The sequence below is a fragment of the Actinopolyspora mortivallis genome (assembly GCF_003001495.1).
Taxonomy (GTDB): domain Bacteria; phylum Actinomycetota; class Actinomycetes; order Mycobacteriales; family Pseudonocardiaceae; genus Actinopolyspora; species Actinopolyspora mortivallis_A.
Window position 1 is genome coordinate 114,434 of sequence record NZ_PVSR01000004.1, and the last position, 57,671, is coordinate 172,104.

Annotated in this window: 50 protein-coding genes (2 of these 50 running past the window's edge); 14 read left to right on the plus strand and 36 right to left on the minus strand. The window is 69.7% G+C overall.

Annotation, left to right across the window (positions count from 1 at the left end; genetic code table 11):
• The 4 genes from CEP50_RS05485 to hisD form a co-directional block, all read right to left on the minus strand.
• A protein-coding gene (locus tag CEP50_RS05485; protein WP_106112825.1) for a PLP-dependent cysteine synthase family protein crosses the window boundary here: on the minus strand, nucleotides 1-12 show its 5' end (the start). The gene continues 942 nt to the left of window position 1, outside the view; the window shows 12 of its 954 coding nt (coding positions 1-12); the start codon lies at nucleotides 10-12; its stop codon lies beyond the left edge, outside the window.
• Nucleotides 13-217: 205 nt separating this feature from the next.
• Nucleotides 218-829, minus strand: a complete 612-nt coding sequence (gene hisB / locus CEP50_RS05490) for an imidazoleglycerol-phosphate dehydratase HisB (RefSeq protein ID WP_106112826.1) — start codon at nucleotides 827-829, stop codon at nucleotides 218-220.
• Entirely contained in the window at nucleotides 826-1,944 is a 1,119-nt protein-coding gene (locus CEP50_RS05495; RefSeq protein WP_106112827.1) for a histidinol-phosphate transaminase, read from the minus strand. Before CEP50_RS05495 ends, hisB begins: the two co-directional genes overlap by 4 nt.
• Nucleotides 1,945-2,001: 57 nt before the next feature.
• Nucleotides 2,002-3,315 carry a histidinol dehydrogenase gene (gene hisD / locus CEP50_RS05500; RefSeq protein ID WP_106112828.1) on the minus strand — a complete coding sequence of 438 codons (1,314 nt, stop codon included), beginning with the start codon at nucleotides 3,313-3,315 and terminating at the stop codon, nucleotides 2,002-2,004.
• 192 nt (nucleotides 3,316-3,507) lie between these two features.
• Here hisD and CEP50_RS05505 point away from each other — a divergent pair, with 192 nt between their 5' ends.
• A complete protein-coding gene (locus CEP50_RS05505) occupies nucleotides 3,508-4,776 on the plus strand; it encodes a M14 family metallopeptidase (protein ID WP_106112829.1) in 1,269 nt (422 codons plus the stop codon).
• A gap of 46 nt (nucleotides 4,777-4,822) precedes the next feature.
• On the opposite strand, the gene CEP50_RS20060 is transcribed toward CEP50_RS05505, so the two are convergent.
• From CEP50_RS20060 to CEP50_RS05530, 6 genes are all read right to left on the minus strand, one after another.
• Entirely contained in the window at nucleotides 4,823-4,975 is a 153-nt protein-coding gene (locus CEP50_RS20060) for a hypothetical protein (protein WP_181188226.1), read from the minus strand.
• 81 nt (nucleotides 4,976-5,056) lie between these two features.
• Nucleotides 5,057-5,698 carry an ABC transporter ATP-binding protein gene (locus CEP50_RS05510; RefSeq protein ID WP_106112830.1) on the minus strand — a complete coding sequence of 214 codons (642 nt, stop codon included), beginning with the start codon at nucleotides 5,696-5,698 and terminating at the stop codon, nucleotides 5,057-5,059.
• Nucleotides 5,692-6,633, minus strand: a complete 942-nt coding sequence (locus CEP50_RS05515; protein WP_106112918.1) for an ABC transporter ATP-binding protein — start codon at nucleotides 6,631-6,633, stop codon at nucleotides 5,692-5,694. Before CEP50_RS05515 ends, CEP50_RS05510 begins: the two co-directional genes overlap by 7 nt.
• Nucleotides 6,634-6,704: 71 nt before the next feature.
• Nucleotides 6,705-7,619 carry an ABC transporter permease gene (locus CEP50_RS05520; RefSeq protein ID WP_106112831.1) on the minus strand — a complete coding sequence of 305 codons (915 nt, stop codon included), beginning with the start codon at nucleotides 7,617-7,619 and terminating at the stop codon, nucleotides 6,705-6,707.
• Complete coding sequence (locus CEP50_RS05525; RefSeq protein ID WP_106112919.1) at nucleotides 7,612-8,625, minus strand: ABC transporter permease; 1,014 nt, start codon at nucleotides 8,623-8,625, stop codon at nucleotides 7,612-7,614. Before CEP50_RS05525 ends, CEP50_RS05520 begins: the two co-directional genes overlap by 8 nt.
• Nucleotides 8,622-10,214 carry an ABC transporter substrate-binding protein gene (locus CEP50_RS05530; RefSeq protein ID WP_106112832.1) on the minus strand — a complete coding sequence of 531 codons (1,593 nt, stop codon included), beginning with the start codon at nucleotides 10,212-10,214 and terminating at the stop codon, nucleotides 8,622-8,624. The genes CEP50_RS05525 and CEP50_RS05530 overlap by 4 nt, the downstream gene beginning before the upstream one ends.
• Before the next feature lie 180 nt (nucleotides 10,215-10,394).
• Here CEP50_RS05530 and CEP50_RS05535 point away from each other — a divergent pair, with 180 nt between their 5' ends.
• Both CEP50_RS05535 and CEP50_RS05540 read left to right on the plus strand, forming a co-directional pair.
• Nucleotides 10,395-11,186 carry a carbon-nitrogen hydrolase family protein gene (locus tag CEP50_RS05535; RefSeq protein ID WP_106112833.1) on the plus strand — a complete coding sequence of 264 codons (792 nt, stop codon included), beginning with the start codon at nucleotides 10,395-10,397 and terminating at the stop codon, nucleotides 11,184-11,186.
• 120 nt (nucleotides 11,187-11,306) lie between these two features.
• Complete coding sequence (locus tag CEP50_RS05540) at nucleotides 11,307-12,653, plus strand: NAD(P)/FAD-dependent oxidoreductase (RefSeq protein ID WP_106112834.1); 1,347 nt, start codon at nucleotides 11,307-11,309, stop codon at nucleotides 12,651-12,653.
• Between the two features lie 77 nt (nucleotides 12,654-12,730).
• Here CEP50_RS05540 and nadC read toward each other — a convergent pair whose 3' ends face one another.
• Genes nadC through nadA form a run of 3 tightly spaced genes read right to left on the minus strand, consistent with a single transcriptional unit; the run spans nucleotide 12,731 to nucleotide 16,286 of the window.
• Nucleotides 12,731-13,618 (minus strand): carboxylating nicotinate-nucleotide diphosphorylase, encoded by an 888-nt coding sequence (nadC, locus tag CEP50_RS05545; protein ID WP_106112835.1) that lies wholly within the window; start codon nucleotides 13,616-13,618, stop codon nucleotides 12,731-12,733.
• Nucleotides 13,615-15,222 (minus strand): L-aspartate oxidase, encoded by a 1,608-nt coding sequence (locus tag CEP50_RS05550; protein ID WP_106112836.1) that lies wholly within the window; start codon nucleotides 15,220-15,222, stop codon nucleotides 13,615-13,617. Before CEP50_RS05550 ends, nadC begins: the two co-directional genes overlap by 4 nt.
• Nucleotides 15,219-16,286: a quinolinate synthase NadA gene (gene nadA, locus CEP50_RS05555; protein WP_219905335.1), complete on the minus strand. Its 1,068-nt coding sequence runs from the start codon at nucleotides 16,284-16,286 to the stop codon at nucleotides 15,219-15,221. The genes CEP50_RS05550 and nadA overlap by 4 nt, the downstream gene beginning before the upstream one ends.
• Before the next feature lie 182 nt (nucleotides 16,287-16,468).
• Here nadA and CEP50_RS05560 point away from each other — a divergent pair, with 182 nt between their 5' ends.
• The 5 genes from CEP50_RS05560 to CEP50_RS05580 all read left to right on the plus strand — a co-directional run bounded on the left by CEP50_RS05560 (nucleotide 16,469) and on the right by CEP50_RS05580 (nucleotide 21,664).
• The gene (locus tag CEP50_RS05560; protein WP_106112837.1) at nucleotides 16,469-17,119 is read left to right on the plus strand and encodes an NUDIX hydrolase; all 651 of its coding nucleotides are present in this window, start codon (nucleotides 16,469-16,471) and stop codon (nucleotides 17,117-17,119) included.
• Nucleotides 17,120-17,177: 58 nt separating this feature from the next.
• Nucleotides 17,178-17,858: an LON peptidase substrate-binding domain-containing protein gene (locus CEP50_RS05565; RefSeq protein ID WP_106112838.1), complete on the plus strand. Its 681-nt coding sequence runs from the start codon at nucleotides 17,178-17,180 to the stop codon at nucleotides 17,856-17,858.
• 61 nt (nucleotides 17,859-17,919) lie between these two features.
• Nucleotides 17,920-18,876, plus strand: a complete 957-nt coding sequence (locus tag CEP50_RS05570) for a hypothetical protein (RefSeq protein WP_258174870.1) — start codon at nucleotides 17,920-17,922, stop codon at nucleotides 18,874-18,876.
• Nucleotides 18,877-19,188: 312 nt separating this feature from the next.
• Nucleotides 19,189-20,106 (plus strand): AurF N-oxygenase family protein, encoded by a 918-nt coding sequence (locus CEP50_RS05575; RefSeq protein WP_106112840.1) that lies wholly within the window; start codon nucleotides 19,189-19,191, stop codon nucleotides 20,104-20,106.
• A gap of 1 nt (nucleotide 20,107) precedes the next feature.
• Complete coding sequence (locus tag CEP50_RS05580; protein WP_106112841.1) at nucleotides 20,108-21,664, plus strand: FAD-dependent oxidoreductase; 1,557 nt, start codon at nucleotides 20,108-20,110, stop codon at nucleotides 21,662-21,664.
• A gap of 55 nt (nucleotides 21,665-21,719) precedes the next feature.
• Here the strand turns inward: CEP50_RS05580 and CEP50_RS05585 are convergent, their stop codons facing one another.
• Nucleotides 21,720-22,313 (minus strand): DUF2567 domain-containing protein, encoded by a 594-nt coding sequence (locus CEP50_RS05585; protein ID WP_106112842.1) that lies wholly within the window; start codon nucleotides 22,311-22,313, stop codon nucleotides 21,720-21,722.
• 126 nt (nucleotides 22,314-22,439) lie between these two features.
• On the opposite strand from CEP50_RS05585, the gene CEP50_RS05590 reads away from it, so the two are divergent.
• Nucleotides 22,440-24,437, plus strand: coding sequence for a galactan 5-O-arabinofuranosyltransferase (locus tag CEP50_RS05590; protein ID WP_258174874.1), 1,998 nt, complete (start codon nucleotides 22,440-22,442; stop codon nucleotides 24,435-24,437).
• Between the two features lie 69 nt (nucleotides 24,438-24,506).
• Here the strand turns inward: CEP50_RS05590 and CEP50_RS05595 are convergent, their stop codons facing one another.
• Complete coding sequence (locus CEP50_RS05595; protein ID WP_106112844.1) at nucleotides 24,507-25,751, minus strand: cytochrome P450 family protein; 1,245 nt, start codon at nucleotides 25,749-25,751, stop codon at nucleotides 24,507-24,509.
• Between the two features lie 215 nt (nucleotides 25,752-25,966).
• On the opposite strand from CEP50_RS05595, the gene CEP50_RS05600 reads away from it, so the two are divergent.
• Nucleotides 25,967-26,983 (plus strand): AsnC family protein, encoded by a 1,017-nt coding sequence (locus CEP50_RS05600; protein WP_106112845.1) that lies wholly within the window; start codon nucleotides 25,967-25,969, stop codon nucleotides 26,981-26,983.
• 33 nt (nucleotides 26,984-27,016) lie between these two features.
• Here the strand turns inward: CEP50_RS05600 and CEP50_RS05605 are convergent, their stop codons facing one another.
• Nucleotides 27,017-27,946 (minus strand): RluA family pseudouridine synthase, encoded by a 930-nt coding sequence (locus CEP50_RS05605; RefSeq protein ID WP_181188227.1) that lies wholly within the window; start codon nucleotides 27,944-27,946, stop codon nucleotides 27,017-27,019.
• Entirely contained in the window at nucleotides 27,939-28,646 is a 708-nt protein-coding gene (lspA, locus tag CEP50_RS05610) for a signal peptidase II (protein WP_106112846.1), read from the minus strand. The genes CEP50_RS05605 and lspA overlap by 8 nt, the downstream gene beginning before the upstream one ends.
• 231 nt (nucleotides 28,647-28,877) lie before the next feature.
• Here lspA and gndA point away from each other — a divergent pair, with 231 nt between their 5' ends.
• Nucleotides 28,878-30,308, plus strand: coding sequence for an NADP-dependent phosphogluconate dehydrogenase (gndA, locus tag CEP50_RS05615; protein WP_106112847.1), 1,431 nt, complete (start codon nucleotides 28,878-28,880; stop codon nucleotides 30,306-30,308).
• Between the two features lie 117 nt (nucleotides 30,309-30,425).
• On the opposite strand, the gene ileS is transcribed toward gndA, so the two are convergent.
• The 8 genes from ileS to ftsZ all read right to left on the minus strand — a co-directional run bounded on the left by ileS (nucleotide 30,426) and on the right by ftsZ (nucleotide 39,561).
• Nucleotides 30,426-33,605, minus strand: a complete 3,180-nt coding sequence (gene ileS, locus CEP50_RS05620) for an isoleucine--tRNA ligase (protein WP_106112848.1) — start codon at nucleotides 33,603-33,605, stop codon at nucleotides 30,426-30,428.
• 355 nt (nucleotides 33,606-33,960) lie between these two features.
• Nucleotides 33,961-34,485 (minus strand): hypothetical protein, encoded by a 525-nt coding sequence (locus CEP50_RS05625; protein WP_106112849.1) that lies wholly within the window; start codon nucleotides 34,483-34,485, stop codon nucleotides 33,961-33,963.
• A gap of 111 nt (nucleotides 34,486-34,596) precedes the next feature.
• Nucleotides 34,597-35,451 (minus strand): DivIVA-like cell division protein Wag31, encoded by an 855-nt coding sequence (wag31, locus tag CEP50_RS05630; protein WP_106112850.1) that lies wholly within the window; start codon nucleotides 35,449-35,451, stop codon nucleotides 34,597-34,599.
• 46 nt (nucleotides 35,452-35,497) lie between these two features.
• Nucleotides 35,498-35,782: a YggT family protein gene (locus CEP50_RS05635; protein ID WP_181188228.1), complete on the minus strand. Its 285-nt coding sequence runs from the start codon at nucleotides 35,780-35,782 to the stop codon at nucleotides 35,498-35,500.
• Nucleotides 35,783-35,801: 19 nt separating this feature from the next.
• Nucleotides 35,802-36,419, minus strand: a complete 618-nt coding sequence (locus CEP50_RS05640; RefSeq protein ID WP_106112851.1) for a cell division protein SepF — start codon at nucleotides 36,417-36,419, stop codon at nucleotides 35,802-35,804.
• A 61-nt stretch (nucleotides 36,420-36,480) separates the two neighbouring features.
• On the minus strand, nucleotides 36,481-37,224 hold the full coding sequence (locus CEP50_RS05645; RefSeq protein ID WP_106112852.1) for a YggS family pyridoxal phosphate-dependent enzyme: 744 nt from the start codon (nucleotides 37,222-37,224) through the stop codon (nucleotides 36,481-36,483).
• Complete coding sequence (gene pgeF / locus CEP50_RS05650; RefSeq protein ID WP_106112853.1) at nucleotides 37,221-37,943, minus strand: peptidoglycan editing factor PgeF; 723 nt, start codon at nucleotides 37,941-37,943, stop codon at nucleotides 37,221-37,223. The genes CEP50_RS05645 and pgeF overlap by 4 nt, the downstream gene beginning before the upstream one ends.
• A gap of 115 nt (nucleotides 37,944-38,058) precedes the next feature.
• A complete protein-coding gene (gene ftsZ / locus CEP50_RS05655) occupies nucleotides 38,059-39,561 on the minus strand; it encodes a cell division protein FtsZ (protein ID WP_106112923.1) in 1,503 nt (500 codons plus the stop codon).
• Between the two features lie 473 nt (nucleotides 39,562-40,034).
• Between ftsZ and CEP50_RS05660 the strand changes: the two genes are divergently transcribed.
• On the plus strand, nucleotides 40,035-40,706 hold the full coding sequence (locus CEP50_RS05660) for a spermidine synthase (protein ID WP_258174876.1): 672 nt from the start codon (nucleotides 40,035-40,037) through the stop codon (nucleotides 40,704-40,706).
• A gap of 72 nt (nucleotides 40,707-40,778) precedes the next feature.
• Here CEP50_RS05660 and CEP50_RS05665 read toward each other — a convergent pair whose 3' ends face one another.
• The 11 genes from CEP50_RS05665 to rsmH form a co-directional block, all read right to left on the minus strand.
• Nucleotides 40,779-41,519: a cell division protein FtsQ/DivIB gene (locus tag CEP50_RS05665; RefSeq protein ID WP_106112855.1), complete on the minus strand. Its 741-nt coding sequence runs from the start codon at nucleotides 41,517-41,519 to the stop codon at nucleotides 40,779-40,781.
• Nucleotides 41,516-42,913, minus strand: coding sequence for a UDP-N-acetylmuramate--L-alanine ligase (gene murC / locus CEP50_RS05670; protein WP_374957086.1), 1,398 nt, complete (start codon nucleotides 42,911-42,913; stop codon nucleotides 41,516-41,518). The genes CEP50_RS05665 and murC overlap by 4 nt, the downstream gene beginning before the upstream one ends.
• 113 nt (nucleotides 42,914-43,026) lie before the next feature.
• A complete protein-coding gene (gene murG, locus CEP50_RS05675) occupies nucleotides 43,027-44,091 on the minus strand; it encodes an undecaprenyldiphospho-muramoylpentapeptide beta-N-acetylglucosaminyltransferase (RefSeq protein ID WP_106112925.1) in 1,065 nt (354 codons plus the stop codon).
• A gap of 221 nt (nucleotides 44,092-44,312) precedes the next feature.
• Entirely contained in the window at nucleotides 44,313-45,722 is a 1,410-nt protein-coding gene (gene ftsW, locus CEP50_RS05680) for a putative lipid II flippase FtsW (RefSeq protein ID WP_106112856.1), read from the minus strand.
• Between the two features lie 6 nt (nucleotides 45,723-45,728).
• A complete protein-coding gene (murD, locus tag CEP50_RS05685) occupies nucleotides 45,729-47,150 on the minus strand; it encodes a UDP-N-acetylmuramoyl-L-alanine--D-glutamate ligase (protein WP_106112857.1) in 1,422 nt (473 codons plus the stop codon).
• A 69-nt stretch (nucleotides 47,151-47,219) separates the two neighbouring features.
• A complete protein-coding gene (gene mraY / locus CEP50_RS05690) occupies nucleotides 47,220-48,299 on the minus strand; it encodes a phospho-N-acetylmuramoyl-pentapeptide-transferase (protein WP_019854742.1) in 1,080 nt (359 codons plus the stop codon).
• Nucleotides 48,296-49,783 (minus strand): UDP-N-acetylmuramoyl-tripeptide--D-alanyl-D-alanine ligase, encoded by a 1,488-nt coding sequence (locus tag CEP50_RS05695; RefSeq protein WP_106112858.1) that lies wholly within the window; start codon nucleotides 49,781-49,783, stop codon nucleotides 48,296-48,298. The genes mraY and CEP50_RS05695 overlap by 4 nt, the downstream gene beginning before the upstream one ends.
• Nucleotides 49,780-51,417: a UDP-N-acetylmuramoyl-L-alanyl-D-glutamate--2,6-diaminopimelate ligase gene (locus tag CEP50_RS05700; RefSeq protein ID WP_258174878.1), complete on the minus strand. Its 1,638-nt coding sequence runs from the start codon at nucleotides 51,415-51,417 to the stop codon at nucleotides 49,780-49,782. Before CEP50_RS05700 ends, CEP50_RS05695 begins: the two co-directional genes overlap by 4 nt.
• A 153-nt stretch (nucleotides 51,418-51,570) precedes the next feature.
• A complete protein-coding gene (locus tag CEP50_RS05705) occupies nucleotides 51,571-53,517 on the minus strand; it encodes a peptidoglycan D,D-transpeptidase FtsI family protein (protein ID WP_181188230.1) in 1,947 nt (648 codons plus the stop codon).
• Nucleotides 53,517-54,308 (minus strand): hypothetical protein, encoded by a 792-nt coding sequence (locus CEP50_RS05710; RefSeq protein ID WP_106112860.1) that lies wholly within the window; start codon nucleotides 54,306-54,308, stop codon nucleotides 53,517-53,519. Before CEP50_RS05710 ends, CEP50_RS05705 begins: the two co-directional genes overlap by 1 nt.
• The gene (gene rsmH, locus CEP50_RS05715) at nucleotides 54,305-55,234 is read right to left on the minus strand and encodes a 16S rRNA (cytosine(1402)-N(4))-methyltransferase RsmH (RefSeq protein WP_106112927.1); all 930 of its coding nucleotides are present in this window, start codon (nucleotides 55,232-55,234) and stop codon (nucleotides 54,305-54,307) included. The genes CEP50_RS05710 and rsmH overlap by 4 nt, the downstream gene beginning before the upstream one ends.
• 620 nt (nucleotides 55,235-55,854) lie before the next feature.
• On the opposite strand from rsmH, the gene CEP50_RS05720 reads away from it, so the two are divergent.
• Nucleotides 55,855-56,916: an AAA family ATPase gene (locus tag CEP50_RS05720; protein ID WP_106112861.1), complete on the plus strand. Its 1,062-nt coding sequence runs from the start codon at nucleotides 55,855-55,857 to the stop codon at nucleotides 56,914-56,916.
• On the plus strand, nucleotides 56,913-57,671 hold the 5' portion of the coding sequence (locus tag CEP50_RS05725; RefSeq protein ID WP_106112862.1) for a DUF58 domain-containing protein. The gene runs 513 nt beyond the window's last position; only the first 759 of its 1,272 coding nucleotides appear in the window; it begins with the start codon at nucleotides 56,913-56,915; the stop codon falls past the right edge of the window. The genes CEP50_RS05720 and CEP50_RS05725 overlap by 4 nt, the downstream gene beginning before the upstream one ends.

The window sequence follows — 57,671 nt, forward strand, 5'->3', positions numbered from 1 at the left end:
CGACCTGCCCATGGGGACCCCCTGTCCTCGTCGTCCCGGCGGCAGAGCCCCGTGTACACACGCCGTGTTGCGCGATACACACAACATTGCTCAATGAGCAACATTGCTGTTCACGCGGCGCGCTGTCAAGGAGCAGCCGCCCCAGTGGCCCCGGCCGGGTGAGTGACGAGGAGAGCGGGCATGCCGCACCCCCTTCGGGGGAGCGGTGCGGGAACCGCTACAGGGTCCCCTTCGTGGAGGGGACCGCGTCCGCGAACCTCGGGTCCACCTCGACGGCGGCGCGGAGAGCACGGGCGATCGCCTTGTACTGGGCCTCGGTGATGTGGTGCGGGTCCCTGCCGTGGATCACACGGACGTGCAGGTTGATCCCCGCGTGGAAGGCCAGGGACTCGAAAACGTGCCGGTTGAGCACGAACGGGTAGTTGTTCCCGATCGTGAAGGAGTTGTACTGCTCCGGTTCGCCGTCCAACACGCAGTACGGGCGTCCGGACACGTCCACGGCCGCGTGGGCCAGGGTCTCGTCCATCGGGATCCAGGCGTCACCGAACCTGCGGATGCCGGACTTGTCGCCGAGCGCCTGCCGCAGGGCCTGTCCCAGCACGATGGCGGTGTCCTCCACCGTGTGGTGTGCGTCGATGTGGGTGTCCCCCCGTGCCCGCACCCGCAGGTCGAAAGCGGCGTGGGTTCCCAGGGAGTGCAGCATGTGGTCGTAGAACGGCACCGTGGTGTCCACCTCCACCCGACCGTGGCCGTCCAGGTTCAGCTCCACGGCGACCGCGGACTCCCTGGTCTCCCGTTGCACGCTTCCGATCCGGGAAGGCGAGTTCACTTGACGATCTCCTCACTGACGTGCTCGCTGGCCGCGAGAAAGGCGTCGTTGTCCCGTGGCGAGCCGATGGTGACCCGAAGATGGCCCTCGATTCCCACGTCGCGGATCAACACCCCCGAGTCCAGGTACCGTTCCCAGGCCCGGTGAGCATCGGGGAACCGACCGAACAGCACGAAGTTCGCGTCGCTGGGAACCGGGCTGAACCCGAGCTCACGCAGCCTGTCCACCACCCGGGCGCGCTCGTCCACCAACAGCTTGACCCCACCCAGGGTCGCTTCGGAATGGCGCAGCGCGGCGCGGGCGGAGGCCTGGGTGACCGAGGACAGGTGGTAGGGCAACCGCACCAGCAACAACGCCTCGACCACGGCGGGAGAGGCGACGAGGTAACCCAGCCGGCCGCCCGCGAAGGCGAAGGCCTTGCTCATGGTCCTGCTGACGACGAGCCGGGCGGGAAACTCCTCGATCAGCTCCACCGCGCTGTGGCGCTCGGAGAACTCCACATAGGCCTCGTCCACCACGACCAACCCCCGTGCGGCACGCAGCACGGCCCGCAGGTCCGCCAATCCCACCGACTGCCCGGTGGGGTTGTTCGGGCTGGTCACGAAAACCACGTCCGGATCGCGTTCGGCGATCACGGCGGCAGCCTCGCCCCCGTCCAGGGTGAAGTCGGCACGGCGCGGCGCGGGCACCCACTCGGTACGGGTGCCCGAGGCCAGGATCGGGTGCATCGAGTAGGAGGGCTCGAACCCCAGGGCGGTGCGCCCCGGGCCACCGAAGGCCTGCAGGACCTGCTGGAGGACCTCGTTGGAACCGTTGGCCGTCCACACGTTGGACGCCGACACCGCCACCCCGGTGGCCCCGGTGAGATAGGCGGCCAGATCCGTCCGCAACGCCACCGCGTCCCGATCCGGGTAGCGGTTCAGTCTCCCCGCCTGTTCCCGCACCTCGGCGACGACGTCCTCGACCAGCTCCCGGGGAGGGGGGAACGGGTTCTCGTTGGTGTTCAACAACACCGGAACGTCCAGCTGGGGAGCACCGTACGGACTGCGACCCCGCAGATCCTCCCTCAGGGGGACATCGGCCAGCGTCGTCTCGCCGCCGATCACGTCACTCATCGAATTCCCACCAATTCGTCGGTCGTTCGGACACGCCGCGCCCGGCTGCCGAACCGTTCATGCGAAGCGGGCCGTCACGGCCTCCCCGTGCGCGGGCAGGTCCTCCGCGTCGGCCAGGGCGACGACCTGGTCGGCGACCTCGTGCAGCGCCTGCCTGGTGTAGTCCACCACGTGGATGCCGCGCAGGAAGCTCTGCACGCTCAGTCCGGAGGAGTGCCGCGCGCACCCGCCGGTGGGGAGGACGTGGTTCGAGCCCGCGCAGTAGTCGCCGAGCGACACCGGCGCATAGGGTCCCACGAAGATCGCCCCCGCGTTCCGCACCCGGGCCGCCACCGAGGAGGAGTCCTCGGTCTGTATCTCCAGGTGTTCGGCGGCGTAGGCGTCCACCACCCGGATGCCCTCCGACAACGAGTCGACGAGCACACAACCGGACTGCTGTCCGGTCAGTGCCGTGCGGATCCGCTCGGCGTGCCTGGTGGCCGGAACACGTTCGCGCAGTTGTTCGTCGACGGCTCCGGCCAACTCCTCGGAGGGGGTAACGAGCACGCTGGCGGCCAGGGTGTCGTGCTCGGCCTGGCTGATCAGGTCGGCGGCCACGTGTGCCGGGTCGGCTGTGTCGTCGGCGAGGATCGCGATCTCGGTCGGTCCCGCCTCGGCGTCGATGCCGATGACGTTGCGCAGTCGGCGCTTGGCCGCCGTGACGTAGACGTTGCCCGGCCCTGTGACCATGTCCACCGGCCGCAGCGGCGTCCCGTCGGTGTCGGAGCCGCCGAAGGCGAGCAAACCGACCGCCTGGGCCCCGCCGACGGCCCACACCTCGTCGACCCCCAGCAGCGCGGCGGCGGCCAGGGTGGTGGGGTGCGGTCGCCCTCCGAACTCGGCCTGGGGAGGGGAACACACCACCAGGGACTCCACTCCGGCGGCCTGGGCGGGGACCACGTTCATGACCACGCTCGACGGGTAGGCCGCGAGTCCTCCCGGCGCGTACAGGCCGACCCTGGAGACCGGGACCCAGCGTTCCGTGACCGTCCCCCCGGCGGCCACCTCGGTGGTCACGTCCTCGCGCCGCTGGTCGGCGTGGACCCTCCTGGCACGTTCCGCCGAGACCTCCAGGGCCTTGCGCACCTCCGGATCGAGCTCGTCCAGGGCGCGTCGCAGCTCCCCGGAGGGAATCCGAACCCCTTCCGGACGCACTCCGTCGAAGCGCTCGGTGTGCTCCAGGGCAGCGGGCACACCCCGCTCGGCCACGTCGTCGAGCACCGGGCGCACGGCGGACAGCGCGTGTTCCACGTCCATCCCGGCTCGGGGCAGCCTGTTGCGTAGCTCTCCCACGGAGGGTTCCCGACCGCGCAGGTCAATTCGGCTGAGCATGGACATCCTTCCGCAAACGTCGCTGTCGCCAGGATAGCCCGCGGGGGACGGGCACCCGACCGGCTGCTCCCACTCGTCGCCCTCGTCGTCCCACCGGAACGGCGGAGTCCGACTCACACGTACGTAGGTTGTCACACGCCGTGATCGGAGCGAGTCTCGGATGATCCTGATCCGCGACCGATCGGAGAAACCATGCGCGCATCACGACGACGGGCCACGGCGGCACTGTCCGTCGCGGCATGTCTGCTGGCGCTGCCCGCCACCCAGTCGGCGGCCGAACAACGCCACGGGAGTGGCTCCGGCACCGACCGGGGCACAGCCACGGCCACGTCCGTGTACCGGATCACCGACACCGACAGCCGGACCCGAACCGAGATCCAGCGCACCGGCGCCCTGGTGCTGTCCCTGAAGGGGGACACCGCCTTCGTCGAGGCGGACGAGCACCAGGTCCGGCGGCTGCGCTCGGCGGGGATGCGGCTGTCCCGGGCGGCCGCCCCCAGCAGTGGCTCCCCGCACCGAGCCGCCCCCGGTGACTTCCCGCCCGAGGACAGCGGGTACCACACCTACTCCGAGATGACCGAGGAGGTGGAGGCCGCCGCCACCGAGCACCCCGGGATCGTCGACAGGACCAGCGTGGGGCGTTCCGCACGGGGACGCGACATCCCCGCCGTGAAGATCAGCGACAACGCGGGCACCGACGAGGACGAGCCCGAGGTGCTGTTCACCTGCAACCAGCACGCGCGGGAACACCTGACCGCCGAGATGTGCCTGCACATCCTGCGGCGCTACACCGACAACTACGGCAGTGACCCGGCGATCACCGACACGGTCGACAGCCGGGAGATCTGGGTGGTCCCGATGGTCAACCCGGACGGGGTCGTCTACGACGTCGGCGGGACCTACTACCGGGGCTGGCGCCGCAACAGGGAGTCCGCCCCGGTCGACCTGAACCGGAACTGGGGCCACAAGTGGGGATGCTGCGGCGGCTCCAGCGGGAGTCCGAACTCACCGACCTACCGTGGTCCGGCACCGTTCTCCGCGCCGGAGACCTCCGCGATCCGGGACTTCGTGGAGTCCAGGGTGGTGGACGGCACGCAGCAGCTGACCGGCCACATCGACTTCCACACCTTCTCCGAACTGGTGCTGTGGCCCTACGGCTACACCACGGACGACACCGCTCCGGGTATGACCGAGGAGGAGTACCGCAGGTTCGCCTCGATCGGCAGGAGCATGGCGGCGACCAACGGCTACACCCCCATGCAGTCCAGTGACCTCTACGTCACCGACGGCAGCGTCAACGACTGGATGTGGGCCGAGCACGGAATCCTGTCGTTCACCTTCGAGATGTACCCGAGCAGCGGAGGACTCGACGGTTTCTACCCGCCGGACGAGGTGATCCAGCGGGAGACCAGCCGCAACGACGAGGCGGTGTCGATCCTGCTGGAAGAGAGCGGTCGCTGAGCGGCCCCGCCGGGCCCACTCCACGGGGGTGGGCCCGCGCGGACGTTCACCCCAGCAGCAGGACGACGACCCCCACCAGGATCGCGAGCACCACCACGGCCCCGGCGGTGAGCAACAACCAACGCAGCTGCGGATGCTCCTGCCGGATCTCCGACTTCGCGCGTTCGCGCCATTGCATGAACGTGGTCTGTTCACTCATCAGTGCTCTCCACAACCATCTGGGCTTGCCGGCCGGCGCCGTACGCCGGCGATCCACCTCACCCTGCCACATCCGGACACCTCACAGCCGGATGACATCGCCCCCCGCCCACGCGCGCAGCAGGGACTCGTCGTGACTGACGGCGAGCACCCCGGTCCCCTCTCGGCGTACCTGCTCCTCGACCACGCGGACGAGGGCCGCCGTGGTGGAGGCGTCCAGCATCCCCGTCATCTCGTCGCAGACGAGGTAACGCGGCCGCAGCGCGAGCGCCCTGCCCAGGCAGGCACGCTGCAACTGGCCGTCGCTGACCTCGTGCGGAAGCCTGTCGAGCAGTTCCCCGTCGAGACCGGTCAGTTCCGCCAGCTCCGCCACTCTCCCGGCGACATCCCCCAGCCCGCTGGCCAGCAGGGGTTCGGCGAGCACGCGGCGCAGGGACATCCGGGGGTCCACGGCGGGACGCGGCTGTTGGAAGACGATACCGACGGAGGTCCGCTCCCGACGGGAGGCGGCGTGCCGGAACCCGCCGACCGGTCTTCCGTCCAGCTCCACCACACCGGACCAGGGGCGGTGCAACAGCGCGAGCACCCGCGCCAGGGTGGACTTCCCACAGCCGCTGGGCCCGGCCAACCCCCGCACCTCGCCGCGGGGAAGATCCAGGTCCACCCCGTCGAGCACGGGCCGTCCCCGCCGATAGCCGGCCACCAGCCCCCGTCCCCTCAGCATGGCGGATGGGCGGCGACGGCACGGTCCCCGTGGGTGACCAGTTCCGGGTTTCCGTCACAGGGGGAGACCCCGGGCACGTCCGGACAACGTTGGCAGAACACGCAACCCCACTTCCGTTCGAGAACGTCGAGTTCGGTCAGGGCGGGAGGCCGTCCGGGAATCGGTTCGAAACCGGCCTCGGGCAGAGCGTTGAGCAGCCCCACCGTGTAGGGATGCCACGGGCGTTCGAACACCTCGGCGGCCGGACCGGTCTCCACGAGACGACTGGCGTACATCACGGCCACGTGGGTGGCGACACGCCGGGCCGCGCCCAGGTCGTGGGTGATCAACAACACCCCCCGGTCCCGGTCCGCCAGTTCGGCGAGCAGGTCCACGGTACGTTCCACCAGCGGGCGATCCAGTCCCGTGGTGGGCTCGTCGGCGACGACCACGGGAGGATCCCCCACCAGAGCCGAGGCCACGGCGACACGTTGGGCCATGCCGCCGGACAGCTCGTGCGGGTAGTGGTCGAGGTCCTGCGGGGCCAGTCCGACCCGGCGGGCGAGTTCGTCCACCTCACCGTCCCTGCCCCGCCCGCGCAGGTGACGCACCGTTTCGACCAGCTGGGACCGCGCGGTGCGCACCGGGGTCAGATGCGTGCTCGCGGACTGGGGAACCAGCCCTATCCGGCGCCCCCGGACGTGCCGGGACAGCACCCGTTCGGAGGCCGAGAGCAGCTCCACCTCCCCCTCCCGGCCACCCACCCGGGCTTCGCCGCGCACCTGGGCGTTGTCCGGGAGCAGCCCCAGCAGGCAGGAGGCCAGCACCGACTTGCCGCAACCGGACTCCCCCACGAGGGCGAGCACCTGTCCCGGGAACAGTCTCAGCCGCACGTCGGTGACCGCGCGCACCACCTCCCCCGCACGCCGACCACCGAGTCGGAAACGCACCGACATGTCGTCCAGTGACAGCAGCGGACCGCGCTGGTCCACACCCACACCCCCGTCCTCCGGCAGGCGAACAGCACTCACAACGTCAACTCGGAACGGCGCGCCGGAACCGTACGGTCCCGCCAGGCGGCCGCGAGTCCCGACACCGCCAGCGTGGTCGCCACGAGCAACAGCGCGGGGAAGGCGACGATCCACCAGGCACCCAGCAACACCGCCTCCCGTCCGTCCCCGAGGATGTTGCCGATGCTGGCCAGATGCGGGGGCAGCCCCAGGCCGAGGAAGCTCAGCGCGGTCTCGTGGAACACGGCGTGCGGGACCAGCAGCACGGCCGACAGGGACGCCTGGGGAACCACGGCGGGCAGCATGTGCCTGCGCAGGATCCACCACCTGCTCGCCCCCGCCGAGATCGCCGCGTCGACGTAGGGACGCTCCCGCAGACCGAGCACCTCGGAGCGGACGACACGGGCGACCGTGGCCCAGTGGGTCAGTCCGATGGACAGCACCACGGCCAGCACGGTCCCGCGGTACAGGGCCACGATGACGATGCCGAGCAGCAGGTGGGGAACGGAGTTGACCGCGTCGACGAGCCGCATCAGCAGCCGGTCGGTCCATCCTCCGAACGATCCGGCCACGGTGCCGACCACGGAGCCGAGCACCGTGGAGACCAGTGTGCTGACGGCCGCCACCAGCAACGATATCCGCAGCCCGGCCCAGGAACGCGTGAACAGGTCCCTTCCCGAGGTGTCCGTACCGAAGGGATGCCCCGGTGCGGGAGGCATCCGCACCGAGCCGTAGTCCACGAGCCCGGTGGAGGGGGACAGCCACGGAACCAGCACGGCGGCCAGCAACAACAACGCCAGCACCGCCACCGAGAGCCGGGTGCGCGAGCGCGTCGCCCCACGCCCGCGCTTGGTGCCCGCCCGCGAGCGGGCGACGTCGCGCCACTCCCCCTTCCTCGTGGGGGACGAGTCGTGCTGCCTGAGTTCAACCATCGGTGGCCACCCTCGGGTCGAGCAGGATCGCGGCGACGTCGGCCAGCAGCGAACCGAGCAGTACGGCAGCCGTGGCCAGGAGCGTCAGCACGGCCAGCAGGGGGTAGTCGGCGGCTTTCGCCGCGGTCACCACGGCGGAGGCCACCCCGGGCCAGGAGAAGACCTCCTCCACGAGCACGGCCCCGGTGACCAGCTCCGGAACGCGCGCTCCGATCAGGGCCACGAACGGCAGAAGCGCCGTCGGCAGGGCGTGGCGCAGCACCACGATCCGTTCGCCCATCCCCCGCGCCCGTGCCCCGTTGACGTGGTCCTCGGTCAGGGCGGTCAGCAGGGACTGACGGACGTGCAGCACCAGCCAGGGCGCCTGGGAGACACCGAGCACCGCCGCGGGCAGCACCAGGTGCTCGAGCACCTGCCCGACACCGAGCGAACTGCCCGCGTCGGTGAGTCCGGCCACCGGCAGCCACCCGAGTCCGAGCGAGAACACGGCGATGGCCAGCAGGGCGAGCACGAAGGGCGGCACTCCCTCCAGCGCGTGCCCGAGAGCCGTGACCGCCCGGTCGAGCCATCCTCCCTGGCGCCAGGCGGCGACCGTGCCCACCACCAGGGAGAACACCACGGCGAGGGCGAGCCCGGTGCCCGCCAGCAGCAGGGTCCACGGAAGGCGCTGCGTGACCACCTCGACCACGGGCTGGCGCATCGACCGTGACACGCCGAGATCCCCGGAGAACAGGCCGCTCAGCCACTCCCAGAAGCGCGACAGCACCGGACGGTCCAGACCGAGCTCGGCCCGTACCCTGGCCACGTCCGCCGCCGAGGCGTCGTAGATCCGCACCCCGTAGTACTGGTGGATCGGGTCGAACGGGGACGCCGCCGCCAGCAGGAAGACCCCCAGCGACACGAGCAGCAGCACCGGAACGGCCCACACCACTCTCCGCAGGACCAGCCACAGCACCGCCGCGGAACGACTGCCGGCACGGCGCGCCGGCCATACCGCGGACCTCAACTCTTCGGTGTCCAGTCCTCGACGTTCCACCACGGCCCCCAGGTGGTTCCGTGGGTGTGCGGTTCGACCACCGGTTCGTAGCCGTCCCAGACACCACGACGCATCACGTAGCTGTGCTGGACGAAGGCCAGGTACACCAGGCCGGGGTCGGCGACGTAGGCCCGCTGGGCCTCCTTGTAGTGGCGGGCCCGCTCGGCGGGATCGACCGTGTTCCTTCCCGCGTCCAGCGCCGAGTCGACCCGGTCGTTGCGGTACTTGGCCGGGTTCCGGTAGGTGCCGGTTCCGATCATCGAGGAGTGCAGCGCCGAGTACATCTGGACGTCGGGGTCGACCGGGCATCCCCCGCCCAGCACGATCGCGTCGGTACCGATGCGCTCGGCGGCCTCCGACCGGTCCACCCCGGCGAGCTCGACCCGGACGCCGACCCTCTCCGCGTCCGAGGCGAAGGCGTCCGCGAACTTCTTGCGCAGTGTGTCGTCGGCGAAGTACATGACGGTGAACCTGGCCGGTGTCCCGTTCCGCTGCCGGATCCCGTCCGGGCCGGGGGTCCATCCGGCCTCGTCGAGCACCCGGCGTGCCCGCTCCCGGTCGAAGTCGAAACGGGCCTCGGGAGCGTGGTAGCGCTCCATGGAGGCGGGCACGGGGGTGTGGGCGGGGGTGCCGTGTCCGCCGAGCAGGCTCTCGACCATCCCCGAGCGGTTGGCCGCCAGGTTCAGCGCCCGGCGCATCGCGGCGTCACCGGTGACCGGGTGATCACTGGGCAGGGTGATGGCCCGGTAGTCGGCGGTGTCGTGGTGCACGGTGCGGTAGGAGTCCCCTCCTATCCGTCCCGCCAGCGTGGGGGGCAGCACCGTACCGTCGAACTCCCCGGCCTGGACACGTTGTGCCCTGGTGTTGTCGTCGGTGGCGAACACGACCGTGATCTCGTCCACCTCCGGGGTCCCGCCCCAGTAGTCCTCGTTCGCGCGCCAGATCATCCGTTCGCCCCGGCGCCACTCGGCGAGCCGGTAGGGCCCGGTTCCCACCGGCTCGGTGTTGAGCGGGGAACGATCCTGGGGCGCTGCTTCGGCGAGCGCGTCCTTCGGCAGGATCCCCATGAGCATCCGGGCGGGCCAGGCCGCGTAGGGGATGTTCAGTCGGAAGCGGACCGTGTGCTCGTCCACGGCCTCGACGCTGTCGAGCATGGACAGGTCGGAACTGATCGTCGCGGCGTAGGCGGGATCGACGGCCGCACTGTAGGTCGCCACCACGTCGTGGGCGTCGAAGGGGGAACCGTCGTGGAAGGTGACTCCGCGCCGCAGTCGCACCGTCCAGGTGCGGGCGTCGTCGGTGGACTCGGGCTGTTCGGCGGCCAGTGCCGGGTGCAGTGTCCCGCGACCGTCGAAGGCGAGCAGCCCGTCGTAGAACTTGGCGGCTCCGTAGCGGGCGTAGCCCAGCAGCGGGTTGAGGCTGCTCGGCTCGTAGCCGTCGGCCAACAGCATGGAACGGGGCCCGCTGCCGCCTCCGGAGTTCGACGGTGCCGAACAGGCCGTCCCCGCCAGAGCGAAGGCCGCCAGGGACGAGGTGATCAGGGTGCGGCGGTTGAACACGCCGAGACTCTAGAGATTACTGCAAGTTCCTGGCAACACGATGAGATCTTGGCTACTCTCCGCGCCCGAGCCGCGGCGACGTCCGTCCTCCTGCCGGAGAGGGCGCTCCGAACCCTCCGTGGCCGGACGGCAGGATGGGAGGATGGCGGAGACGGACCCGGCCGGAGCGGAGGTGAGCTGGTGCGCATCGCACTGTGCCAAATCTCGTCCACATCGGACCCCGACGCGAATCTGGAGCTCGTGGCCGGAGGTGTGCGCCGTGCCGGCGAGGCCGGTGCGGAGTTGGCGGTGTTCCCGGAGGCGACCATGGCGTGCTTCGGGACCCCACTGGCTCCGCTGGCCGAGCCGCTGACCGGGGCGTGGGCCGGAGAGGTCGGCAGGCTGGCCGAGGACGCGGGGATCACCGTGGTCGCGGGTATGTTCACCCCGGCCGCCGACGGACGGGTCACCAACACCCTGCTGGTCACCGGCCCCGACCGGCGCGCGCACTACGACAAGATCCATCTCTACGACGCTTTCGGATTCACCGAGTCCCGGACGGTCTCGCCGGGGGAGGAACCGGTGACGGTCCGGCTGCCCGGCGCGACCGTGGGGCTGAGCATCTGCTACGACCTGCGTTTCCCCGGTCTCTACACCGCCCTCGCCGAACGGGGAGCCTCGGTGCTGCTCACGGCGGCCTCCTGGGGCGCGGGAAGCGGCAAGCGCGAACAGTGGGAACTGCTCGTCCGCGCCCGGGCCCTCGACTCCACCTCCTGGGTGGTGGCCTGTGGCCAGGCTGATCCGCGCAGCATCGGCAGGGATCCCTCGCCGAAGGCCCCCACCGGAATCGGCTACAGCACCGTGGTCACACCGTACGGAATGATCCACGACCAGCTGGAGGCCGAACCCGACGTGCTGGTCACCGACATCGATCCCTCCCAGGTCGAGCAGGCCAGGGAGACCCTTCCGGTGCTGGCCAACCGGAAGCTCTGAAAAGGTCCCCTCGCCCTCTTCTCCCCGGGAGGCGGCTCTGCGGGCGGGCGACGGACCGGTTTGATCGAGTTCCCCACCGGGTACCCGGCCGCCGAGGAGAGCCGACCAGTTGGGGACACGATGGGACGCAACAGAGTAGTGATCGTGGGCGGGGGATTCGCCGGCTATCACGCGGCGGAGCGGCTGGCCCGGGAAACCCGGCGGGAGGAGGTCGAGATCGTCCTGGTCAATCCCACCGACTACTTCCTCTACCTGCCACTGCTGCCCGAGGTCGCCGCGGGGATCCTCGACCCCCGCGCGATCACGATCTCCCTTCCGGGAACCCTGCCACGGGTGCGTCTGGTGCTCGGCGAGGTCACCTCGGTCGATCCCGACCGTCAGCAGTTGACCTACACCGACCCCGAGGACAACACCGGATCACTCGACTTCGACCGCCTGATCCTGGCCGCGGGCAGCGTGAACAAGCTGCTGCCCATCCCCGGAGTGGCCACCCACGGGCACGGTTTCCGGGGCATCCCGGAGGCGCTGTACTTCCGTGACCACGTCACCAGGCAGATAGAACTCGCCGCGGCCACGACCGACCAGGCCGAACGTGACGCGCGCTGCACCTTCGTGGTCGTCGGGGCGGGCTACACAGGCACCGAGGTGGCCGCCCAGGGGCCGGACTTCACCCGGTTGCTGGCCGACCGGCACCCGGAGCTGTCCAACCAGCCGATCCACTGGAAACTGCTCGACGTGGCCCCGCGCGTGCTGCCCGGGCTCGACCACAGGCTGTCGGAGGCGGCCACCGACGTGCTGCGCGCCCGCGGAGTCGAGCTGTTGACCGAGACCTCGATCGAACAGGCCGGTGAGAAAGGGGTCACGCTCGACAACGGACGACACGTCCCCACCCACTCGCTGATCTGGTGCGTGGGGGTGCGTCCCGACCCGCTCGTGGAGTCCCTCGGGTTGGAGACCCGACAGGGCAGGATCGCGGTCGACGAGACGCTCAACGTCGCGGGTTACCCCCGGATCTTCGCCTGCGGCGACGCCGCCGGTGTCCCCGACAGGGGCAATCCGGGCGGACTCACCCCCATGACGGCCCAACACGCCACCCGGCAGGGCAAGCTCGCGGCCAGTAACGTGGTGGCCTCCCTGCGGGATGGGAAGCTACGGGGATACCGGCACCGCGACCTGGGCTTCGTGGTCGACCTCGGTGCGCACCAGGCGGCGGCCAACCCGCTGCACGTTCCCGTGTCGGGATTCCCCGCCAAGGTGGTCACCCGGGGGTACCACCTGATGGCGATGCCCGCGAACCGGTTGCGGGTGGCGGTCGACTGGGCCCTGGAGGCGGTCTCCCAGCGGCAGTGCGTCCAGCTCGGGATGGTGCGCTCCGGAACCGTTCCGCTGGACACCTCCTCACCGGAGGTGCCGGACCTGCGGGGCGAGGAGTCCTTCGGCGCGTCCTCCCGCCCCGCGTCGGGCTGAACTCCCACCGGACGGGAGACTCGGTCGCCGCCCGCGGGTCACCCCACGACCGCGCGCCCGTGTGTCGGAGTTGCTCCCTACATGTCCAGCCCTATGTCCAGCACGGGCGCCGAGTGCGTCAACGCCCCGACGGCCAGACAGTGCACCCCGGTGGCCGCGTAGTCGGCGGCACGTTCGAGGGTGAGCCCCCCGGAGGCCTCCAACTCGGTTTCCGGGGAGACCGCACCGGCACGTCGCACCGCCTCGGCGCACTGCTCGGGGGCGAAGTTGTCCAACAGCACCAGTCCGGGCCGCTGCCGCAGCACCTCGTCCAGTTCGTCCAGGTCACCGACCTCCACTTCGAGGGGAAGGTCGGGGGCGTGTTCGCGGCAGGCACGCAGCGCGGCTCCGGGAGAACCGGCCGCGGCCACGTGGTTGTCCTTGACCAGCATCGCGTCCCCGAGCCCGAAACGGTGGTTCTCGCCACCCCCGCAGCGCACCGCGTACTTCTGCGGCACCCGCAGGCCGGGAAGGGTCTTGCGGCTGTCCCGGATCCGACAGCCGGTCCCGGCCACCGCCTCCACCCAGGCGGCGGTGGCCGTGGCGACTCCGGAGAGGTGGGTCAGCAGGTTCAGCGCGGTCCGCTCGGCGGTGAGCAGCGTTCGTACCGGGGCCCGTACCGTGAGCACGGACTCGCCGGCCCCCACCGGGGAGCCGTCCACGCTCGCGTGCTCGACGCGGTAGCGGTCGGCGCCGACCACCTGGTCCAGCACGGCGAGCACCAGGGGCAGCCCCGCCAGGACCCCGGAGGTACGGGTGTTGAACTCGGCCGTGGCCACGGAGTGCTCGGACACCGTCGCCTCGGTGGTGGCGTCCGGGCCGTACCTGAGGTCCTCGGCCAGGGCGGCACGGACCAGCACCTCGGACTCGGCCGGATCCAGTCCGGCCGCGCGCAGGTTCCGGGTGGTGGCTTCGGACAGGTTCACGCGACGTCCCTCGTTTCCTCCGGAGCGGAGCGGATCAGCCAGCCGGACGCGTCCAGCCGCAGCGGATTGGCCCGCCGCCAGTGGAGATCGTCGGTGTCCGGGTGGTCACGTCGACGATGGCATCCCCGCGACTCGGTGCGGTGGGAGGCCGCCACCAGCAGGGCGTGGGCCGTCAGCGTCAGGGCCGCGTCCTCGGCGTTCTCCCGTGTGCGCAGTGGACGTACCACCGAGGCCGCCTCCAGCGCCGCGCGGGCCTCGTCCAGCCCCGCGCCGTCGCGTTCGATTCCGGCGTGACCGCTCATGATCCTCCGGAGCACACCCCGGTCGACCACGGGGGCGGCGGGAAGCCGTTCCGGTGTCGGTCTCGCACGTCCCTGGTGGACGCGGGCGAGGTCGTGCCGGGTGCTCTCCGCGGCCCGCACCCCCAGCACGGCTCCCTCCAGCAGGCTGTTGGAGGCCAGTCTGTTCGCGCCGTGCAGTCCCGTCCTGGCGACCTCACCGGCCACGTACAGCCCGGCCACACCGGTTCTTCCATCCACTGAGGACACTACTCCGCCGCAGGAGTAGTGCGCCGCCGTGGTGACCGGGATCGGTTCGACCACAGGGTCGATCCCCGCGGCACGGCACGCCGCGTACACCGTGGGGAAACGTTCGGGCAGCGCGGAACCCAGCGCCCTGGTGGCGTCCAGGTAGACCGACTCCGTACCGGTCTCGGCCATCCGCCGCTCGATGGCGGCGGCCACCACGTCGCGCGGGGCCAGATCACCGGCGGGGTGTTCGTCCCGCATCACCCGCTCGCCGTGGGCGTCGACCAGTACCGCCCCCTCGCCACGCACCGCCTCGGTGACCAGTGGTCGCCTGCCCTCGTTCTCACCGGGAACGTGCAGCACGGTGGGGTGGAACTGGACGAACTCCAGGTCGGCCACCTCGGCACCGGCCCGCAGGGCCAGGGCGATCCCGTCGCCGGTGGCCACCTCCGGATTCGTGGTGGCCCGGTAGAGCTGTCCCAGACCTCCGGTGGCGAGCAGCACGGCCGGGGCACGGAGCACACCGGGACGTCCGGCGTGGTCGAGCACGAGAGCCCCTCCCACGGCACCGTTCTCGGTGTGCAACAGCTCCACCACGCAGTGCCGTTCCAGCACCGGAAGCCCCTCCGCGGAGGCGGTCGTGCCCAGCGCACGCTGGATCTCGGCGCCGGTGGCGTCCCCACCGGCGTGGATCACCCGGAAAGCGCTGTGCCCGCCTTCCCTGGTGCGGGCGAGCCTGCCTCCGGAGGTGGTGTCGAAACGTGCCCCGCAGGCGCGGAGCCGACGTATGGCGGAGGCTCCGTCCCCGAGAACGCTGTTCACCGCCGTGGGTGAGCACAGTCCCGCTCCGGCCTCCAGCGTGTCCCGCACGTGTTCTTCCACGCTGTCGCCCGGGTCCTTCTCCTCGGGACGGACAGCGGCGACGCCTCCCTGGGCCCAGGAGGTGTTGCCCGCCGAGACCTCCTCCTTGCTCACGACCAGCACCCGTAGCCCGAGCTCGCGGGCGCGCAGGGCCGCGCTCAACCCGGCCACGCCGGTTCCGACGACCAGCAGGTCGGCTTTGGCCCGCCAGGTCATTCGCCACCACCGGGACGTCCGATACTGATCATGCGTTCGACCGCCGAACGGGCTCGCCGCGCCACCTCGTCGGACACCTCCACCCGGTCCCTGCCTTCGGTGAGGCACCGGAGCAGCGCCGCGGGAGTGATCATCTTCATGTACCGGCACGAGGCGCGGTCGTTGACCGCGCGGAAGTCGATGTCCGGGGCCGCCGTGCGCAGCTGGTGCAGCATCCCGACCTCGGTGGCGACCAGCACGGAGGAAGCGCCCGTGCTGCGTGCCGCGTCCAGCATCCCGCCGGTGGACAGGATCTTCACCCGCTCGGAGTCCACCGTGCCGTCCCCGGCCAGGTACAACGCCGAGGTGGCGCAGCCGCACTCCGGGTGGATGAACAGGTCCGCGTCCGGTTCGGAGGCGGCGCGCTCGGCGAGCTCGGCCCCGTTGATCCCGGCGTGCACGTGGCACTCCCCGGCCCAGACGTGCAGGTTCTGCCTGCCGGTGACCCGTTTGACGTGCGCACCGAGGAACTGATCCGGGCAGAACAGCACGGGCCGCTCCTCGGGAATCGAACGCACCACGTCCACCGCGTTGGACGAGGTGCAGCAGACGTCGGTCTCCGCCTTGACCTCGGCCGTGGTGTTGACGTAGGAGACGACCACCGGTTCGGGCTCGCCCGCGTCGAGGAACTGTTCCCGCCAGGAGCGGAGGTCCTCGGCCGTGATGGAGTCGGCCAGCGAGCATCCGGCACGTTCGTCGGGAATGAGCACGGTCTTGTCCGGACTCAGTATCTTGGCCGTCTCGGCCATGAAGTGCACGCCGCAGAAGACGATCTCGTCGGCCGTGCTCTCGGCCGCTATCCGGCTCAACGCCAGGGAGTCGCCGGTGTGGTCGGCGACGTCCTGGATCTCGGGAAGCTGGTAGTTGTGCGCGAGCAGCACGGCGTTGCGCCGCTCCGCCAACCGACGGACCTCGGCGGCCCATTCCTCGGTGGCCGACACACCCGTGTAGCCGTCCTCGGTACGCCGCACCGCCGCCGTGTCGAGCCCGGCCGAGACGCCGTGACTGGCTGCTGTCGCGGCCATGTCTCCTCCTCACCGGCGCGGCGACGGGGCACCGCGCCGATTCCCAAGGGCCCCGATTCCCCGGGGCCTCGATCTCCTGATTTTCCAACCAGGGTTTTCGTCTTATAATCGAAAACGTGCCCCATGCTAACACGTCGGGAACCGAGGACCATCCGTGTGCGAACTCACCCGTCGAGCACGCGGTGCTCGCCGGTGTCCTGCGGATCCGGGACAGAGCCCTGCAGGCACTGCTCTGGCAACGCGCCAGACCTCCGCACACGCACCGCTGGTCCCTGCCCGGAGGCAGGCTCGGCCCCGGCGAAACGGTGGAGCGCTCCATCCGCAGGCAGCTGGCGGAGAAGGTCGACGTGCGCGAACTCACCCACGTCGAACAGCTCTCGGTGTTCAGCGCCCCCGAACGCGTACCGGGAAAACGTGTGGTGGCCACCGCTTTCCTCGGACTCATCCCCTGCGACGCCGACCCGACCCTTCCGGAGGACACGGCCTGGCACCCGGTGGAGAGCCTTCCGGCCACGGCCTTCGACCACGAGGAGATCCTGCTGACCGCCCGGGAACGGCTGCGGGCGAAGCTCTCCTACACCAACATCGGGTTCGCCCTGGCCCCACCGAGATTCACCGTGGCCGAGCTCCGCGACATCTACTCGGCGGCGCTGGGATACCGGGTCTCGGCCACGAACCTGCAACGGGTGCTCTCCCGGCGCGGCGCGCTGGAAGCCACCGGGGAAACGGTGTCCTCCGGCCCCTCGGGAGGACGTCCCCCGGCGCTGTTCCGCTTCACCTCGCGTGATCTGCAGATCACCGACGCCTTCGCCGTGCTGCGTCCACCCAGCTGACTCCGTCCCGCCGCCGCGCGGTTGGTCAGTGCGGCGGCGGGGCACGTAGGTTGGAGGAGTGACCGAGACTCTCCCACTGTTCCCGCTGGGAAGCGTGCTGTTCCCCGGCGGCTCGCTGTCGCTGCACATCTTCGAGGCACGGTACCGCCGACTCGTACAGGACCTGGTCAACGAAGTGGTCCCGGACCGTCGTTTCGGCGTGGTCGGGATCCGCCAGGGCTGGGAGGTCGGCGAGAACAACGTCGACGCGATGTACGAAGTAGGGTGTTCGGCCCGCATGGGCGAAGTGCAGCAGCTTCCCGAGGGCCGCTACGACACCACCAGCACCGGCGAACAACGCTTCAGACTGTTGCAGCTGGACACCGAGGCGGCACCGTACCCGATGGCGCGTGTGGAGTGGCTGCCCGACACCGAGCCCGACCCGGAGACCGAACGGCTCGGGGAACGCTTGGCCGCCTCGGCACGCGCCGCGCACGAGCGCTACCTGGCCACGGGACTGCGAGTGGAGGGCAGCACCACACCACCCGAGAACACGGACGCCTCCGCACTCGCCTACGGGCTGGCCGAAAGCTGCGTACTGGCCACCGAGGACCGCCAGGACCTGCTGGCCGAGACCGATCCGCTCGCGCGACTGCGGCTGGTCCGTGCGCTGCTCACCAGGGAGACCGAGTTCGTGCGCAGGCTCCGCGCCGTTCCCGCCCAGTTGTCCGAGTTCGCCGAGCAGGCCGGGATCAACTGACCGGCGCGACCACGCGGATCGCCGCACGGCGTCCGCCGGGTGCTCGCTAGGATCACGAACCATGTCGTTACCTGGTGGGTCGAACAACTGGCACGGGACGGACAGCTCGGGACGGCACTACTACGACCCACTGAGTGGGCAACCGCTTTCCCACGAGGGAGGTCAACCCCAGCACCCCGTCCCGCCCCGGAGCGGGACGGGGCGGTCCGGACCGTATTCCGCCGATCCCGGAACCTCGGGACGCTTTCCCTCCGACCCCCAGACCTCCGGCTCTGCGGGCGCCGGCGCTGGCCGGGAGTCGCTGCTGCGCAGGTACGGTCCCACCATCGCGGTGGCCTCCACCGCCGTGGCCAGCGTCATCACCATCGTCACCACCCTGGTGCTGGTCAAACCCTGGGACGGCTCCACGGTGGGCGGCGCGGGAGCAGCGGCGACCTCGGCGAGTGCCGCTCCGAGCACTCCGGTCTCCCCCCTGGAACCGGGGTGGCAGGCGGTTGCCGTCCGCGACGCCGGGATCGCCTACGACGTCCCACCGCTCTGGGAGACCGACCACGAGGGGATCACCGGCTTCGAGACCGAGTCCGGCCGGCGGATGGCACTGACCAACTACTCGACCTTCTTGGACGGGTTCTGTTCACAGGCCTCCACCTCGTACCGGGCCATAGTGGGGCTGACCTCCGTCGAGAAGTCCGACTCCGCCTCGGCGGCGGAGCACGTGCTGCGCCGGATCGCCGAACTCGGTTGGACCACTCCGGAGGGAGCACCCCCGAAGACCGAACTGGACGATCCGCGCCCGGTCGAGCTGGACGGGGGAGCGATCACGGGGAGCTTCCTGTCCGGCACGGTCGTCCCCGAGTCCGTGGGCCCGTGCGGGGCACCTTCCACCTACATCGGCGTGGTGACGGTCTCCACCGACCGGGGAAGTGTCGCTCTGGTGGGCATCGCCGACCAGGAGACGGTGGCAAGCGTCTCCCCCGAGGAGATCGACCGCTCGCTCGAGTCGTTGCGGCTGATCTGACCGGCGCCGGCCGCCGCGGCGGCCGGCGCCGGTCCCACACGGCCCGGAAACGGGCTCGGTCACCCGACCTGCCCCCGTTCGCCCTCGTGAGGTCCGCGAGGCGGTTGTTCCGCCCAGACCTCGTCCCGTTTCCCGCCTCTCTCGGCCCCTCCCTTCGGGAACGAGTTCCCCTCTCACCCGAAATCATCAATTTTCGTGATTCATATCACAGTGATTGGGATCTCGTCGTGGCGAGCAAGTAAGTGTTACCTTCAGTAACCCCTAAATGTCGGTAACACCAGACCGTCATCGTCAGCCCATCAGGGAGCAGCCATGACCAGCAGCATCACCGAGAACGGAACTCCCTCCGGCACCCCCGACCGCGACGACGTGGCCCGCAGGTTGCTGGAGTCCTCGGAAACGCTGTCCTACGACCCGGCCCAGGAAGTCGACTGGGACACCCCGCTGGACACGAACTACCACGGCACCAGCCCCGAGTGGAGCACCCTGTACGGCACCGCGTACTGGAAGGAGATGACTCCCGAGCAGCAACGCGAGCTGACCCGGCAGGAGGCCGCGTCGGTGGCGAGCACGGGAATCTGGTTCGAGATGATCCTGCAGCAGATGGTGCTGCGGGACTTCTACGCCAAGGACCCGACCGACCCGGCCTTCCAGTGGGCGCTGACCGAGATCGCCGACGAGTGCCGGCACTCGATCATGTTCGCGCGCGGGGCGGCGAAACTCCGCGCCCCCGCCTACCGGCCGCCCCGGGGAGTGGTCGAACTGGGCCGCGTGTTCAAGGCACTGGCCTTCGGCGAGGCCGCCTACGCCGCGATCCTGGTGGCCGAGGAGGTCCTGGACGTCATGCAGCGGGACTGGATGCGGGACGAGCGTGTGGTGCCCTTCGTCCGCACGGTCAACAACATCCACGTGGTCGAGGAGTCCCGCCACATGAAGTTCGCCCGCCAGGAGACCAAGGAGCGACTGGAGAAGGCGGGCTGGCTGCGCAAACAGATCAACGCGTTCGTCGTGGCCGTGGCCTCCTACTTCATCGTCACCAGCATGGTGAACAAGAAGGTCTACGAGAAGGCCGGGCTGGACGTCAAACGGGCAGTCCGCGAGGCCAAGGCGAACCAGCACCACAAGTCCCTGATGCGCTCCAGCTGCTCGGGTCTGATGGAGTTCCTGAGTTCGGCGGGCCTGCTCACCAAGGCGTCGACCTGGATCTACAAGCGCGCGAATCTGATCTGACATGGCCTACGCGATCACACAAACCTGCTGCACCGACGCCTCCTGCGTGGCGGCGTGTCCGGTCAACTGCATCCATCCGACTCCGGACGAACCGGACTTCGGCAGAACCGAGATGCTCTACGTCGACCCCGCCAGTTGCATCGACTGCGGTGCCTGTGCGGACGCCTGCCCGGTCGACGCGATCTTCCCGGTGGACGCCCTCACGGGTCCGATGCGGGCGTACGCGCAGGTCAACGCCGACTACTACGCCGAAACCCGGGACTCCGAGCCCGTCGCCTCCACCGGCGAGGAGCACTCACCGAACTTCCACGCGTGGGGACCGCCGGTGTTCGACCGCACCATTCCCAGCGACTTCCCGGCGCTGGACGTCGCCGTGGTCGGCACCGGCCCGGCGGGCATGTACGCGGTCGAGGACCTGTTGCTGCACACGAACTGCCGCGTCACACTCATCGACCGCCTGTCCACAGCCGGCGGTCTGGTGCGCTACGGGGTGGCTCCGGACCACCCCTCCACCCGCAAGATCGGCGAAACCTTCGCCCGGTTCCACACCCACCCGAGGGTCGAGATGCGGTTGGGGGTCGAGGTCGGCAGGGACATCACCACAGAGGAGCTGGCCGCCGAGTACGACGCGGTGATCTACGCGGTCGGCGCCTCGGCGGCACGCACTCTCGACGTCCCCGGTGAGCAACTCCCGGGAAGCGTGCCGGCCACCACCACGGTGGCCTGGTACAACGGGCACCCGGACGTCGCGGACGCGACGATCGACCTCTCGGCCGAACGTGCCGTGCTGGTGGGCAACGGCAACGTGGCCCTGGACGTGGCCCGCATCCTGACCACCGACCCGGACGAGTTGGAGCACACCGAGATCTCGCGGAGGGCCCTGCGCGAACTCCGTTCCAGCGGGATCCGCGAGGTGGTGCTGCTCGGCAGACGCGGTCCGGACAAGGCCGCCTACACCAGGCCCGAGCTGCTGGCCCTCGTCCAACGGGAGGATGTCGAGCTGGTCGTGGACACCCACGACCCGGACATCGCACGCACCGTCGACGCCGCCCCCGCCAACAGCAAGGCGGGACTGCTGCGCGGGCTCACCCAGGAAACCGTCGACTGGAACGCGGCACCGGCACACGGGCGGACACGCATCGTCCTGAGGTTCCACTCCTCCCCCGAGGAGTTCCTCGGCGAGACCCGGGTCCGGGGGGTGCGAGTGACCGGACACTCCGGAAGCGTCGACATTCCCACGGGACTGGTCGTACGGGCGATCGGCCACCGGGGCCGACCGGTCGCCGGGCTCCCCTTCGACGAACGAACCGGCACCGTCCCCCACACCGCGGGACGCGTGTGGGACAGGCCGGGGACCTATGTCGTGGGCTGGATCAAACGCGGCCCCTCCGGGGGAATCGGGGCGAACCGGAGCTGCGCCAAGGAGACGGTCGGCAGCCTGATCGAGGACGTGGTCGCGGGCAGACTCCCCGCCGGGGAACGACCTCGCTCGAAGCTGGTCGAGCTGGCCGGCCGACTGGGCGGACGTCTGTCGCGAACGCTCGAACGCAGCAGATGACCCCCACCCGGCCGGAGCACCCCTCGGTGTGCGCCGGCCGGGTGGACGGAGGTCCTCAGCCACGGCGTCTGCCGAGGTCGTCCAGCCCGTTCCAGGAGGCGAGCAGGCCGTACACCAGCGCCACGGCCAACGGCTGGGTCACCAGAGCCGCCGGGGTGTCGATCCGAGGGGCCACCTCGACCAGGTCCCCCGCCTCCATCCGTTCCGGCAGCGGGTACATCCCCGCCGCGAGCGAGGTGCCGACGCGGGTGCCGAGCCATCCCGCCAGCACCGAGCCCAGCACCGCCGCCAGTAACAGCACCGGCCCACGCCTGCCGCGCAACAACCACAGCGCCGCGGCCACCAGCACCCCGGCCGAGAGGCCGAGCAGCAGGAAGATCGCCAGACCGTCGAACTCGTGGTAACTCTCCACCAGCACGGGCACGAGCTCGCCGTCCGCGGTCATGACGCTCTCCTGGGCGGGCGCCAGTCTCGACCAGACCCAGCCCAGTGGAAGTCCGAGCAGCGCGAGCAGTGAGAACACGCTCAGCCCCGGAAGCAGATCCGCCCTGACCACCACACGAGGTTTCCTCCGTGGTTCGTCCTCCTCCGGTTCCGGATCACTCCGACCGAAAGCGGGCTCTCCCCCCGGCACGTCGACCGATCCCACGAGTCCTCCTCACACACCTGCGTCCGGCCCCCGTTGCTCGCGGGTCCGCGAGGGCCCGTTCGTATGTCGATTATTCTTCGTGCACAGTCATATCCGAACTCCCGGACCAGGAAAGTGGCGGACGCCTTGCCAGATCCCACGCCGACCGGACCGGCCCCCGCCCCGAGCGAACGTCCCCGCTCCGCGCCGAGAGTACCGGCCGGACGGACGGTCGCCGAGCTCCTGCTCGGGGCGACCACGGCTGCCGCCCTGAGTCTCGCCCTCCAGTTCGTGGTCGCTCACATCGGCATCATCGAACCGAGCCACGGCCCCGACGCCCTGGCCGTGCTGAGCACCACGGGGCTGCTCGTGCTCGTTTTCGGCGCCGTGGTCCTTCCCGGACGGCTACCGCGTGCGGAGTGGGTGCGTCTCGGCGGTGTCTGGGCGGTACTGGCCACGCTGAGCACCCTGCTGCTCGCCCTGCCCCTACAGGGAACACGGTTCTACTACGGGGGTTCCAGCGGGGACAACGCCTTCCGTATGCAGTATCTGACCCGCATGGCCGAGCACGCGCTGCCCGCCGACATGAACTACCTGGGCATCCCCCCGTACTACCCGTCCGGATGGTTCTGGTTGGGCGGCCGTTTCGCCGAGCTGATCGGGTGGGAGGGCTGGGCCGCCTACAAGCCCTACGCCGTGCTCTGGTTCTCGGTGACCGCCGTGGTCGCCTTCACCCTGTGGAGCCTGGTGCTGTCACGGCGGCTGGCCCTGCTCGCGGCGCTGGTCACCGTCCTCGCGGGAACACGCCACGGACTGCTCGAACCCTACGCCTGGCCGTCGGCCGCCTGGTTGCCCCCGATCATCGTGCTGGCCTGGTACGCCCTGCGCCGCCCGGGCCGGACTCCGCTGCCCACACTGATCGGCATCGGGGTGTTCACCGGGTTCGCGGCGGTCACCTACACCCTGCACTTCGGATTCAGCGTGTTGCTGATCGTCGGTCTCGCCGTGGTCGTGGGGATCCTGCGGGTCCGCAACGGCGCCGCGATCGGCAGGACGGCGTGGGAGCTGTTCCTGCGGCTGGTTCCGATCGGGATCACCAGCGGGCTGTTGGCGCTGATCGTGTGGCTGCCCTTCCTGCTCGCCGGGGGGCTGTTCGAACGCAGCGCCGCACAACACTACCTGCCGGCGTCCAGCGCCTTCCTGCCCCTTCCGTTCACGAACGTGGGTGCTTTCGGCCTGCTGTGCCTGAGCGGCTTGGTGTGGCTGATCGTCCGGTCCACCACCAGCCACGTCGCTCCGGCCCTGCTCACCGTGGTGGGAGGCGTCTACATCTGGTTCGGGCTGTCCACACTGGCCCTGCTGGCCGAGACCACCCTGCTGGCCTTCCGGCTCAGGGTGGTGCTGGAGAGCGCGCTGGCGGTCTCGGGAGCTCTGGGGCTGGTGGAACTGCTCGGTTGGCTGCGCCGGAAACTCTCCGCCTGGTACGGGCTGCGGCTGACCGTGTTCGCCGTGATCATCGGGATCACGGGCTCACTGGGCGTGTTCCAGCACGAACTCCGGGTGGGGCTGGCGGCCGAGACGGAGTCCGCCTACAACGACTACTACCCCAACGGCAGAACCGCGCTGGACGAGAGCGACCCGGACGATCCCGGGGCCTGGCTGGACGAGCTGAACTCGACGATCACCGGCCTCACGGACGAGCCTCCTCGGGACACCGTGCTGCTCACCACGAACTACGACCTGCTGCCCTACCACCCGTACTGGGGTTTCCAGCAGGAAACCCCGCACTACGCCAACCCCCTGGCGGAGTACGAGCACCGCGCGGCCACGATCAGGCGCTGGTCGAACGCCACGAGCAGCCAGGAGCTGCTCCGCATGCTCGACGACACCGAGTTCACCGCACCCGAGGTGTTCGTCGTGCGGCACCACTCGGACTCGGAGGAGGTGTACGTCCCGCAGGTCCTCGACGACGCCGAGAAGGTCAATCCCCCCGAGGGCAAGCTGTCCCTGACGCTGAAGGCCGACGCCTTCCCCCGTCAGCCGAACGTGCACAACTACCCGGTGTTGTTCGACGCCGAGCTGTTCCGGGACCCCGCGTTCGTCACCCGCAGTGTGGGGCCCTACACCGTGATCGCACGCCGGTGACGGGGGCTCGCGAACCGGCGGTGGCCGACGTCCCGGAGCGGAGGCCACGCGGAACTCGCACGTCCCCTCTCAGGCCGGTGTCACCGGAAGACGCTCCAGACCGCGCATGAGTGTGCTGAACCGGTAGCGCAGTTCCTCCCGAGGAACGGCCAGGGTCATGTTCGGGAAACGCTCGCTCAACTGGCGCAGCGCGATCTCCCCTTCCAGGCGGGCGAGCGGCGCGCCCACACAGAAGTGGATACCGTGCCCGAAGGCGAGGTGTCCACCGGTCGCGCGGTCCTGGTCGAAACGTTGCGCGTCGGGGAACCTGTCCTCGTCCCTGTTCGCCGAGGCCAGGGAGACCAGCACCAGTTCCCCCTCGGGGATCTCGACCTCCCCCACCGTCACCGGTTCGCTCGTGAAACGCAGCGTCGCCAGGTTCACGGGGCCGTCGAACCGAAGGGCCTCCTCGACCACCTTCGCGGCCCGTTCCGGTTCGGTGCGCAGTTTCTCGTGCTGATCGGGGGAGTCCAGCAGGGCGAGCGTGCCGTTGCCGATCAGGTTGACCGTCGTCTCGTGCCCGGCAACCAGCAGCAGGAAAACCATGGCGACGAGCTCGTTGCCCTGGAGGCGATCGGAGTCCTCACTGGACTCGATCAGGCCGGTCAGCAGGTCCTCACCCGGATGTGTGCGTTTGGTCTCGATCAGTTCGAGCAGGTACTCGGCCATGGCCGCGGCGGCGTGTTCGGCGGCGCGCGGGTCCTTGCCCGACACCACGTTGTTGGACCAGGTACGGAAGTCGTCCCTGCGGTCCTCCGGAACGCCGAGCAGCTCGCAGATCACCCGGATGGGAAGCGGGAAGGCGAAGGCGTCCAGCAGGTCGATCTCGGTCTCTCCCTCGGCAGCCCGCGCGGCCATGTCGTCGAGCAGCTCGCGGGTGATCTCCTCCACCCGGGGACGCAACGCCTCCACCCTGCGTGCGGTGAACGCCTTGACCACCAGTTTGCGCAGGCGCGTGTGGTCCGGAGGATCCATGTTCAGCATGTGGGCCTGCACCGCGTCCCCGATGTCCGGGTGCTCGGCCCCTTCCTCGGCCGCCTTGTTGTCCATCACCCGGCGGATCTCGCGGTAGTCCTTGCGCAACCGCTGGTCGGTGAGAGCGGCCTTGGCGTCCGCGTAGCGGGTGACCAACCACACCGGCATCCCCGTCACCGTCTTCACCCGGCGGGTGGGGTCGTTCTCCCGCATCCGGGCGTAGTGCACGTAGGGGTCCTGCAGGAACTCGTCGTCCAGAACGGACGGAGCGGTGTGCGGGCACTGTTGCGACGCGGTCATGAAGCCCTCCAGACGAACACGATGCCGTCCTCAGTTGACACCGTTTACCGCGATCTTGTCATCCCGCGATCAGCGGATTCGGGAGATGTTTCCCCCGAAAGGACCTCATGTTCGGCGATCCGCCAGACGGTGCCCCGCAGCGACCTCACTGTTTCCGATCCGGAGCGGGCACCACGGGGACACCCCCGTTCCACCGGCGGGTAGCGTGGCCTGATGTGGCTGCACCGGATCCCGTGGACATACACCTGCTGAACGCCGTCGCCGAGACAGGACGCGCCGCCATCCCCGAACTCGCCGCTCATCTGGGCATGGACGTGCGCGAGGTGGCGGCCCGTCTGGCGGCACTGTCCACCAGCGGGCTTCCGCTCGTGGTCGGCGTGGAATGTGATCCGAACGGAATTCGTAACGCGTTGGCCGCAGTAGGAGCCCCCGCAGGACCGCAGTACGCTCCCCCGCAGACACAGAATCCCCCGAGCGGGGGTTATCCGGTTCCTCCTCCCGCCCCCCAGGCGGGGCAACCGAACCAGCCCTCCGGCCCGCACAGCGGTGCGCACCCGGTGTACGGAGGCGCGAGCGGCCCCTATCCCCCGCAGAGCGGTCCACACCCGGCTCCGGTCCATCCGCAGGGACCACCACAGCAGCCCACCGCCGCCGGACCGCCTCCGCACCGTCCCAGCACCCCACCCCGCGGCTACTCCGCTCCACCCTCCCAGGGCGCCCCTGCCGGATGGGGTCCGCCCGCCTCCGGGAACTGGACCAGAGCCACGCACGCTGCCCAGAGCGGGGCACCGCCGCGACCACCGGTTCCACGCTCGGGCAAGGTCGGAACCAAACTGGACGGTGTGGGCCCCAACGGGGAACCGGTCTCCGTGCTGCTGGTCGAGGTGGTGGACCCGGCGGACTTCCTGCTCAGCGCGGCGGGGCACCAGCTCTCCGAGGGACAGCGGGCGGTGGTGGTGCACACCGAGCTGACCAACCGTGGCTCCACGGCCTTCACGACCCCACCGGACCGGCATCTGGTCCTGGTGACCACGGAGGGAACGACCGTTTCCAAGTCCTCGGTGTCGATGTCCTCCCGACCACCGCACAGTCCCACGGTCTCGCCCGGGGAAACGGGAGGGGGGCACACCGTCTTCGTCCTCCCGGAGGAAACCGAGCTGAGCACCGTCGAGTGGTCTCCCACACCCGATCCGGGCCCCCATTCCCTGGTCTGGGACATCACGGACTCGTGAGTCCCCCGCTGGACGCGGTTCGCCCGGAGGAACTCAGTGGTCCTGGGCACGCAGCACGTCCAGAGCGTGCTGCAGGTCGGGGGGGTACTCGCTGTCGAAGGTGACGCGGCGGCCGTCGGCGGGGTGGTCGAAGACCAGGGAGTAGGCGTGTAGCCACTGACGGGTGATTCCGAGGTGCCGTGCCAGTGTCGGATCGGCCCCGTAGGTCAGATCTCCGACACAGGGATGGCGCACCGCGGAGAAGTGCACCCTGATCTGATGGGTGCGGCCCGTTTCCAGCTTCACGTCCACCAGCGAGGCGGCGCGGAACGCCTCGACGATCTCGTAGTGCGTGACACTGGGTTTGCCCTCCGAGACCACCGCGAACTTGTGGTCGTGACGCGGGTGGCGGTCGATGGGGGCGTCGATCGTCCCCTTGCTCGGGTCCGGGTGTCCCTGAACCAGGGCGTGGTAGTGCTTGTCCACGGTCCGTTCCCGGAAGGCGCGTTTCAGCACCGAGTACGCGTGCTCCGACTTGGCGAGCACCATGACACCGGTGGTTCCGACGTCCAGCCGGTGAACCACGCCCCGTCGTTCCGGGGGCCCCGACTCGGCCAGGTTGATCCCGGCGGCGGCCAGCCCGCCCAGCACGGTCGGGCCCTCCCATCCGGGGCTGGGGTGCACGGCCACGCCGACGGGCTTGTTGACCACCACGAGGTCCTCGTCCTCGTGCACCACGGTCAGACCGTCGACCGGCACCGGGGGAGCCTCGGGCTCCTCCTGCCCGGGAAGCCGCACCTCCAGCCAGGACCCGGCCAACAGGCGGTCCGACTTGCCCGCCGGAGAACCGTCCAGCTCCACGTCACCGGACTCCGCGAGCGCCGCGACCGCGCTCCGGGACAATCCCAGCAGCCGGGCCAGTCCCGCGTCGACCCGCATGCCGTCCAGACCGTCCGGGACCGGAAGTGTTCGCAGATCAGTCACGTTTCCCCTCGTCGCTACCGCGTTCCGGATCAGCACTGTCGGAACGGTCCCGTTCTGCGTGTCCACCCCCTCGTTCCGAGGTGGGACCACCACGGGCCCGTCTCCCCGTTCCCCGGCTTCCTCCCCGCTGCACGGTTCCGTCGTAGTCCCGGCCGAGCAGCGCGAGCAGCACGATGAGCACGCCACCGCAGACGATCGCCGAGTCGGCCAGGTTGAACACCGGCCACACACTGCCGTCCGGAGCGAAGACCGACAGGAAGTCGATCACGTGGCCGTGCAGCGGAGCCGGATCCCGGAAGATCCGGTCGACCAGGTTCCCGACGGCCCCACCGAGCACGAGACCGAGGCCGACGGCCCACGCCCGGGAGCGCAGTTTCGGCGCGAACCAGACGATGGCTCCGACGATGGCTATGGCCAGCAGAGCCAGCACCCAGGTATGACCGGTGGCGATACTGAACGCCGCCCCCGGGTTACGGTACAGCACCAGGTACAGCGCCCCGCCGAGCAGCTTGACCGGAGGTTCGCCCTCCAGCCGGGCCACCGCCAACGACTTGGTCAGCACGTCCAGCACGAGCATCACGGCCGCGATCCCGAACAACAGCCCCAGCAGACCCCAGCGGGGCCCCTGCCGGGAGGCCACCGACACGTGCTGCTTTCCGTCCCCGGCTCCCGGGCCGGCCTGGCGGTGCTTCTCGCTCACGGCCCCATTGTCCCCGACCGACGGATGCCCGCGCCCAGCAGGATGCGTCCCTCCCACGACCGGCGCTGTGTCCCGGTGCCGTTCCGTCGGACTGAGGCGGTGGCGCGAACACCCACACTGCGCACCGCACCGACATGAGCTAGGCAATCCGGGGGAACACCTCACCCGGTCGACGATGTTGACCGGAACGGAACTCTCCGGCTCACCGGATCGGGAACGAACGGAGCACACATGAGCGACAAGGCCCACATCGGGGTAACCGGCCTGGCGGTCATGGGCCGCAACCTGGCCCGCAACCTCGCACGCAACGGTCACCGGGTGGCGGTGCACAACAGGCACCGGGAACGGACCGACGAGCTGCTGGAACTGTTCGGCTCGGAGGGGGAGTTCGTGCCGAGCTACTCGCTGCGGGAACTGGTGGACTCCCTGGAACGCCCCCGACGTGTCGTGGTGATGGTCAAGGCCGGAGGTCCCACGGACGCGGTGCTGGAGGAACTCGTCCCCCTGCTGGACGAGCAGGACATCGTCGTCGACGCGGGCAACGCCAACTTCGAGGACACCCGCCGCCGGGAGGCCGAGCTGGCCGAACGGGGAGTGCGGTTCGTCGGAGCCGGGGTCTCCGGTGGTGAGGAGGGGGCGCTGCACGGACCGAGCATCATGCCGGGAGGGGCCTCCAGCGCCTACCGGGACCTGGAGCCCACGCTGCGCTCGATCGCGGCCGACGTGGAGGGCACCCCCTGCGTCACACACGTGGGCCCCGACGGGGCGGGGCACTTCGTCAAGATGGTCCACAACGGGATCGAGTACGCCGACATGCAGCTCATCGCCGAGACCTACGACCTGCTGCGCGGGGTGCTGGGACACACTCCGGCACAGAGCGCCGAAACGTTCCGTTCCTTCGACCGGGGGAGACTGAACTCTTACCTGATCGGGATCACTGCCGAGGTACTCGACCACACCGACGAGCGAACCGGTCGTCCGTTCGTGGACGTCGTGCTGGACCAGGCCGAGCAGAAGGGAACGGGCCGCTGGACGGTGCAGAACGCCCTGGAACTGGCCAGCCCGGTCAGCGGAATAGCCGAAGCGGTGTTCGCACGCTCCCTGTCCGGCAACACCGAACTGCGCGCCGCGGGCTCCGGACTGCCCGGCCCCCGTGGCGCACGGACACCCGAAAGGGAACAGTTCGTCGCCGACGTGGAACAGGCCCTGTACGCGTCGAAGATCGTCGCCTATGCCCAGGGCTTCGACCAGATCCGCGCGGGAAGCCACGCCTACGGGTGGGAGATCGACCTGGCCTCGGTGGCCGCGATCTGGCGCGGAGGCTGCATCATCCGGGCGAAGTTCCTGGACCGCATCCGCGCCGCCTACGAACAGAACCCGGGACTGGCCAGCCTGCTGGCCGACGAGGACTTCCGGCAGGCCCTCTCCGGGGCCCAGGAGTCCTGGCGGCGGGTAGTGGCCACGGCCGCGGAGTTCGGGCTGCCCACACCGGGGATCTCCTCCGCACTGGCCTACTACGACACCCTGCGCGCCGAACGGCTGCCCGCCGCCCTGGTGCAGGGACAGCGGGACTACTTCGGCGCCCACACCTACCGGCGCACCGACGTCGACGGCGTGTTCCACACCGAATGGGCCGGTGACCGGTCCGAACACGAGGCGTGAAACCCCGTGGGGGCGTGTCCCTCCGGACACGCCCCCACGGAGACGACGGCGGCACCTCGTGCGGGAGAACTACCTCACCCGTCCGAGCCACACATTCGGGGTGCCGCAGTCCTGGGCTCAGGACCGGGTCACCGACACGGCGATCTCGGTGTCCTTGTCCCCCACGGTGCCGACCAGGGCCTCACCACCGGACTCCTCGACCAGCTCCAGCGAGTCGGCCAGGATCTCGCCGGCGATGAACGAACGGTGCTCCTCGATCGCCTCGCGCACGGCGGCGGGAGCCGCGATCGTGGCCACGATGCGGTCGGAGACCACCAGCCCGGCCTCCCTCCTGGCCTGTTGGGCCACCCGGATCACGTCGCGGGCCAGCCCCTCGGCGGCGAGGTCGGCGGTCACCTCGGTGTCCAGCACCACGAGTCCCTCACCGCCCGGCAGCGCGGCGGCGGCACCGGGATCGGTGGACACCAGGTGCTCGGAGAACTCCTCGGGGCGCAACTCGATCCCCGCGGCCGACACCCCTCCGCTCGGGGTCCGGGTCCACTCCCCGGACTTGACCGCTTTGATCACCTTCTGCACGTCACCGCCGAGGCGGGGACCGGCGGCCCGGGCGTTGACCGAGACCTCGAAGTGCCCGTGCGCCGCGACGTCCGTGGTGGGTTCCACGTTCTTGACGTTGACCTCGTCCCGGATCAGCTCCACGAACGGGAGCAGCGCCTCCGCCCGGGGCATCGCCACGGTCAACCGCCGCAACGGCAGACGCACCCGAAGCTTGTTCGACTTGCGCAGTCCCAGGGCGGTGGAGCACACCCGCCGCACACTGTCCATGGCCCGCACCAGCTCGGCGTCGCCGGGAAGGCACTCGGCGTCCGGCCAGTCCTGCAGGTGCACCGAGCGACCCCCGGTCAGACCACGCCAGACGGCCTCGGCGGTCAACGGAAGAAGCGGGGCGAGCACCCGGCAGGTGATCTCCAGGACCGTGTGCAGGGTGTCGACCGCCTCCCGGTCCCCGGCCCAGAAGCGGTCCCGTGAACGGCGGACGTACCAGTTGGTCAGCACTTCGAGGAAGTCGCGGACCGAGGCGCAGGCCCCGGCGGGGTCGAAAGCGTCCAACGCGGACTGCACGTCCTCGACCAGGTCCCGGGTCTTGGCCAGCACGTACCGGTCGAGCACGTGTCGGCTGTCGGTCCGCCAGGACCCTTCCAGGCCCTCGGCGTTGGCGTACAGCGCCAGGAAGTACCAGGAGTTCCACAACGGAAGCACGGCCTGCCGGACAGCGTCCTTGATGCCCTTCTCCGTGACGACCAGGTCGCCTCCCCGCAGCACCGGGCTGGACATCAGGAACCACCGCATCGCGTCCGAACCGTCGTGCTCGAAGACCTCACGCACGTCCGGGTAGTTGCGCTTGGACTTGGACATCTTCAGTCCGTCGTGTCCGAGCACGATGCCGTGGGCGACCACGTGGGAGAAGGCCGGACGGTCGAACAGGGCGGTGGCCAGCACGTGCAGCGTGTAGAACCATCCCCGGGTCTGCCCGCTGTACTCCACGATGAAATCACCGGGGTAGTGGTGCTCGAACCACTCGGTGTTCTCGAACGGGTAGTGCACCTGGGCGAACGGCATGGCCCCGGACTCGAACCAGCAGTCCAGCACGTCCGGGACCCGGCGCATGGTGGACCTGCCCGTGGGGTCGTCCGGGTTCGGCCGCGTCAGCTCGTCGATGTTCGGACGGTGCAGGTCGCTCGGGCGTACCCCGAAGTCGGCCTCCAGTTCGTCCAGCGAGCCGTAGACGTCCGTGCGCGGGTGGTCCGGATCGTCGGAGACCCACACCGGGATGGGCGAACCCCAGTAGCGGTTCCGCGAGATGTTCCAGTCCCTGGCGTTCTCCAGCCACTTGCCGAACTGCCCGTCGCGGATGTGTTCGGGGACCCAGTCGATCCGCTGGTTGAGTTCGACCATCCGGTCCCTGAACCGGCTCACGGCGACGAACCAGGACGAGACGGCCCGCTGGATCAGCGCGTTGTCGCAGCGCCAGCAGTGCGGGTACGGGTGGTCGTAGGTCTCGTGCCGCAGCAGCAGCCCCGCGTCCTTGAGGTCCCGGATGATCCGCTTGTTCGCCTCGAAGACCTGCTGCCCCTGGTACGGGGCCACTTCCTCGGTGAACCGGCCGTGCGCGTCCACCGGCACGACCGGGTCGATCCCGGCGGCGTCGGTGACGACCTTGTCCTCCTCACCGAAGGCGGGGGCGATGTGGACGAGGCCGGTGCCGTCCTCGGTGGTGACGTAGTCGGCCTCCAGCACCCGGTGGGCGTTCGGCCTGCCGAGGAAGAAGTCGAAGGGGGGCTCGTAACCGGCCCCGAGCAGCTCGCTTCCCGGAAAGCGGTCCAGCACCTCGGCGTCCTCACCGCCGAGTTCACGCGAGTACGCACCGAGCCGGTCGGCGGCCAGGACGTACCGGCGCTCGCTCTCGGGCGGACGCACCAGCACGTACTCGACGTCGGGGTGCACCGCCGCGGCCAGGTTGGACGGCAGCGTCCACGGGGTGGTCGTCCAGACCAGCGCGTGAGCCCCGTCGAAGGACTTCCCCTCGGCGTACAGGCGCAGCCCCACGGTCACGGCCGGGTCCTGGCGCTGCCGGTAGACGTCGTCCATCCGGGTCTCGGTGTTGGACAGGGGGGTCTCGCAGCGCCAGCAGTACCAGAGCACCCGGAACCCGTTGTAGACGAGTCCCTTGTCCCAGAGACGCTTGAACGCCCACATGACGCTTTCCATGTAGTCCAGGTCCAGCGTCTTGTAGTCGTTGGCGAAGTCCACCCACCGGGCCTGCCGTGTGACGTAGTCCTGCCACTCGTCGGTGTAGTGCAGTACCGAGGAGCGGCAGGCCTCGTTGAACTCGGCGATGCCCATGGACTCGATCTCGGACTTCGTGTTGATGCCGAGCTGCTTCTCGGCCTCCACCTCGGCGGGCAGGCCGTGGCAGTCCCATCCGAACCTGCGCTCGACCCGGTAGCCACGCATGGTCTTGTAACGCGGGATCGCGTCCTTGACGTAGCCGGTCAGCAGGTGTCCGTAGTGGGGCAGACCGTTGGCGAACGGGGGACCGTCGTAGAAGACGAACTCGTTGGCGCCGTTGACACCCGCCTGCCTGGACCGAACGCTGTCCCGGAACGTGTCGTCACGCCTCCAGAAGTCCAGTACCTCGCGTTCGACGGCGGGGAAGGACGGCTGGGCGGCCACGGTCCCCGCCTGCTCGGGGTCCTCGGAACTCGCACCGTTGAACGGGACCTTCGGGTAAGCCATCGCGGATGCGCTCCTCGCGAGTGTGTCGTGGTTCCTCCTCGCCGGGCACCGGTCGGACGGCACCCGCACGGGGACGACACGGCGAGCCCCGGGCACAGGGACACTCGCGTACCGCGGTACCACCCCGTTTGCCACGCACGCGAGGTGCGCGGCCACTCCTTCACGGCTGTCACGGGCCTACCCGTCCGGTTCTACTGAGGTGGACTCCACCCGTTCTTCCGGAGGCTCCCCGGTGATGGCCGGATCAACGCCGTTGGCACCAGCATAGCGGGTGCTCGCCAGTCGGTTTCGCACCGGGGAAACACGCCACCCACGGGGGTGAACAGAGCACGAACACCACCGTGGCCGCTTCCCCTCAGCGGGAGCGTTCCCGCTGCGCGATCGAGTGGTCGGGCCGGCACACCGAACAGGGGGTGAACCCCAGCTCCCTGGCCTCGTGGGCGGGCAGGGGGACCGTGGACCTGCGTCCCACCCACGGACAGGAGTCCAGGTGGTACCGAGGCCGCTCGTCGATCACGAGGACCTCGATGCCGGACTCGGCGACCAGCAGCGCGTCGGCGGCGTCGGTGTGCTGTTCCGGAGGCTCGGTCTCCGGATCCGGCACGGGCTCGGCGACGGGTTCGCCCTCTTCCCGATCGTCCTCCTGCCCGACAACGACCGCACCGGGCTCCCCGTCGGAGGAACCGGGCCGCTCGGTGGCCTCGCCCTCCCGCCGGCCGCTCGCCCGCGCCCGGTCCCGCCTGCGGGCCACCAGCAGCACGAAACCGGCCACAGCGCACAGCAGCACCGTGAGCCAGGCCCACTGGGCGAGGCCGACGGACACGGCGAGAACCAACACCCCCGCCGCGACCAGCAGGAGAAGGAGCACGATCAGCAACACGGACGTCCACGCTTTCGGTCGGCTACGGGCACACCCGCGCCGCGCGGGGATCCCCGAGGGTCAACGAGCGGGCAGTGCTCGCGTCACGCACTGCCCGACACGTTGACGGGGTCAGCCTGCCTCCGCGGCACGGGCGCCGAAGTTGTAACCACCGCTCTGCTGCTGTCCGGCGGCTCTGGCCCCACCGGAGCTCTCCGTCGGGGCTGCCGAACCGTGCTCCTGCAACTCACGCAGCTGGGACTCCAGGTAGCTCTGCAACCGTGACCGGTACTCGCGCTCGAAGGTGCGCAGCGCCTCGATCTTCTTCTCCAGCGCGTTCTTCTCCTGGGTGATGTTGCCCATCACCTCGGCGTGCTTGTGCTGCGCGTCGCGCTCCAGCCCCGCCGCCTTCTCACGTGCCTGGCGTTCCAGGGTCTCGGCCCTGCTGCGCGCGTCGTTGAGCATCGTCTCGGCTCTGCTGCGCGCGTCGTTGACCATGCTGTCGGCCTTGGTCCGCGCGTCGGACAGCAACTGCTCCGACTTGGTGCGGGCCTCCGAGAGCATGTTGTCGGACTCGGTCTTGGCCTCGCCGGTCAGTCGGTCGGCCATCTCCTGGGCCAACCCCAGCACCTTGGCCGCCTGCACGTGCTGGTCACCACCGGGCGAGGTCTGTTCGGAAGCAGCCGGGGGCGGCACGGGCTGCAGACGACGGGGTTCCTCGGAGCTCGTGGCCGCGGCCGAGGCGCCCGCCTCCGGAGCCGGCGCGGGCTGGCTACGGGCCTCGTCGAGGTCGGAACGAGCGGACTGCAGTTGCGCCTCCAACTGCTCGACCTGGTTACGCAGGTCGCCGTTCTCCTCCACGAGCCGCGCAAGTTCGGCCTCGACGAGATCGAGGAAGGCGTCCACCTCGTCCTCGTTGTAGCCGCGCTTGCCGATCGGAGGTTTGCTGAACGCCACGTTATGAACGTCAGCGGGGGTCAGGCCCACAAGATCACCTCACGCACTCCTCGGCTGCGAGTCACCGGGTTCCCCGTTACCCGGGTTGAGCCAGTCGCATCAGGATGTACACGACCAGCAGCAGCACCATAATGGACAAGTCCAACCCGACGTTGCCTATCCGGATCGTCGGGATCACCCGACGCACCAAGCGTACGGGTGGGTCGGTCACTGTGTAGATGGTCTCCAGCACGATTGCAACCCCACCACCGGGGCGCCAGTCGCGAGCGAACGCGCGAACGAGCTCCACCACTATACGGCCGATGAGGAGCAACCAGAAGAAGAACAGCAGATAGTACAGAACGATCAGGGCCAATTGCACAGCTCAACTCTGCCACCACTCACCCGTAATTGAAAAAGGCCCCTTCGGCGAGGCGCCGCTTGTCCTCGGCGGCGACATCGACGTTGGGAGGTGAGAGCAAGAACACGCGGTTGGTCACCTTCTCGATGGATCCCCGCATCGCGAAGGCCAGCCCGGCGGCGAAGTCCACCAGCCGCTTGGCGTCCGCCTCGTCCATCTCCGTCAGGTTCATGATCACCGGAGTACCGTCGCGGTACTGTTCGCCGATGGTCCGCGCCTCACTGTAACTACGCGGGTGCAGGGTCGTGATCCGGCTCAGGCTGTAGTGACTGCCCGTGTCGGTCACCGCGCGCAACCGTGGGGTCTGTTCCAGGTTCGGGTCCACGGCCAGCGAACCACGTACCGGGGCCTCGCTCGCCCACTGCCTGCGCCCGCGCCCCATGCGGGGGCGCGGCTCGTCCTCGTTGTCATCCTCGTGTTCCTCGTCCTGGGAAGCGCCACGCGCACCGGAGAACCGACGGCTTCCCCCGACACGGTCCTCGGGCGCGTCGTACGCGTCGTAGTCCGACTCGTAACCATCCCGCGCTTCGCCGTACTCGTCGACTTCTTCGGCCGGGACCATGCCGAAGTACGCCTTCAGCTTGTGTAGCTTACTCATCGGCAAGCCCCTTCCTCCGCGAAAGGTACAGCGACGGCAGAGCTTCGACCCGCTCGGTGGCTCACGGCGAGACTAACCGGCGCCCGCCGAGCAAGGCCGTTCCGACACGCACCCGAGTGGCACCGTGGGCTATCGCACTCTCCAGGTCCGCGCTCATCCCTGCCGACAGGTGCAGAGCGTCGGGGAAGTCCCGCCGGAGCCGCTCGGAAATCTCCGAAAGGGTGGCGAACGCCACATTGGGATCTTCGCCCAACGGGGCGACAGCCATAACACCACGGAGTCGAATCTCACACATTCGCGTCACGATTTCCGCCAATTCGGGGAGATCTTCTGGAGCACATCCGCCCCGATCGGTACGCTGGTCAAGATTCACCTGCAGCAACACGTCCAGCGGGTCGGACCTCTCCCCCGCGTCGAGAGCGTTCGCCACGGCGCGCCGCAGTGTCTCGGCGAGTCGCCCACTGTCCACCGACTCCACGACGTCGGCCCAACGGGCCACCGAGCGGGCCTTGTTCCGCTGCAACTGTCCCACCATGTGCCAACGTACCCCGGAACGCGGCCTCAGCTCGGAGAACTTCTCCACCTTGGCCCGGGCCTCCTGGTCCCTGTTCTCCGCGAGATCGACCACACCCAGGTCCGCCAGCAGCGCCGCGTCCTCGGCGGGGAAGGTCTTGGTCACCGCGAGCAGCTCGACCTCCTCGGGAGGACGTCCGGCGGCGGCACAGGCCCGATCGATCCTTTCCCGCACCTGCCGCAGCGCCTCGGCCAGCTCGGCACGACGTCGCCCGGTGTCCCCGTCACTCACTCGGTTGTCCCTTCCGGTTCGGACCACACGACGGAGGCGATTCTGCCCGTCCGGCCGCCGTCACGGCGATGGCTGAACAACTCGGGGGACTCGATGGTGCAGCGTGGGTCCCGACCGATCCTGGCCACTCCCGCCGCGGCCAGCTGCTCCCACAGGCCCGCCCGCAGGTCCAGGGCGGGAGCACCCGCCCGGCTGCTGGTGGCGCTTCCCGGCAGGGCCCGTTCCACCTCGTCGCGCATCTCGGCGGGAACCTCGTAGCAGTCCCCGCACACCGCCGGCCCGAGCAACGCCTCGACACGCTCTATCCGGGCTCCGGCGGCGGTCATCTCCCGCAGGGCGGAGACCAGCACTCCCACCCGTGCCCCCACGCGGCCCGCGTGCACGGCGGCGACCACACCGGCCACCGGATCGCCCAGCAGGACCGGAACGCAGTCCGCGGTCAGCACCACCAGCGGCAGTCGCGGCACCGCGGTCACGAGGGCGTCGGTGACCTCCACGGGTTTCTCCCGGGGACCGTCCACCGAGGTGGCCGTTCTGCCGTGGACCTGTTCCATCCACACGAAGCGGTCTTCGGGGATCCCGATCCCCCGGGCGAGCCTGGCCCGGTTCGCGGCCAGGGCCTGCGGGTCGTCGCCGAGGCCGCCCCCCAGATTGAACGAGTCGAAGGGTGGGGCGGAACGCCCACCCTCCCTGGTCGTGACGACACGACGTATCAGCAAGACAAGCCCTCCCCGAGTGCTCGCGGTACTGCTCGCGAGGCGCCGCTCACCGACGACGGCGCCGTCACGAAACCCCATTGTCCCGCACCCGCTCGGCGGAGGAGCACCTCAGTGACTATCGCCGCATGAACGGCGGAATATCCACCTCGTCGTCGTTGTCGTCGTCGTTCTGGTTCCGCGAACGACCGAGCAGCGAACCACCGAGACCGCCGCCGCTGGCCGTGTGTCCCCCCGTGTTCCGCGGAGGCACTCCACCACCGTGCTGCTCACCGGAGATGGTGGAACCGTCGGTGCCGATCGGACCGGCGACGTGCTGGGTGGAACGCTGTTCGGCGGAACCGAACTGGGACTCGGTCTGCTCCGAAGCCGCTCCGGCCGGACGCTCCTCACCGGAACCGGTCGAGGGGGAACGGAAGGCACCGAACGTTCCGCCACGCTCGGACTCCCCCGTCGGCTGAGTGCCGGCGTTCGCGTTCGCGGAACGGACTCCCTGCTCGGAGTCACCGGTTGCCGCGGAGGAGCCGACGGGCTGCTCGGTCTCCTGCCGGACGCTTCCCTCGGGCTGCACCGGCTCGGCCTGTCCCTCGACCACCTGTCCCCGGCCCGCGACCGCGTCCTCCGAGTCGGCACGCGAACCGACCTTGTCCGGATCCAGCTTCTTGTGTGTGGGGGCTCCCGCGTCGAAACCGGCGGCGATCACCGTCACCCGCACCTCGTCACCGAGCGAGTCGTCGATCACCGTACCGAAAATGATGTTGGCCTCGGGATGCGCGGACTCCTGCACCAGGGACGCCGACTCGTTGATCTCGAACAGTCCGAGATCGGAACCGCCCGCGATGGCCAGCAGCACACCGTGTGCCCCTTCCATGGAAGCCTCCAGCAGCGGCGAGTTGATCGCCTTCTGCGCGGCTTCCACCGCTCTGCCCTCTCCCCGGGCGGAACCGATGCCCATCAGGGCACTGCCCGCGTCCGACATGACGCTCTTCACGTCGGCGAAGTCGAGGTTGATCAGCCCGGGGGTGGTGATCAGGTCGGTGATGCCCTGGACACCGGAGAGCAGGACCTCGTCCGCGGAACGGAAGGCGTCCATGAGGCTGACGCCGATGTCGCCGAGCTGCAACAGACGGTCGTTCGGGATGACGATCAGCGTGTCGCACTCGTCGCGCAGGTCCTTGATGCCCTGTTCCGCCTGGGTGGCCCTGCGTTTGCCCTCGAAGGAGAACGGACGGGTGACGACACCGATCGTCAGAGCCCCCAGTTTGCGTGCCACCGAGGCGATCACCGGAGCACCGCCGGTCCCCGTGCCACCACCTTCCCCCGCGGTGACGAAGACCATGTCGGCGCCCTTGAGCACCTCCTCGATCTCGTCCTTGTGGTCATCGGCCGCCTGATATCCCACGTCGGGTGCCGCACCCGCGCCGAGTCCGCGCGTCAGCTCACGGCCGATATCGAGTTTGACGTCGGCATCCGACATCAGGAGGGCCTGTGCGTCGGTGTTCACCGCGATGAACTCGACGCCTTTGAGCCCGACCTCGATCATCCGATTCACGGCGTTTACACCGCCGCCACCGATGCCGACGACTTTGATCACCGCGAGATAGTTGTGCGGGGGCGTCATCGTCATCCGCCTTCCTGGTCGTGGCTGAAGCGCTCGCTGTGGTGGACCTGACGGTCCTGTTCGCGGACGCCGGTTGGCGCCCCATGGTCGTGTCGCCGATCAACGGCTACGTGGTTGGCTGGCGTCAACCTCGTACGTGATCGGACGTTAGGTACCGCGGTCGGGTCGAGTCCAGCAGGCACGCCGGTGTCGCCCGTCGCGTGTCGTCCGGAGGTTCCCGCCACGAGTACCCTCCCGGATTCCGGGAAGCGCCCGCTCTCCACCCACGACACCTCGAACGCATTCATTCCGCCGTATCACGACCACGGTGCACACCGTACCGCGAAGTACCACGCACCGAGCGAAGTCCACCGTGGTCGATGTCCGGTTCGGTCGGATCGTCAGGAACACGAAGGCCACCCGGCACTGCCGAAGACCGACGGGAGGAGAATCGTACCCGCCACGCACGACAGGGAGGGGAAAGGACCGTGACCGTGCGACGGGTCGCGAGCGCGACCTCACCCCGAGGGGAGACCGTCCTGCTGCGACGGGAGAACGGAGCGCTGGAACTGCGGGTGAACGGGGTGTTCGTCATGGACACACTGCACACCGCCAGCGAACGCGAACTCGCCCGTGTCGCGCTGGAGGCACCGGCCGCCGCCACCGAGGAGAACCGCCCGCTGGCTGTGCTGGTGGGAGGGCTGGGACTGGGTTTCACCCTGCACGAGGTACTGGCCAACCCCCGCGTGGACAGGGTGCTGGTGGCCGAGCTGGAACCCGCGGTGGTCGAATGGTTCCGCCAGGGCTTGGTCCCGGAGCTCGCTTCGGACCGCTTCGACGAACGGGCGCACCTGGTTTCCGAGGACGTGACCGCCCTGGTCTCCTCCCAACGGGAGGAGAGCCTGGACGTCGTACTGCTCGACGTGGACAACGGACCCGGTTACCTCGTCCACTCCGCGAACTCCACCGTGTACGACGGGTGGTTCCTCACCGAGTGCCGCTCCACCCTGCGCCCCTCCGGGGTCCTGGCGGTCTGGTCGGCGGCACCGGCACCGGAGCTGGCCGCGACCATGCGGACGGTGTTCGACCGGGTGGACCACCGGGAGATTCCGGTGAAACTGGGAACGACGGAGACCGAGTACCACCTCTACCTGGGCCACCGATGAGAGCGACCTCCGACCGGTGCGCTCCACGGTCGGCTCGACGGCCTCGGGGGTCCGGGGCGCGGACGCCCCCGGTCACGGGGAGACCGTGGGCAGCTCCGTACTGGTCACGTCGTAGGTGTTTCCCTCCCGGGTGAGCAGGACGGGAAGTATCGCCGCCTTGAGCGCCGACTTCTCGGGGCCGCCCCACTCGACGGTGCGGTCCTCCGTCAGCGACATCCGCACCCCCGCCGAGGGGACGAACTCCACGATCCGCACCTGAGCACGCACCCGCTCGTCCAGAGAGGTGAAGGCGGCCACGGCCGCACGCCGCGCCCTCTCCGTGTCCTCCCCGGACAGCCGCAGCTCCGGGAGGTCACCGGGAGGCTGGGCCGAGGAGGGGAAGGAGACGGCGTCGTCGTCGACCAGGCGGACCCCCTCCGGAGTCCGTTCGACGAGAAGCGGTTCACGCTCGACGAGACGGATGCTCACGGTCGAGGGCCACACCAACCGGATCCGCACGGAATCCACGCGGGGCAGCTCGTTCAGCCTCCGCCGGATCCCGTCCCGGTCCACCCGTGCCAAGGGGGTCCCCTCCTCGACGGAGGCCACCTGACGCACGCGGTCGGAACCGAGCACCTCGGTACCACGCACCTGTACCGAACGAACGCCGAACACCGGGGTGAAGAAGACGAGCACCGCCGCCACCGTCACCACACCGAGCAGGACGAGAACGATCCACCGTCCCGCTCGGAACCTCCGCCGGGGTTCCGCCTGCCCACGGCGTCCCCGCTCACGGGGTCCGCCGGGAGACTCCCGCGTCGTCGACTCCCTCATGAGGGGTCCGAACCGTCCGGTACGGCGGTGCCCGCCGAGCGGTTGTCGATCTCGGCCAGAATCTCCGGGGCGAGCATGGTCACGTCCCCCGCACCCATGGTCAGCACGACGTCACCCGGCCGAACCAGTCCGGCCACCAGTGGGGCCACTTCGGTGATCGACGGCTCGTAGTGCACCCGCTCCGCGGGCAGCGGCACGGCATCGGCGATCAACGCTCCGGACACACCCGGCCTGGGCTGCTCCCTGGCTCCGTAGACGTCGAGCACGACCAGCTCGTCGGCCACGGCCAGTTCCCGCGCGAACTCCTCGGCGAAGGCGGCCGTGCGCGAGAACAGATGGGGTTGGAAGACCACCACCATCCTGCCCGAGTCCACTTCGGTACGGGCAGCGCGCAGCTGGGCCCGCACCTCGGTCGGATGGTGCGCGTAGTCGTCGTAGACCCGGACCCCGTCGGCCCGTCCCTTGAACTCGAAACGACGACGCACCCCACCGAAAGCGGCCAACCCCTCCACGAGCCCCTCCAACGGGGCCCCCAGTTCGAGACCGGCCAACAGGGCGGCGACCGCGTTGCCGGCCATGTGCTCCCCCGGGACGGAGACCTCCAGCTCCACCGACCGGGGGCGGTCCTCCACCCGCAGGCGCAGTTCCACCGAACCCCGGCCGTGGCCGGAACGGTAAGCGGCGATCAGCGCGTCCGACTCCCCGGTCACGTCGGTACCGTACCGGCGCACCCGCAGTCCCTGTCGCTCGGCGCGGTCGGCCAGCAACGCCGCTCCGGGGTCGTCGACGCCCGCGATCAGCACACCCCCGGGCCCGACGCGTTCGAGGAACCGCTCGAACACCCCCGTGTAGGCCTCGGTGCTTCCGTGGTGGTCCAGGTGGTCGGCCTCCACATTGGTCACCACAGCCACTTCGGGGGAGAACTCCAGGAAGGACCCGTCGCTCTCGTCCGCCTCGGCGACGAAGACGCCCCCCTCACCGTGGTGGGCGTTGGCCCCGGAATCGTTGAGGTCGCCTCCGATGGCGAAGGAGGGGTCGAGTTTGCAGTGTTGCAGGGCGACGGTGAGCATCGAGGTCGTCGAGGTCTTGCCGTGGGTGCCCGTCACGCAGGCGACCCGGTGCCCCCGCATCAACGCGGCGAGCGCCTCGGCCCTGCCCAGCACGGGAATCCCGCGTTCACGCGCGGCACGCAGCTCGGGGTTGTCCGTGTCGATGGCCGTGGACACGACCACGGCACTCGGTTCTCGCCCGTGCTGGTCCAGGTTGTCCTCGTGGTGACCGATCCCGATCAGCGCGCCCTGCGTGCGCAGTGCCAGCACGGTCCGGGAGTCCCGGGCGTCCGATCCGGAGACGGACTGCCCCCGGGCCAGCAGGATGCGGGCGATACCGCTCATCCCGGCCCCTCCGATACCGACCAGATGCACCCGACGGAGCAGTTCCTCCCCGGCGGGGGAGGACTGTCGTGTCGACGAAGCCCGTTGCGGGTCGTTCTCGGCTGTGTCGCCGTTCACCGCGCGGCCACCTCCAGTACGGTCTCGGCCAACACCCGATCTGCCTCGCGATGGCCGGTCTCCAGGGTCGCGCGATTCATCCGGGCGAGCACGTCGGGGTCCCTGACCAGCGGAAGGATCTCGTCGACCACCCGCTGCGCGGTCAGTTCCTCGTCGGTGACCAGTCTGGCGCCTCCCGCGCTGACCACCGGTTGGGCGTTCAGCGCCTGCTCACCGTTGCCGTGGGGAAGCGGAACGAAGACGGCGGGCAGCCCCACCGCCGAGACCTCGGCCACGGTCATCGCCCCGGAACGGCACACGACCAGATCGGCCGCCGCGTAGGCCAGGTCCATTCGTTCCAGGTACGGAACCGGGACGTACGGGGGAGCACCGGGGACCTGCTGCACCGCCACCGTGTTCTTCGGGCCGTGCGCGTGCAGCACGCCCACTCCCGCCCGTCCCAGCGCGTCGGCCGCCCCGGAGAAGGCGGTGTTCAACGTCTGGGCGCCCTGCGAGCCACCGAAAACGAGGATCGTCGGGGCCTCGGGATGCAGGCCGTAGTGCGCGCGTGCCCGTGCCCGCAGGGCGGCGCGGTCCAACCCCGTGATCGACTCCCGCAGCGGAATGCCGATGACCCGTGCTCCGGGTAATCCGCTGTCCGGTACCGCGGCCAGCACCCGCGCGGCCAGACGTGCTCCGACCTTGTTGGACAGTCCGGCGCGGGCGTTGGCCTCGTGGACCACGATCGGCACCCGACCACGGGCCCCCAGGTAGGCCGACAGGGAGACGTAGCCCCCGAAACCGACCACCACGTCGGCACCCACCCGGTCCAGGACCTCACGGGTGCGACGAACCGAGTCACGCACCTTCATCGGCATCCGCAACAGCTCGGTACTGGCCTTGCGGGGCATCGGGACCGGGGGGACGAGTTCCAGTGGATACCCCCGCTTGGGGACCAGCTCCGTTTCGAGACCTCGCTCGGTGCCGAGCGCGACCACCCGGGAGTCGGGCCGGATGCGGCGCACCGTGTCGGCGAGGGCCATGGCCGGTTCGATGTGTCCGGCAGTGCCACCCCCGGCCACGACGACCGTGGGTCCCTTCCGTTCCGGGTGTGGGGACTCGCCGCCTCCGGCGGGGAAACCCGGCTGTGGTGTGTTCAACGAAGTCCTCCTCGTGTCTCATGGGACCGCGACGCTCGCCGCCGGTCCTCCGCAACCAGCCCACCTGTTCGGGTGATTCATACGATCGTGTCGGGGTGTCGCACCCCTCGGACGGACGTTCCGCCCACCCGGAGCCGCTCCGGTCACCTGCTCGCGCGAGGCCTCCGTGAGGATCCGGTACTCGACCGGTTCCTCCTCGCCCGCGAGGCTCCCCCTCCGGACTTGCCCGAGGGTTTCTCCGCCGGGGGCGCCGTCCGTTTCCCCGCCGGTGGTGACCGCCTGGCAGGAGGGCGGTAGGGAGCGGGCGTGGGAAGTCGGAGAAGCCTGCCGACCCTACCCGGCCCCAGGGAACGCAAGGCGGCGATGGCCTCCGGTTCGTGCCGGGCGAAGTTCGCCAGCAACCCGAAAACGATCATCGTCGTTACCACCGAGGTCCCCCCGGAGGAGATCAACGGCAACGGCAGACCCGTGACGGGCAGCAACCCGACCACATAACCGATGTTGATCGCGGCCTGGGCCACCAGCCACGTGGTCAACGTCGCGGCCACCAGTCTGATCCACGGGTCGGTGTTGCGCGCCGCGATCCGCATCCCCACGTAGGCGGTGACGCCGAACAGCACGAGCAGGGTCGCACAACCGACGAAACCGAGTTCCTCCCCGACGACCGCGAAGATGAAGTCGTTGTAGGCCTCGGGAAGGTACTGCCACTTGGACCAGCCCCGGCCCAGGCCCTCACCGAACATCCCCCCGTCCGCGAGCGCCAGCAGGGCCTGGTTGGCCTGGAACCCGGACCCCCGCGGGTCGCTCTGCGGATCGAGGAAGGAACTCACCCGCCCGATCTGGTAGCCCCCCACCAGAACCAGGGCCACGGCTGCCGTCAGACCACCGAGCAGGATCGCGCTGAACAGCCGCAACGGCGCCCCCGCGAACCACAGCAGCGCGAGCAGCACCACGCCGAGCAGCACCGTCGAGCCGAGATCCGGCTGCATCATCACCAGAGCGAACATCAACAGCGCCGCCGGAACCACCGGGACGAGCAGATGACGGTACTGCCCGAGCAACGCCCGTTTGGTGACCAGCACGTGTGCCCCCCAGAGCGCCAGGGCTATCTTGGCCGGCTCCACCGGCTGGAAGGACAGCGGGCCCAGCACGAGCCAGCTCTGGGCGCCGTTGTCCCTCGCCCCCAGGCTGGTCAGCACGAGTCCGAGCAGCACAAGGGAAACCAGCAGGAACACGTGACTGAACCGGCGCAGCATCCACACCGGAACGCGCATGGCCGCATAGCACCCCACCGCTCCCAGCGCACAGTGCGCCAGGTGCCTCAGGAAGATGCTGTAGGAGGACCCCGCCTCGCTGAACGACTCCACGCTGGAGGCGGAAAGCACCATCACCAGGCCGAACGTGACCAACAGCCCGAACACCGCCAGCAACAGGTGGAAGGAGGCCAACGGTCTGGTCAACCAGGCGGTGAGCGCCGAGGTCACCCCGCGCAGTCCCTCACCGAGCCCCTGTCTGCCCCGTTCCCTGGCCACGGTGGTCCTTCCGTCCGCCACGGGCGATCACCCCCTGGGCCGTTCGGCGGGCCCGCTCTCGGGTCCGGCCAGCACCGCACGCACGGCAGCGGCGAACTCCCGCCCTCTGTGGGCGTAGTCGGTGTACATGTCCATCGAAGCGGCTGCCGGTGCCAGCACCACGGCGGAATCCGGTTCGGCCAGCTCCCGCGCCGATCGTACGGCCTCCCCCATGGGATCCTCGTGCTCCGGAGGGATCCTCACCACCGGAACCCCCGGAGCGTGGCGCTCCAGGGCCTCGGCGATACGCCCGGACTCGGTGCCGATGAGCACCACTCCCAGGAAGCGGGAGGCGTGCGCCCGCACCAACTCGTCGACCTCGGCTCCCTTCAGCAGCCCACCCGCGATCCACACCAGCCGGGAGTGGGCATGCAGGGCGGCCGCCGCCGCGTGGGGGTTGGTGGCCTTCGAGTCGTCCACATAGACCACACCGTCCTCCTCCCCCACGGGAACGGAACGGTGTTGTCCGGGGGCGAACGCGCGCAGCCCCTCGGCACAGGCCCGGGCGGGCACCCCTCGGCAGCGGGCGAGCGCGCACGCCACGAGCGCGTTGGAGAGATTGTGCTCACCCACCTGTCGGACGTCGGTCAGCGCGGCGAGCGGCACGGAACCACCCTCCGTCGTCCCCTCCTCACCGAAGGCACGGTCCAGGAGTAGCCCGTCGGCGATACCGAGCTGCCCCTCGGAAGGAGCCCCGAGGGTGACACCGACACCCGCCGCACCGACGTGCTCCCGCGCGAGACGCGTCGAGGTGGGATCGTCGAGGTTGTACACCGAGACGGTGTTACCACGGTACACGGCGGACTTGGCCAGGCCGTAGGCGCGCAGCGAGCCGTGCCAGTCCAGATGGTCCTCGGCGAGGTTGAGCACCACCCCCGCGTACGGAGCGAGCGTGTCCGACCAGTGCAGCTGAAAACTCGACAGCTCCACGGCCAGCACCTCGTGCCCGGCACGTACCGCGTCGACGGCGGGCAGCCCGACGTTGCCGCAGGCGACCGCGTCGATCCCGGCCGCCCGCAGGATCGACTCCAGCATCCCCACCGTGGTGGTCTTTCCGTTGGTGCCGGTCACGGCGAGCCAGTCGGCCGGTTTCTCCCTCGACCTGTCCAGCCGCCAGGCGAGCTCCGTCTCACCGATCACCTCCGTGCCCCTCGCCGCCGCGTTCTCCAGCAGCGGGGAGTCCGGACGCCAGCCGGGACTGGTCACCACGAGATCCGTACCCTCCGGAGGCTCGCTCAACGCGGGAAGCAGTCGCGCCCCCGCGCTCCCCAGCTCCGCCAGCCCGGCCAGCCGCTCCCGTGAGGCGTCGGTGACCGTGACCTCCGCTCCTTCGGCGAGCAACGCCTCGGCAGCGGACCTGCCGGAAACACCGGCCCCGGCGACCAGCACCCGTCTACCCAGCCTGCTCAATTACCTCACCCACGATTCCCGTGACAGCCGTGCCATCGCTGCTCGACACGCGACCTCCTGTTTCGGAGGTCAGCCTCCACCGGCCAGGGCCAGCCAGTCCGCGTAGAACAGTCCCACTCCGAACAGACAGCTGATGGCGGCCAGTATCCAGAACCGGATGATCACCGAGGTCTCGGCCCATCCCGCGAGCTCGAAATGATGGTGGAACGGTGCCATGCGGAACAGCCGCCTGCGCGAGGTGCGGAACACCACGATCTGCAACACCACCGAGAGGGCCTCGACCACGAACAGCCCGCCGATGACGATCATCAGCAGCTCCGTGCGGGTGGTCATCGACAGCCCCGCGACCAGACCGCCGATGGCGAGCGAACCGGTGTCGCCCATGAAGATCTTGGCCGGGGCCGCGTTCCACCAGAGGAAACCGACACAGGACCCCATGGCGGCCGCGGCCACCACCGCGACGTCCAACGGGTCCCGTACCTGGTAACAGGCCGGGCCGATGTCGGAGACCAGTTCGCAGGAGTTCCGGAACTGCCAGAAGGAGATCAGCACGTAGCTGGCCAGCACCATGGCGGCCGTGCCCCCCGCCAGACCGTCCATGCCGTCGGTGAAGTTCACCGCGTTGGACCAGCCGCTGATGGCGACGTAGGCGAACACCACGAAGCCGATCACCCCGAAGGACACCACGCTGATGTCCCGGATGAAGGACAGGTTGTCCGAAGCCGGTGTGAAACCGTTCTCGTCCGGGAAACGTAAGGCCAGGATCGCGAACAGCACCGAGGCCAGCATCTGGCCCACCAGCTTCGCCGTCTTGTTCAGTCCCAGGTTGCGCCGCTTGCGGATCTTGATGAAGTCGTCCAGGAACCCGACGACACCCAGCATCGTGGTCAGTCCGAGCACCAGCAGCGCGGTGACGCTGGGCAACGCCTCGGAAACCGTCAGATGCGTGGCGAGGTAACCGGCCCACATGGCGACGAGGATCGCCATCCCACCCATGGTGGGGGTTCCCCGCTTCGCCGAGTGGGACTTCTGCACCTCCTCCCGGATCTCCTGGCCGAATCCCTGTTTGGAGAACACCCGGATGAGGTAAGGGGTGAAGAGAATGGAGACGACCAGCCCCACGGCCGCGGCGACGAGGATGCTCTTCACGCCGTACCACCACCCCGGGAGGTGTTCCGCCCGGCGGTCAGCTCGTCGGCGACCCGCCACAACGCCGCGGCGTTGGACGCCTTGACCAACACGACGTCATCGGGCCGCAGCTCGGATCTCAGCAGCTCGACGGCGGCCTCGACGTCCGGCACCAGAATCGACTCCTCTCCCCACGATCCTTCCAGCGAGGCGCCCTGGTGCATCGCCCGTGCCTGCTCACCGACCACCACCAGACGATCGATGTTCAGCCGCACGGCCAATCGACCGATCTCGTCGTGAGCGGTGGGCTCCTCCTCCCCCAGTTCCCCGACGGGGCCGAGCACGGCCCAGCCCCTCCCCGGTGAGTCCCGGGTCATGGAGGCGAGCGCCTTCAACGCGGCACGCACCGACTCGGGGTTCGCGTTGTAGGCGTCGTTGACCACGGTCACGCCCTCGGGGGTTTCGGTGACCTCCATCCGTTTTCCGGACAGTTGGCGAACCCCTTCCAGGTTCCCGGCCATCTCCGCGGGACTCGCTCCGAGTTCCCGCGCCACGGCGGCCGCGGCCAGCGCGTTGCTCACGTGGTGCTCACCGTGCAGCGGCAACCGCACCTCGGCACGTCCCTCGGGGGTGACCAGGGTGAAGCGGGGGCGGACCTGCTCGTCCACCTCGATGTCCTCGGCGCGGACCTCGGCGTGGGGGTGCTGCCCGAAACGAACGACCCGTGCCGCCGTCCGGGAGGCCATGGCCGAGACCGCCGGGTCGTCGGCGTTCAGCACGGCCACGCCTCCGGACTCCGCGGCGGGCAACGCCTCCACCAGTTCGCCCTTGGCCTCCGCGATGGCCTCCCGGGAACCGAACTCGCCGAGATGGGCACTCCCCACGTTGAGCACAGCCCCGATCCGGGGAGGAGCCGAGCGACACAGTTCGGCTATGTGCCCCTTGCCCCGCGCGGAGAGCTCCAACACCAGGTGCGCCGTGTTCTCGTCGGCACGCAGCACCGTCCAGGGATGGCCGATCTCGTTGTTGAACGATCCCGGTGGGGCCACGGTACTGCCGAGAGGGTCGAGCAACTGCGCGATCAGGTCCTTGGTCGAGGTCTTGCCGGAGGAACCGGTGACGCCGACCACCGTCAGCCCTTCCAACCGGTCCACCAGCAACCGCGCCAACCGCGCCATGGCGACCAGCACGGCGGCCCCCGCCCCGTCCGTGTCTCCGGACAGTGCCATCACGCGGGAGCGGTCGGCCGCCTCCACACGGGGAACGATCACGGCGGGGGCGTTCACCTCCCGCGCCGCCAACACCGCCACGGCACCGTCGGCGACCGCCCGTTCGGCGAACTGGTGCCCGTCCACGTGTTCCCCGGGGACCGCGACGAACAGCCCGCCGGGGGTTATCTTCCTGGAATCGAATTCGACGGCCGCGGTGACACTCTCACTACCGTCGGCGCGGTGCAGTCTGCCACCGACCGCCTCAGCGATCTCGTCGAGGCTGAGCCGGATCACCTTGCCTCCTCGTCACTGTCCCGGGTGTGTCCCGGGGACCGCCGCGCTGCGGCGGTTTCGCTCCGCTGCGGACTTCCACGTCGTTCGCTCAGTGCGGCGGCCAGCTCGTCCCTGTCCGAGAAAGGATGGGTCACCCCGGCCACCTCCTGTCCGGTCTCGTGCCCCTTGCCCGCGACGACGACCACGTCACCCCGCTCGGCACGGCGTACCGCCTCGCCGATCGCCTCTCGACGGTCACCGATCTCGCACAGCACGGCACGCTCCTCCTCGGGGACCTCACGCGCCCCCGCGAGCACGCTCGCCCTGATCGCGGCCGGGTCCTCCCCACGGGGGTTGTCGTCGGTGACTATCACCAGGTCGGCCAACCGTGCGGCGGTGGATCCCATGAGCGGGCGTTTCTCCGCGTCCCTGTCCCCGCCACAGCCGAGTACCACCAGGACTCTTCCCCCCGCCTGGGAGCGGGCGGCCTCGAGCACGGCCTCGACGGCATCGGGCTTGTGGGAATAGTCCACCACCGCCGCGAAGTCCTGTCCGGCTGCGACACGCTCCATCCGTCCGGGAACGTCGACCTCGGCCAGTCCCTCCTCCACGGCGGCACCGCTCACACCGAGTTCGTGGAGCAGCGCCGTGGCCAACAGCGCGTTGGCGATGTTGAACGGTCCGGGCAGCCGCAACCGGATCCCGGTCCGGACGCCGCCGGGCCCGTGGGCGGTGAAGCACTGCTCCCCACTCGGGTGGGTCACCACGTCGGTGGCCGTCCAGTCGGCCCGCCCCCGGGTCGCCACCGTGACCACCCCGGGCCGGTCCAACCGTCTCCCCCACTCGGTGTCGGTGCACACCACCTCCCGGGCACAGCGCCCGTCGAACAGCATGGCCTTGGCCGCGAAGTAGTCCTCCATGTCCCGGTGGAAGTCCAGGTGGTCCCTGGACAGGTTGGTGAAACCGCCCGCCGCGAAACGGACGCCCGCGACCCGGCCGAGGGCCAACGCGTGGCTGGAGACCTCCATGACCACGTGTGTGACCCCACGCTCGACCATCACGGCCAACAGGGCCTGCAGGTCGGGGGCCTCGGGGGTGGTGAACGCGCTGTCCAGCCTGCTGCCGGCCACCCTGGTCTCCACCGTGCCGACCAGTCCCGTGACCAGTCCGGCCCGGCGCAGTCCCGCCTCCACCAGATAACTGGTGGTGGTCTTGCCCGAGGTCCCCGTGATACCGATCACGGAAACCTCCTCGGAAGGCCTGCCGTAGATCTCGGAGGCCAGTTCACCGAGCACCCGGCGGGGCTCCGGGTGCACCAACAGCGGGACGTCCCCCCGGGTCACCGCCGGGTGCGTGGCCAGCGCAGGCCGCCGTGCCCCCTCGTCGTCCGTCAGTACGGCACGCGCCCCCGCGTCGAGCGCGGCGGCGGCGTGTTCCGCACCGTGGGTGTGGGAACCGGGCAACGCGGCGAACACGTCGCCCACGGCGACGTGCTGCGCCCGCAACGTGACACCGGTGATCCTCGCGGAGGAACTCGCGGCGGTCTCACCGTGGGGGGACACGACACGGGCACCGATCGAGGCTGCTAACCGTTGGACGCTGACCGGCTCGACACGTGTCGGACGAGGCGGGGAAATCGCAACCGCGGAAGGCACGGCGAAAAGGTTACCTGCACCGCCCCACGGAGTGGTTTCACGGTGGGCGCCCCGCACGGGTGACACCGCCCGCCCCCGCTCCACACGGAAAACAGCGGGTCACCCCACCCCCGGCAGGGAACCGGGCGACCCACCGAGCGCGTGCCGGACCGTTCAGCGCGCCCGCAGCGCCAGCTCCGGTGCCGGCTCCGGCGACAACGGGATGTCGTAGCGACGTGTCAGGTCGGCGGCCACGTCGTGGAACAGTGGGGCGACCGCGTGCGTGCTCTCCGGTTCGTCCAGCATGATCCCCACCACGTACCTGGGGTCTCCCGCCGGGACGATGCCCGCGAACGTCGCCCAGTACTTGGAGTTGCTGTAGCAGTGGCAGGCGGGGTCGGGTTTCTGGGCCGTACCGGTCTTGCCCGCGATCTGGTATCCGTCCAGGGCGGCCTGCGGAGCGGTACCGGTCTGCTCGGTGGTCTCCCCTCGCTGCACCGTCCCGCGCAGCATGTTCCGCAGCGTCTCGGCCGTCGACTCACTGACCACCCGAACCCCGTCCGGACGTGGCCAGGCCGACTCGGTGCCGTCCGCGTCCACCGTGGACTCGATGACCCGCGGGGGTATCCGCACTCCGTCGTTGGCGATCGCCTGGTACATCCCCGCCATCTGGAGCACGGTCATCGACAGCCCCTGTCCGATCGGCAGGTTCGCGAACCGGGTGTCCGACCACTGTTTGCGCGGGGGCACCACTCCGGAGCTCTCCCCGGGCAGGGCGACGCCCGTTGGTCGCCCGAGCCCGAACCCGTCGAGCAGTTCGGCGAAACGCTCCTTGCCCAGTTTCTTCGCCGTCATCAGGGTTCCGACGTTGGAGGACTTCGCCAGTACTCCCCGGAAGGTCAGCGGAAGGGTGTCGTGCGCCCAGGCGTCCCTGACCGTGGCCCCACCCATCTCGATCTTCTCCGGGACCCGCAGCACGGTGTCGGGACCGACGATGCCGTGTTCGATCGCTCCGGCCGCGGTGACCAGCTTGTTCACGGAACCCGGTTCGTAGGGCGTGGTCACCGCGGGATTGCTCAGGTGCCGCTGGGCTCTGCTCTTACCACTCTCCTCGCCGGAGGAGTCCACGTGGGAGAGGGCACGCACCTTGCCGGTCCGCGCGTCGAGCACCACGGCACTGCCCCCCAGAGCCCCGTACTCGTCGACGTAGGAGCTCAGTGTCCGGTTCAGCACGAACTGCAGGTCGGAGTCGATGGTCAACCGCACGTCCGACCCCGGTTCGGCGGCCTTGATCCGTTTCGTGCCGGGGATGACCAGGCTGCTGCCCATCGCGGTGTTCGAGATCCGGACCCCGTCCTCGCCGCTGAGCCTGTCGTCCAACGCGTTCTCCAGGCCGACGGTGCCGCGGATCTTGCGCTCACCCTTGCGCCAGGAGGCCGCTCCCACGATGTCACCCGCCACCGAACCGGCCGGGTAACGACGAACGGCCCGGTACTCACTGCCGATCTGCGGATACCGCTCGTGGACCTGTCTGGCGACACCGGGATCGAGCAACGGCCCGAAGTAGAGGAACCGCTCGTCGGAGAACAGTGCCTCGGCGGCCTCCCGCTCACTGATCCGACCTCGGGTTATCTCCGCTATTCCCCGCGCTATCCTGCGCTTCCACTCCTCGGCGTTCGGTTTCTCGGGGTCCTTCCGATGGGCCTCCCGTTGCTGCTCGGTGAGCAGCCGGGGGTTCGCGTAGAGTTGGCGGGCCTCCGCGCTGAAGGCCAGGACCCTGCCGTTGACGTCGGTGATCGCCCCTCGTTCGGCGAAGATGGGTTGCCTGGTCATCAGCTGGTCGTCGACCTGTTCGGACAGCGCACCGGCCTCGAACCCCTGCACGAACACCAGCTTCACCCCGGAGGCCACCAGCACGAGCACGAGGAACAACCGGCCTATTCCCAGTCTTCTCCCGCTGGCGGCGACCTTGGTACGCGGAGTGCGGGAGAGTCGTGGCCGCTTTCCCTTCCCCCCGGACTCGGGACGTTTACCGGTGGGACGCACCAGGGTGCGACGGCGCGTCCCGCCTCGTTGGGGGCCCTGACGGGGGCTGGCACGTTTCCTGTCGCGAGGAGCCATCATTCCTGTCCCGCCGACGGATCGTTCGAGTGGGTCGACTCGGGGTCCGCTGTCCGCCCGTCGGACGTGTCGTCCCGTGAGGTCTGCTGATTCGCGTCCTCGGTGTCCCCGTCCGGGGCCTGCCCGTCCGAGCGCGCGGACTCCTCGGGATTCTCCTCCGGAGCGGTGGCCGCACGGGGGTGACCGACCAGCCGTACCGAACCATCCGGCTCCACCACCAGATGGGCCGGCTCGGGAGCCGGAACCATGTTCATCTCCTCGACGCGTCGCTGCACCTCGGATATGGAACTCATCCTGCTGACCGAACGCAGTAGGTCCTCCTTGCGTTCGGTCAACGCCTGCACCCGCTCCTTGGAGTCCTGGATGCGGTACGAATTGCTCACGGCGGCGATCGACAACCACAGCGTGGCGACGACCCCGGACACCAGCACCACCATGACCGTTCCCACGAAGGGGGCACGGGAGTGTGCCAACCGTCTCGCCACCCGGGCGGCGAACTCCCGCACGGGACGAACCATCCCCGTGCCGAAGGACGGAGAGCGTCCGCTGTCGTGGGCTCTCGTCGCGCGCTTCGCCGTGGTGGTGGACACGTCCCCACCGCTGTTGTTCGCCCGGTGTCTTTCCGCCTGTTCCCCGCGTTCGCGCTTGCGCTCGTAGGCGCGTTCCGCGCTGGAGGAACGCACCCGCCCCCCGCGGTCGACACGCGCCTCGGAACGCTGTTCACCGCGTTGCCGCTTCCGTCCCCTTCTGCGCTCCCCTCGGTTTCCCCCGCGCGCCGAAGCAGTGGTCATACCCCCTCCTGAATCCGCTCGGCCGCCCGCAGGCGCACCGAACTCGCCCTGGGGTTGCTCGCGGCCTCCCGTTCGTCGGCGAACTCGGCCCCCCGGGTGAGCACGCGCAGCTCCGGACCGTGCCCGGGCAGTTCCACCGGAAGGTCCAACGGGGTCCGCGACTTCGCCCGGTCGGCGAAGGTGCGTTTGACGATGCGGTCCTCCAGGGAGTGATAGGACAGCACCACGATCCGACCGCCCTGCGGCAGCGCGTCGATGGCCGCCGGAAGCGCCCGTCGCAGCACCTCCAGCTCCCCGTTCACCTCGATCCGCAGCGCCTGGAACACCCGTTTGGCGGGATGTCCCCCGCTGCGCCTGCTGGCGGCGGGAACACTGTCGTAGACGAGCTGGACCAGACGCGCGCTGTCGGCGAACGGAGCCCGTTCCCGCTCGCGCACCACCCGCGCGGAGATCCTGGCCGCGAACTTCTCCTCCCCGTACTCGCGCAGCACCCGGGTGAGTTCGGACTGCGAGTAGGTGTTGAGCACCTCCGCGGCGGTGACTCCCGAGGTGGTGTCCATGCGCATGTCCAGCGGAGCGTCCCTGGCGTAGGAGAAGCCGCGTGTGGTCTCGTCCAACTGCAACGAGGAGACGCCGAGGTCGAACAGGACTCCGTCGAGACGGGACACCCCTTGTTCGGCGAGCACCTCCGGAATCCGGTCGGCGACGGCGTGCACCAACCGCACACGTTCTCCGTAGGGTTCGAGACGCCGTCGGGCCAGTTCCAGAGCCTGCGGATCCCGGTCGAGGCCGATCAGGGTCGTGTGCGGGAAGGAACGCAACAGCGCTTCGGCATGACCCCCCATCCCCAGCGTCGCGTCGAGCACCACTGCGGCACGGCCGTCCAACGCCGGTTCGAGGAGTCGGATCGTGCGTTCCAGCAACACGGGACGATGGAGTCCCGCGGCCTCGTCGCCCGGCCCGTCCCGGGGCTCGGCCCCCTCCCCCGCGTCGGCTCCCGGGACCGGATCCTCTGGCACCGTCACTTCCCTTCCTTCCCGTATCCACCGAGGAACGAGTCGGCCACCTCGCCTGACCGACACACCCGATGATCCCCGCTCACCCGCTCCCTTCCGGCGTACGACGCGGGAGGGCGGAACGTCCCGACTGGACTCCGTCCGGGGGTCGACCACGGGGTCGACGGACCCACCGCCCGAACAACCGTTCCGCGACCTCGCCCGACCGGACGGAACGGTCGCCCGCGGCCCGTTCTCACGGTGCCCACGCTGGACAAAGATCTCCCCCGACGTCCGTCACACTACCCCACCACCGACCCTCGTCAACCGGAAACGCGCCCGGGGGAAGATGCAGCCCTCGGACGTGGGACCACCGACCCGTCCGAACACAGAAACCCCCGATTCGCTGTGCGTACGGCGCCGGAAGCAGGAAGGGATCTGAGACACTTCGTGACACGCCGCACCACGAGTGCCCCTGTCGGCTTCCCGCCCCGGCGATCCCGGAACCGGGCACTCCGGTGGGGCCGGCACGAACGACACCTGGAGGTTGTGTGACTCCCGAGACGAGCTCATCCGGTAACGTCACGTCCACTCCACCGGAGGACGACACGGCCCACGCTCGCACCGGGGGGACGGTTCCGCCGACGGGAACCAGTTCGATCGAACACGCCCACGACACGCTGAACCGCGTCATCTCCAATGTGGAAAGCGTCCTGTCCGGCAAGCGGGAAGTGATCCGTCTGGCGCTGACGACGCTGCTCGCCGAGGGGCACCTGCTCGTGGAGGACGTTCCCGGGGTGGGAAAGACCTCGCTGGCCAAGGCGCTCGCCCGCTCCGTGGACTGCACGACGAACCGAATACAGTTCACTCCCGATCTGCTGCCCAGCGACATCACCGGCGTGTCGGTGTACGACCGGCACTCGGGGAGCTTCGAGTTCCGGGGCGGTCCCGTGTTCGCCAACATCGTGGTGGGCGACGAGATCAACAGAGCCTCGCCGAAGACCCAGTCGGCCCTGCTGGAGTGCATGGAGGAGAACCAGGTCACCATAGACGGACACCGTCATCCCCTCGACACTCCGTTCATGGTGATCGCCACCCAGAACCCGGTCGAGCTGGAGGGCACCTACGCGCTTCCCGAAGCACAACGGGACCGCTTCACCTGCCGGATCTCCCTGGGATACCCCGACCGTGAGGCGGAGTTCGCCATGCTCGACGGACACGCGGGCCACGACCCCGTGGCGGAACTCTCCCCGGTCACCACCACCAACGAGGTGACCCAGCTGCTGCGGACGGTACGCGGGATCCACGTCTCCCCCGAACTCCGGCGCTACGTGATCGAGCTGGTGAGCGCGACCAGGGAACTGTCCGAACTCCGCCTGGGAGCCTCCCCACGTGCGACCCTGCAGCTGATGCGCACGGCACGTGCCCAGGCCGTACTGTCCGGCCGGGAGTTCGTGATCCCGGACGACGTCCACCGTGTGGCGGTGCCGGTACTCGCCCACCGCCTGGTCCTGAGTGGGGAGGCCAGGGCGGCCAGACAGAGCGCCGCTGACCTCGTCCGGCAACTGCTCGGACGAGTTCCCGTCCCACGGGCCAGGGATGGTCAACGATGAGCACGGGCGTGCTGTCCGCGCTCACCGTACGGGGACGTTGTCTGCTGGCCGCCTCGTGTGCCGCCGTGGTCTGCGCGTTGGTGCTGGACGAGAGGGATCTGCTGCGAGTGGCCGTGTTCGCGGCGGCCCTGCCCCTGTTGGCTCTGACGGTTTCGCTGTCGGCCCGCACCGGCCTCGACGCCCGACGTGAGCTCACCCCCCAACGGGTGGAGGTGGGCGGTGAAGCGTCGGTACGACTGCGTCTGACCAACACCGGGGGGCTGCCCCCGAGCGATCCCGTGGTGGTCGACGAGGTTCCCCACGGCCTCGGTGGACCCGTCCGGTATCGCCTGAACGGGTTGCTGCCCGCGAGCGGGGGCCTCGTCGAGTACACCGTGCGTCCGCGGCTCCGGGGGGTGCACCGGCTGGGGCCGGCACGCTGCCGAGTCGAGGACCCCTTCGGACTGGTCGCCCTCGACCGGCACCTGGCGGGCACCAGCAGACTCGTGGCGGTGCCCGAGGTGGTGCCGCTGACCGGTTCGCCATCGTGGGGGGAAGGTGGGAGGGAGAACTCCGGAACGCCGCGCGCCGGACACGGTGTCGACGACGCCACACTGCGGGAGTACCGCCACGGTGACGACCTACGACGTGTGCACTGGAAGACGACGGCACGTCGGGACGAGCTGATGGTGCGTGTCACGGAGACCCCACAGCACGGGGCGACCACCGTGCTGCTGGACCACAGGTCCGCCGCTCACCGGGGCACCGGAAACCGG

Excerpts from the sequence above, each read along its gene's own strand:
- nadA (WP_219905335.1), bottom strand. The coding sequence starts at position 16,286 with ATGGCCGCGACAGCAGCCAGTCACGGCGTCTCGGCCGGGCTCGACACG.
- CEP50_RS05510 (WP_106112830.1), bottom strand. The coding sequence starts at position 5,698 with ATGCTGAGGGGACGGGGGCTGGTGGCCGGCTATCGGCGGGGACGGCCC.
- CEP50_RS05580 (WP_106112841.1), top strand. The coding sequence starts at position 20,108 with ATGGCCTACGCGATCACACAAACCTGCTGCACCGACGCCTCCTGCGTG.
- CEP50_RS05705 (WP_181188230.1), bottom strand. The coding sequence starts at position 53,517 with ATGGCTCCTCGCGACAGGAAACGTGCCAGCCCCCGTCAGGGCCCCCAA.
- CEP50_RS05550 (WP_106112836.1), bottom strand. The coding sequence starts at position 15,222 with ATGACCTGGCGGGCCAAAGCCGACCTGCTGGTCGTCGGAACCGGCGTG.
- ileS (WP_106112848.1), bottom strand. The coding sequence starts at position 33,605 with ATGGCTTACCCGAAGGTCCCGTTCAACGGTGCGAGTTCCGAGGACCCC.
- CEP50_RS05710 (WP_106112860.1), bottom strand. The coding sequence starts at position 54,308 with ATGACCACTGCTTCGGCGCGCGGGGGAAACCGAGGGGAGCGCAGAAGG.
- CEP50_RS05575 (WP_106112840.1), top strand. The coding sequence starts at position 19,189 with ATGACCAGCAGCATCACCGAGAACGGAACTCCCTCCGGCACCCCCGAC.
- CEP50_RS05520 (WP_106112831.1), bottom strand. The coding sequence starts at position 7,619 with ATGGTTGAACTCAGGCAGCACGACTCGTCCCCCACGAGGAAGGGGGAG.
- CEP50_RS05495 (WP_106112827.1), bottom strand. The coding sequence starts at position 1,944 with ATGAGTGACGTGATCGGCGGCGAGACGACGCTGGCCGATGTCCCCCTG.
- CEP50_RS05505 (WP_106112829.1), top strand. The coding sequence starts at position 3,508 with ATGCGCGCATCACGACGACGGGCCACGGCGGCACTGTCCGTCGCGGCA.
- CEP50_RS05570 (WP_258174870.1), top strand. The coding sequence starts at position 17,920 with ATGTCGTTACCTGGTGGGTCGAACAACTGGCACGGGACGGACAGCTCG.
- CEP50_RS20060 (WP_181188226.1), bottom strand. The coding sequence starts at position 4,975 with ATGAGTGAACAGACCACGTTCATGCAATGGCGCGAACGCGCGAAGTCG.
- CEP50_RS05640 (WP_106112851.1), bottom strand. The coding sequence starts at position 36,419 with ATGAGTAAGCTACACAAGCTGAAGGCGTACTTCGGCATGGTCCCGGCC.
- gndA (WP_106112847.1), top strand. The coding sequence starts at position 28,878 with ATGAGCGACAAGGCCCACATCGGGGTAACCGGCCTGGCGGTCATGGGC.
- ftsZ (WP_106112923.1), bottom strand. The coding sequence starts at position 39,561 with ATGACGCCCCCGCACAACTATCTCGCGGTGATCAAAGTCGTCGGCATC.
- hisD (WP_106112828.1), bottom strand. The coding sequence starts at position 3,315 with ATGCTCAGCCGAATTGACCTGCGCGGTCGGGAACCCTCCGTGGGAGAG.
- CEP50_RS05665 (WP_106112855.1), bottom strand. The coding sequence starts at position 41,519 with ATGAGGGAGTCGACGACGCGGGAGTCTCCCGGCGGACCCCGTGAGCGG.
- murC (WP_374957086.1), bottom strand. The coding sequence starts at position 42,913 with ATGAGCGGTATCGCCCGCATCCTGCTGGCCCGGGGGCAGTCCGTCTCC.
- CEP50_RS05515 (WP_106112918.1), bottom strand. The coding sequence starts at position 6,633 with ATGTCGGTGCGTTTCCGACTCGGTGGTCGGCGTGCGGGGGAGGTGGTG.
- CEP50_RS05595 (WP_106112844.1), bottom strand. The coding sequence starts at position 25,751 with ATGACCGCGTCGCAACAGTGCCCGCACACCGCTCCGTCCGTTCTGGAC.
- CEP50_RS05540 (WP_106112834.1), top strand. The coding sequence starts at position 11,307 with ATGGGACGCAACAGAGTAGTGATCGTGGGCGGGGGATTCGCCGGCTAT.